The following is a 57,671-nucleotide window of genomic DNA, read 5'->3' as shown; positions in this document are numbered from 1 at the left end:
CTCAAGCTGGCGTTGCAGGTGCTCGCCGAATACGCCCCGGGCGGTGCCGCCCCGGCCCCGGAGGCTACCGACGGCACCGGCGACAGCAGCGAATACCCGTCGGCGGACGCTCCCGCGGTCGCGGCGCCACGTGCCACCGGCGAGATCGGCAACCGCGACGACGTGTTGCGCAGCCTCGACCGGATCCTCGCCTACTACACCCGCCACGAGCCTTCGAGCCCGCTGCCGGTGCTGTTGAACCGGGCGAAGCATCTGGTCCACGCCGACTTCGAGGCGATCGTGCGCAACCTGATCCCCGACGGCATGTCCCAGTTTGAAAACCTGCGTGGTCCGGAAGGCGAATAAGCCTGAACCCTCCGCGCAGTTACGTTAACGGCCTATACCGATGACGCCTACACCGTCGCAACAGCGACCAGGAGCAGCAACGTGGCGAAGCAAAGTTCTCAGAAATTCATCGCGCGCAATCGCGCGCCACGGGTCCAGATCGAGTACGACGTGGAACTCTACGGCGCCGAGAAAAAGGTCCAGTTGCCTTTCGTGATGGGCGTGCTGGCCGACCTGGCCGGCAAACCCGCCGAGCCGCTGGCCGCCGTCGCCGACCGCAAGTTCCTGGAGATCGACGTCGACAACTTCGACTCGCGTCTCAAGGCCATGAAACCGCGGGTCGCGTTCAACGTGCCGAACGAGCTGACCGGTGAAGGCAACCTGAGCCTGGACATCACCTTCGAAAGCATGGACGACTTCAGCCCCGCCGCCGTGGCGCGCAAGGTCGACTCGCTGAACAAGCTGCTCGAGGCGCGCACCCAGCTGGCCAACCTGCTGACCTACATGGACGGCAAGACCGGTGCCGAGGAAATCATCATGAAGGCCATCAAGGATCCGGCGCTGCTCCAGGCCCTGGCCAGTGCGCCAAAGCCCCAGGACTCCGAGCCCAGCGCTTAATCAGGACGAACGATCATGACCCAGTTGCAGCAAGACAATCAGCCTCTGCAAAGCGGCACCACCGAACCCAGCGAATTCGCCAGCCTGCTGATGCAGGAGTTCAAACCCAAGACCGAGCGTGCCCGCGAGGCCGTCGAGGGCGCCGTGCGCACCCTGGCCGAGCAGGCCCTGGCGCAGACCGACCTGGTGTCCAACGACGCCATCAAGTCGATCGAGTCGATCATCGCCGCCATCGACGCCAAGCTCACCGCCCAGGTCAACCAGGTGATCCACCACCCCGAGTTCCAGCAGCTGGAAAGCGCCTGGCGTGGCCTGCACTACCTGGTCAACAACACCGAAAGCGATGAACAGCTGAAGATTCGCGTGCTGAACATCTCCAAGCCGGAGCTGCACAAGACCCTGAAGAAATTCAAGGGCACGGCCTGGGACCAGAGCCCGATCTTCAAGAAGATGTACGAAGAGGAATACGGCCAGTTCGGCGGCGAGCCCTACGGCTGCCTGGTCGGCGACTACTACTTCGACCAGTCGCCACCGGATGTCGAGCTGCTGGGCGAGCTGTCCAAGGTCTGCGCGGCGATGCACGCGCCGTTCATTTCCGCCGCCTCGCCGACCGTGATGGGCATGGGCTCGTGGCAGGAACTGTCGAACCCGCGCGACCTGACCAAGATCTTCACCACGCCGGAATACGCCGGCTGGCGCTCCCTGCGTGAATCGGAAGACTCGCGCTACATCGGCCTGACCATGCCGCGGTTCCTGGCCCGCCTGCCCTATGGCGCCAAGACCGACCCGGTGGAGGCCTTCGCCTTCGAGGAAGACACCGACGGCGCCGACAGCAACAAGTACACCTGGGCCAACGCGGCCTACGCCATGGCGGTGAACATCAACCGCTCGTTCAAGCACTACGGCTGGTGCTCGCGGATTCGCGGCGTCGAGTCCGGCGGCGAGGTCGAAGGCCTGCCGGCGCACACCTTCCCGACCGACGATGGCGGCGTGGACATGAAGTGCCCGACCGAGATCGCCATCTCCGACCGTCGTGAAGCGGAACTGGCGAAGAACGGTTTCATGCCGCTGCTGCACAAGAAGAACACCGATTTCGCCGCGTTCATCGGCGCCCAGTCGCTGCAGAAACCGGCCGAGTACGACGATCCGGACGCCACCGCCAACGCCAACCTGGCCGCGCGCCTGCCGTACCTGTTCGCCACCTGCCGCTTCGCCCATTACCTGAAGTGCATCGTTCGCGACAAGATCGGTTCGTTCAAGGAAAAGGACGAAATGCAGCGCTGGTTGCAGGACTGGATCCTCAACTACGTCGACGGCGACCCGGCCCACTCCACCGAAACCACCAAGGCCCAGCATCCGCTGGCGGCGGCGGAAGTGGTGGTCGAGGACGTCGAAGGCAACCCGGGCTACTACACCTCCAAGTTCTTCCTGCGTCCGCATTACCAGCTCGAAGGCCTGACCGTGTCGCTGCGCCTGGTGTCGAAGCTGCCATCGGCGAAGGGGGCGTAACCCCACAGGCGCTGTTTTCCCCGATGGGAGCAGGCTCCCATACGGGGAAGGCGTCACCCGTAATAACGGCGACCTCGCCATCGACGGCAGGTCCTGGCTAACAACCTCGTGGTGCAGACCACACTGGAGAAAACATGGCTGTTGATATCTTCATCAAGATCGGTGACATCAAGGGCGAGTCCATGGACAAGGCCCACAAGGACGAAATCGACGTCCTGAACTGGAGCTGGGGCATGTCCCAGTCCGGCAACATGCACATGGGTGGTGGCGGTGGCGCCGGCAAGGTCAACATCCAGGACCTGTCGCTGACCAAGTACGTCGACAAGTCCTCGCCCAACCTGATGATGCACTGCGCCAGCGGCAAGCACGTCGACAAGGTCACCCTGGTGGTGCGCAAGGCCGGCGGCGAAAGCCAGGTCGAGTACATGAAGATCGACCTGAGCGAAGTGCTGATCACCTCGCTGAGCACCGGCGGCTCGGGCAGCGATGATCGCCTGACCGAAAACGTCACCCTGAACTTCGCCCAGGTCCAGGTCGAGTACCAGGAGCAGAAGGCCGACGGTTCCAAGCAGGGCGGCCCGGTCAAGTTCGGCTGGAACATCCGCTCGAACACCAAGATGTGATCCTCGTGCCCCCGACGCCCGGCGTCGGGGGCACCTGGCGCAACACCCCCGAATTCGATTCATTGCCGGTGTCCAAGCATGGCCAAGCCTGCGCTTCCCGATCCGTGGAGCTGCCGCCCCGCAGCGTCCAGTTCCTGTGACGTCGCACGATGAGCAGCGTGCCCAGCGACTTCGCCCTGCGCGAACGCCTGCAACCGTCATTGCTCGACCGGTTGACCGACGACGACCCCGGCCACCCGCAGGAAGGCACGGACAAGCGCGTGCTGTCCCTGAGCCAACTCAAGGCCTCGGTGCTGCGTGACCTGACCTGGCTGCTCAATACCACCTCGCTGCTCGACGCCGACGCCACCCTGCATACCCCGGCCGGCACCTCGGTGGTCAACTACGGCCTGCCGGCACTGGCCGGCTACAGTGCCTCGAGCATCGATATCCCGGCGCTGGAAAGCCTGATCCACAAGGCCATCGCCACGTTCGAGCCACGCATCCTGGCCAGCACCCTGCGGGTCCGCGCCCAGGTTGCCTACGGCGAGATGAACCACAACGCCCTGAGCTTCGAAATCGAGGGCGACCTGTGGGCCCTGCCGGCGCCCCTGCCGCTGCTGCTGCGCACCGACCTCGACCTGGAGTCCGGCCATGTCCGCGTGGTCCCGGCCGAGCAACGGAGACGTTCATGAACCCGCGCCTGCTCGACCTCTACAACCAGGAGCTGCAGCACGTCCGCGAAAGTGCCGCCGAGTTCGCCAAGGAATACCCGAAGATCGCCGGGCGCCTGACGCTGTCCGGGATCGACTGCGCCGACCCCTATGTCGAGCGCCTGCTGGAAGGTTTCGCCTACCTCACCGCGCGTGTGCAGCTCAAGCTCGATGCCGAGTACCCGACCTTCACCCACAACCTGCTGGAAATCGCCTACCCGCACTACCTGGCACCGACGCCGTCGATGACCGTGGTGCAGTTGCAGACCGACCCCGACGAGGGTTCGCTGGCCAGCGGTTTCACCCTGCCACGGGACAGCGTGCTGCGCGCGACCCTCGGCAAGGACACCCAGACCTCCTGCGAGTACCGCACCGCCCATGCGGTGACGCTGTGGCCGCTGCAGGTCAGCCAGGCCGAGTACTTCGGCAACCCGGCGACCGTGCTCGGCCGTCTGGCCGCCAGCGAGCCCAAGGCCAAGGCCGGCCTGCGCCTGACCCTGCGCACCGGCGCCGAGCTGCCCTTCAACCAGCTCGACCTGGACAACCTGCCGCTGTACCTCAATGGTGCCGACGAGCAACCGTTCCGCCTCTACGAACAACTGCTGGGCAATGCCTGCGCGGTCTTCGCCCGTGCTCCGGGCGGCGACTGGGTCGAGCGCCTGCCCCAGGACGCCCTGCGCTCCTGCGGCTTCGACGACCGCGAAGCGGCAATGCCGGTGGTGGCCCAGGCCTTCCAGGGCTATCGCCTGCTGCAGGAATACTTCGCCCTGCCCCAGCGCTACCTGTTCGTCGACTTCAGCGGGCTGGGCCGGGCGGTCAAACGCTGCAGCGGCCAGGAGCTGGAACTGATCGTGCTGTTCGAGCGCTTCGACCCGAGCCTGGAAAGCAGTGTCGACACCGCCCAGTTCGTGCCTTTCTGCACCCCGGCGATCAACCTGTTCCCGCGCCGCCTGGACCGCATCCACCTGTCCGAACGGGTCAACGAACACCATGTGATCGCCGACCGCACCCGGCCGATGGATTTCGAGATCCACTCGCTGACCGGCGTCACCGGCCACGGCACCGGGCCCGACCAGCCATTCCTGCCCTTCTACGCCGTGCGCGATCCGTCGCGCTACGGCCGCGACCAGGCCTACTACATCCTGCGCCGCGAGCCGCGGGTACTGTCCAGCGAGCAGCGGCGCAAGGGTACCCGCTCGACCTACATCGGCAGCGAAACCTTCGTCAGCCTGGTCGACAGCCAGCAGGCGCCCTACCGCCATGACCTGCGCCAGCTCGGCGTCAGCGCGCTGTGCACCAACCGCGACCTGCCGCTGTTCATGAGCGTGGGCAGCGGCAAGAGCGACTTCACCCTGGCCGACAGCGCCCCGGTATCGGCGGTGCGCTGCCTGGCCGGGCCGAGCCGGCCACGGGCCAGCCATGCCCACGACAACAAGGCCTGGCGCCTGATCAGCCAGCTCTCGCTGAACTACCTGTCGCTGAGCGAACAGGGCCAGGGCGCCGCGGCCCTGCGTGAGCTGCTGCGGCTGTACGGCGAGAGCAACGATGCCGCCCTGCAACTGCAGATCGAGGGCCTGCGCGAAGTCAGCAGCAAGGCCTGTACCCGGCGGCTGCCGATGCCCGGGCCGATCGTCTTCGGGCGCGGCCTGGAGATCACCCTGGAATTCGACGAGAACGCGTTCCGCGGCACCGGGGTGTTCCTCCTCGGCGCAGTGTTCGAACGCTTCCTGGCACGCTACGTGTCGATCAACAGTTTTACCGAGACGGTGATTCGAACCACCGAACGCGGCGAGATCATGCGATGGAAAGCCAAGCCCGGACGCCGTCCGACCCTGTGAGCACGCTCACGGCGATGCAAGCCGAGCCCTGGGAATACGACTTCTTCCAGGCGCTGCGGCGTATCGAGTGCGAATCGCCGCACCTGCCGCGCTTCGGCCATTCGCTGCGCCTGGCGGATGATCCGTTGCGCCTGGGTCAACAGCTGGACTGCGCCTTCGCCCCGGCGACCCTGGCCTCGATGACGCCCGCCAGCGACAACGCGCCGGCCCGTCTGGAGCAGTTCTTCTTCGGCCTCGGCGGCCCCAACGGCCCGTTGCCGCTGCACCTCACCGAATACGTGCGCGAGCGCCAGCGCAACAACGCCGACAGCACCAGCAAGCGTTTCCTCGACGTGTTCCACCACCGCCTGCTGAGCCTGTTCTATCGGGCCTGGGCCGAAGCGCGGCCGACCGTCAGCCATGACCGCCCGGACGACGACTACTGGTCCGGGCGCCTGGCCGCCCTCAGCGGCCGGGGCATGCCCGGCCTGCTCGACCAGGGCCTGGTTCCACCGACCGCCAAGCTGCACTTCAGCGGCCACCTCGCCGCCCAGACCCGCTACCCGGACGGCCTGAAAGCCATTCTCGGCGAGTACTTCGGCCTGCCGGTGGAGATCGAGGAATACGTCGGCCAGTGGCTGGAGTTGCCGGAACGCAGCCGTCTCGGCGTCACCGCCAACCAGCTCGGCGTGGACTTCTGCCTCGGCCGCCACGTGTGGGACCGCCAGCACAAGTTCCGCATCCGCTTCGGCCCGCTGAAGCTCGACGAATACATGAGCCTGCTGCCCGATGGCGAATCCTTCCACCACCTGGTGGCGTGGGTCGCCGAATACCTGGGACACGAGCTGGACTGGGACATCAACCTGGTCCTGGAACAGCCCGAAGTCCCCCGGCTGCAACTCAACGGCCAATTCCGCCTGGGTTTCAACACCTGGGTCGGCCAACCCGAAGAGGACGCCAGGGACCTGATCCTGGCCCGGCATTACGCCGAACACGCCACACCAGCCCACCACTCAAGGAGCACAGAGCATGGGTGAAATCAGTCGCGCCGCGCTGTTCGGCAAACTCAACAGCGTCGCCTACAAGGCCATCGAAGCCGCCACGGTGTTCTGCAAGCTGCGGGGCAACCCCTATGTGGAACTCGCCCACTGGTTCCACCAGTTGCTGCAGTTGCAGGACTCGGACCTGCACCGCCTGGTGCGCCAGTTCAACATCGAGCCGGCACGCCTGGCCCGTGACCTGACCGAGGCGCTGGACCGCCTGCCGCGCGGCTCGACCTCGATCACCGACCTGTCCTCCCACGTCGAGGAAGCGGTGGAACGCGGCTGGGTCTACGGCAGCCTGATGTTCGGCGAAAGCCAGGTGCGCACCGGCTACCTGGTGCTCGGCATCCTCAAGACCCCGAGCCTGCGCCACGCGCTGCTGGGGCTGTCGTCGGAGTTCGACAAGATCAAGGCCGAGGCCCTGAGCGAGCGTTTCGACGAGTACGTCGGCGATTCGCCGGAGAACAACCTGGGCGCCAGCGACGGCTTCAATGCCGGCGCCACGCCGGGCGAAGCCAGCGGTGCCATCGCGCCGAGCGCCATGGGCAAGCAGGAGGCGCTCAAGCGCTTCACCGTCGACCTGACCGAACAGGCCCGCAGCGGCAAGCTCGACCCGATCGTCGGCCGTGACGAGGAGATCCGCCAGTTGGTGGACATCCTCATGCGACGCCGCCAGAACAACCCGATCCTCACCGGCGAAGCCGGGGTCGGCAAGACCGCGGTGGTCGAGGGTTTCGCCCTGCGTATCGTCGCCGGCGACGTACCGCCGTCGCTCAAGGACGTCGAACTGCGCAGCCTCGACGTCGGCCTGCTGCAGGCCGGCGCGAGCATGAAGGGCGAGTTCGAACAGCGCCTGCGCCAGGTCATCGAGGACGTCCAGGCCTCGCCCAAGCCGATCATCCTGTTCATCGACGAAGCCCACACCCTGGTCGGTGCCGGTGGCGCCGCCGGTACCGGTGACGCGGCCAACCTGCTCAAGCCGGCGCTGGCCCGCGGCAGCCTGCGCACCGTGGCCGCGACCACCTGGGCCGAGTACAAGAAGCACATCGAGAAAGACCCGGCCCTGACCCGCCGCTTCCAGGTGGTGCAAGTACCGGAACCGTCGGAAGACAAGGCGCTGCTGATGATGCGCGGCGTCGCCTCGACCATGGAAAAACATCACCAGGTGCAGATCCTCGACGAAGCCCTGGAGGCCTCGGTCAAGCTGTCCCATCGCTACATCCCGGCGCGGCAACTGCCGGACAAGTCCGTCAGCCTGCTCGACACGGCCTGCGCGCGGGTCGCCATCAGCCTGCACGCGGTACCGGCCGAGGTCGACGACAGCCGGCGGCGTATCGAGGCGCTGGAGACCGAGCTGCAGATCATCGCCCGCGAACATGCCATCGGCATCGACACCGCCAGCCGCCGGAACGCCAGCGAAGAACGGCTCGCCAGCGAGCGCGAGCGCCTGGCCGAACTGGAAAGCCGCTGGGCCGAGGAGAAGAGCCTGGTCGACGAACTGCTCGCCACCCGGGCCGAGCTGCGTGAAAGCACCGGCGTGGTGGACAGCGATGTCGGCGGCGAACAGGGCCATGCCCTGCGCGAGAAACTGATCGACCTGCAACGGCGCCTCAGCGACCTGCAGGGCGAGAGCCCGCTGATCCTGCCGACCGTGGACTACCAGGCGGTGGCCTCGGTGGTCGCCGACTGGACCGGTATCCCGGTGGGCCGCATGGCCCGCAACGAGCTGGAAACCGTGCTCAACCTCGACCAGCACCTGAGCAAGCGCATCATCGGCCAGGATCATGCCCTGAGCATGATCGCCAAGCGCATCCAGACCTCCCGCGCCGGCCTCGACAACCCGAGCAAGCCGATCGGCGTGTTCATGCTCGCCGGCACCTCCGGCGTGGGCAAGACCGAAACCGCCCTGGCCCTGGCCGAGGCCATGTACGGTGGCGAGCAGAACGTCATCACCATCAACATGAGCGAGTTCCAGGAAGCCCACACCGTCTCCACCCTCAAGGGTGCCCCGCCCGGCTACGTCGGCTACGGCGAAGGCGGCGTGCTGACCGAAGCGGTTCGGCGCAAGCCCTACAGCGTGGTGCTGCTGGACGAGGTGGAGAAGGCCCACCCGGACGTGCACGAGATCTTCTTCCAGGTGTTCGACAAGGGCGTGATGGAAGACGGCGAAGGCCGGCTGATCGACTTCAAGAACACCCTGATCCTGCTCACCACCAACGCCGGTACCGAGCTGATCGCGCACCTGTGCAAGGACGCCGGCAACGTCCCCGACCCCGAGGACATCGCCAAGGCCCTGCGCCAGCCGTTGCTGGAGATTTTCCCGCCGGCGCTGCTCGGCCGCCTGGTGACCATTCCGTACTACCCGCTCAGCGACACCATGCTCAAGGCGATCACCCGCCTGCAGCTGGGGCGCATCAAGAAGCGCGTGGAAAGCACCCACAAGGTCGCCTTCGATTTCGACGACGAGGTGGTCGACCTGATCGTCTCGCGCTGCACCGAGACCGAGAGCGGCGGACGGATGATCGATGCGATCCTGACCAACAGCCTGCTGCCGGACATGAGCCGCGAGTTCCTCACGCGCATGCTCGAAGGCAAGCCGCTGGCGGGTGTGAGGATCAGCGTGCGGGATAACGAATTGCACTACCAGTTCAGCGACGTGGATGTCTGAGCCGGCCTCTTCGCGGGCAAGCCCTGCTCCTACAGGTCAGCGTCGCACACAGAGCACGTGTACGACGCAACACGTGTAGGAGCGTGGCTTGCCCGCGAAAGCGCCCGCCCAGACGCCACAACACCCAGAGATAACCGATGCTATTCACACAAGCCACCCGCCTGGCCCAGGTCCACAGCCCCCTCGGGCCGGATGTGCTGCTGCTCAAGGACATGGGCGGCGGCGAGGAGTTGGGGCGGCCGTTCGAATACGAATTGCACCTGACCTCCAACGACGGCGCCATCGACCTGAACCAGCTGCTGGGCAAACCCATGAGCCTCTCCCTGCAATTGCAGGGCGGGGCCAGCCGCTACTTCCACGGCATCGTCGCGCGCTGCAGCCAGAACGTCGACAGCGGCCAGTTCGCCAGCTACCAGGTGACCCTGCGACCCTGGCTCTGGCTGCTGACCCGCACCTCCGACTGCCGCATCTTCCAGCACATGACCATCCCGCAGATCATCAAGCAGGTGTTCCGCGACCTCGGTTTCTCCGACTTCGAAGACGTGCTCAGCCAGCCCTACCGCGAGTGGGAATACTGCGTGCAGTACCGCGAGAGCAGCTTCGACTTCGTCAGCCGGCTGATGGAGCAGGAAGGCATCTATTACTACTTCCGCCATGAGAAGGACCGCCACGTACTGGTGCTGGCCGACGCCTACGGTGCCCACCACCCGGCTCCCGGCTACGAGTCGATCCCCTACTACCCGCCGGATGGCCAGCACCGCGAGCGCGACCACCTCAACGGCTGGCAGTTGGCCCAGGAAGTCCAGCCCGGCTCCCTGGAACTCAACGACTACGATTTCCAGCGCCCCAGCGCACGGATCGACGTGCGCTCGACCATGCCGCGCCCGCACACCGCCGGTGACTATCCGCTGTACGACTACCCCGGCAGCTACGTGCAGAGCCAGGACGGCGAGCACTACGCGCGCACCCGCATCGAAGCGATCCAGAGCCTGCACGAGCGCGTGCAGCTCAACGGCAATGCCCGCGGCATCGGTGCCGGCAACCTGTTCAGCCTGACCGGCTTCGGCCGCCAGGACCAGAACCGCGAATACCTGATCGTCGCCGCGCGCTACTACCTCGCCCAGGAGAGCCTGGAGTCGGGCACCGGCACGGCGGGCTCGCAGTTCGAAAGCAGCCTGACCTGCATCGATGCCCAGCAGAGCTTCCGCCCATTGCCCAACACCACCCGGCCCATCGTCCGCGGCCCGCAGACCGCCGTGGTGGTCGGCCCGGCCGGCGAAGAGATCTGGACCGACCAGTTCGGCCGGGTCAAGGTGCACTTCCACTGGGACCGCCACGACCAGTCCAACGAAAACAGCTCCTGCTGGATTCGCGTGTCGCAGGCCTGGGCCGGCAAGAACTGGGGCTCGATGCAGATCCCGCGAATCGGCCAGGAAGTCATCGTCAGTTTCCTCGAAGGCGACCCCGACCGGCCGATCATCACAGGCCGGGTCTACAACGCCGAACAGACAGTGCCCTACGACCTGCCCGCCAATGCCACCCAGAGCGGCATGAAGAGCCGTTCGAGCAAGGGCGGCAGCCCGGCCAACTTCAACGAAATCCGCATGGAGGACAAGAAGGGGGCCGAGCAGTTGTACATCCATGCCGAGCGCAACCAGGACATCGTGGTCGAGGTCAATGAAAGCCACTCGGTGGGCAATGACCGCAACAAGAGCATCGGCCACGACGAGACCGTGCTGATCGGCAACAACCGGGTGCGCATCGTCAAGCAGCAGGACGTGCTCACCGTCGGCCAGAGCAAGACCGACAGCGTCAGCCAGAGCTACCTGATCGAGGTCGGCGAGAACCTGCGGCTGGTCTGCGGCGCCAGCGTGCTGGAGCTCAACGCCAGCGGCCAGATCAACCTGTGCGGCGTGCAGATCAGCTTCCACGCCAGCGGTGACGCGCAGTTCAACACCGGCGGCGTCCTGCACCTCAACAACGGCAATGGCCCCGACGCCGCCCCGGAAGGCGACGGTGTGAAAGGCACGATCGACGCCAAGGTGGCATCGGCCTTTCCCAAGGCCAAGTAAAAAGGACTTCACGCCATGACCTATCGCCTCAACGAATTCCAGTTCCAGCTACCCGACAGCGAGTTGCTCGATGCCTCGATCAACATCCTCAAGTTTCCGGAACTGGGCACGTCGCTGATCGTCAGCCGCAGCCTGCTGGCCGACGGCGAGGACCTGCGCAGCAACTTCGACAGCCAGCTCAAGCGCCTCGAACAGCAGGTCCAGGCACTGCGCTACCAGCCGCGCCAGGACGTGCGCCTGGGTGCGGACCAATCCCTCGATGCCATCGAATCGCGCAGCCAGTACAGCAAGGGCGCGGACAACGTCTACCAGTTCCAGCTGGCCTTCGTCCTGCCCGGCACGCGCAAGATGACTGCGCTCAGCTACGTCAAGGCACAGCCGCTGGGCGATGCCGAAGCCGCCCACTGGGCCACGATCAAGCACAGCCTGGCACTGGCCTGAGCCATGTCCGACGCACTCTGGGCCGCCCGCCTGGGAGACGGGCTGGAACACACCTCGGTGATGGCCGACATCGTCGGCGGCGTGCTGGAGGTGGCGGCCAACGTCGCCATCGGCGCACTGGCGACGGCGGCGGTGGTGGCCGCCACCGGCATCACGGTGGCCACCGGCGGTCTCGGCGCCTGCCTGCTGGGTGCGGTGGTCGGGGTGATCGTCGGCGTGGTGATGAGCAAGACCGGCGCCGACAAGGGTCTGAGCGACATGTGCGAGGGGATCGGCAACGCGCTGTTTCCGCCCACGGTGCAGGCGACCATCCAGACCGGCTCCAAAAATACCCTGACCAACTCGATTCCCGCCGCGCGCGCCGCCGGCACCGCACCACCGCCGGCACCGGCTGGCGCAGTGCCCGGCAGCGAGGCCGCCAACGTTCCCGAGGAAGCCGCGGCAGAGGAGGAAAGCCCCGGCTTCCTCGACATGGCCAAGGGTTTCTTCTCGCAGATGTGGCGGCCCACGGTCGCCAGCCCGGCACCCGGCACACAACCCAAGCCGCTGGACCTGGTGACCTGCACCAAGCACTCGCCGATGCCACAGCAGTATCTCGCCGAAGGCTCGGAAAAGGTCAGCATCAACGGCCAACCCGCCGTGCGCAGCGGCGACCGCAGCACCTGCGACGGCAAGGTGGTGTCCTCCGGCACCATCTCGCCGAACGTGACCATCGGTGGCAACTCGGTGGTGGTCCGCGAGATCCGTAGCGGCAAGACGCCGGGCATCGGCCTGGCGGTGACCGTGCTGATGATGCTCAAGGGCGGCAAGGGCAAGTTCCTGAGCAACCTGCCGTGCATGCTGCTGTCGGGGGTCAACTCGTTCGTCGTCAGCCAGGCCACCGGCGCCCTGACCCGGGCCATCGCCGGCTCGCCCAACCCGGTGCATGCCGCCACCGGCGCCAAGGTGCTGGGCGACGCGGATGAGCTGGATTTCGTCCTGCCCGGCATCCTGCCCATCGACTGGCAGCGCTTCTACAACAGCCGCGACGAACGCCAGGGCAGCCTGCTCGGCAGCGGCTGGAGCGTGCCCTATGAAGTCTGCGTGCAAGTCGAGCGGCATCCCGAGGGCGGCGAACGGCTGATCTACACCGACGAACAGGCGCGGCGCATCGACATGGGCACGATCCCCCTCGGCGGTGCGGTGTTCAGCGCCGGCGAAGGCCTGGCCGTGCGCCGTAATGGCAACGGCCAGTTGCTGATCGAGAGTGATGACGGTTTGTACCGGCTGTTCGAACCGACCCTGGCCGATCCTGCTCATCTGCGCCTGAGCCAGTTGGGCGATCGCAACGACAATCGCCTCTATCTCGACTACGACGAGTCGGGAAAGCTGACCCGCCTGCGCGACACCTTCGATCAGGTGCAGGTGGAACTGGTCTACAGCCCACAATGGCCACAGCGGATCGTGCAGATCGAGCGCCTGTATCCCGATCACCAGCGCGAGGTGCTGGTCAGCTACGCCTACGACAACGGCGGCGACCTGGCCGAAGTCCGCGATGCCCTCGGCCAGGTCCAGCGGCGTTTCGCCTATGACGAGCACAGGCGGATGGTCGAGCATCAGTTGCCCACCGGCCTGCGCTGCTTCTACCAGTGGGCCGAGGTCGGCAATCGCGAATGGCGAGTGATTCGCCACTGGACCGATGACGGCGACGAGTACCGCTTCGACTACGACCTGGACAGCGGCACCACGCGGATCACCGACGGTTTGAAGCGCGTGAGCATCCGACGCTGGAACCCGCAGCACCAGATCACCGAATACACCGACAACCTCGGCCAGACCTGGCAGTTCGAATGGAACGACGAGCGCCAGTTGCTCGGCGCCATCGATCCCCAGGGCGGACAGTACCGCTACAGCTACGACGAGGCCGGCAACCTCAGCGACAGCCTCGATCCGCTGGGACGCAGTGATTCAACCGTCTGGCTGGAACACTGGGCCCTGCCGCTGGTGGAGACCGATAGCGCCGGCCACAACTGGCAGTACCGCTACGACCCGCGTGGCAATTGCACCCACGAGACCGACCCGCTGGGCCAGGTCACCCAATACCGCTACGACGCCCGTGGCCAGGTGGTGCAGATCATCGACGCCAGCGGCAAGAGCAAGACTCTGCACTGGAACGACCTCGGGCAACTGACCGAGCACATCGACTGCTCCGGCTACCCCACGCGATTCGGCTACGACCGCCGTGGCTACCTGCAGGTGGTCACCGACGCCCTCGGCGAACGCACCACCTACCAGCACGACGCCCAGGGTAACCTGCTGCAGACCACGTTGGCCGACGGCCGCGTCGAACGGTACCTGCGCGACAGCAGCGGCCAGTTGACCGGCCATGTCGATCCGGCCGGCCACACCACCACCTACCAGTACGACCGCCGCGGCCAGGTGCGCCAGCGCATCGATGCCGTCGGACGCCAGGTACAGTTCAGCTACGATGCCTATGGCCGCCTGATGGCGCTGACCAATGAAAATGGTGAAAGCTACCGCTTCCTGTGGGACGCCGGCGACCGCCTGGTGGAACAGCAGGACCTCGACGGCAGCGCCCGGCGTTATGCCTACGACGGGCTGGATGACGTCACCCGCCTGGAGTATGTACCGGCCCCCTTCGGCACTGGGCTGGCCGCCGTGCCGAGCGAGCCGGTCAAACCCATCGTCCACCGGCTTGAACGCGATGCGGTCGGCCGGCTGGTGGCCAAGGTCACCGACGATGGCCGCACCGAATACAGCTATGACCCGGTCGACCAACTGACCGCCGTGACCTTCACCGACAACGCCGGACAGACCCAGAGCCTGGGCTTCGCCTACGATGCCCTTGGCCAGTTGCTGGAAGAACAGAGCGCGGCGGGCAGCCTTCAGCACCACTACGATGAACTGGGCAACCTGCAGCAGACGCAGTTACCGGACGGTCGCCGGATCAACCGCCTGCACTACGGCAGCGGGCACCTGCACCAGCTCAACCTCGACGGCCAGGTGATCAGCGACTTCGAGCGCGACCGCCTGCACCGCGAGGTTCTGCGCACCCAAGGCCAGCTCAGCACCCGCAGCGACTACGACCGCAGCGGCCGACTGCGCTCACGCCTGCGCCGCCCCGCCGGCCCACCCTCGGCCTTGCCGGCACCGGTACAGAAGCACTTCGACTACGACCCGGCCGACAACCTGATCGGCCGCCTGGACCAGCAACCCCCTGGTGACCGGCGCCAACTGCTGCACTACGACGCCACCGGACGGATCCTCGCCAGCCAGGACAACGTCCAGGGCCAGAGCGAAACCTTCGCCTACGACGCCGCAGCCAACCTGCTCGACGGCCCGGCGGCTGGCGCCGGCCTGGTGGTGCACAACAAGCTGCTGACCTACCAGGACAAGCGCTACCGCTACGACGCCTTCGGCCGGATGATCGAAAAGCGCAGCGGTAGCCGGCGGGTGCAACGCTTTGCCTACGACGCCGAACATCGGCTGATCGAGGTGCATAACCAGGACGGCGCGAAGCAGACCGTGGTGCGCATGCGCTACGACCCGCTGGGGCGGCGTATCGAGAAGACCGAGCAGGACAGCCACGGTTATCCACTGGGTGAGACACGTTTTACCTGGGATGGGCTGCGGTTGCTGCAGGAGCATCGGCACAGCCAGACAAGCCTGTACCTGTATGACGATGGAAGTTATGAGCCGCTGGCGCGTGTCGACGGGCTGGGCGCACTGCAAAAGGTGCGCTACTACCACAACGACCTCAACGGCCTGCCCGAGCAACTGACGGAAAGCGACGGACATACGCTGTGGCAGGCACGCTACAGGGTCTGGGGCAACACCCTGGAGGAAGTCCGTGAGCCCTATTACATCGAAGAGCAGAACCTGCGATTCCAGGGCCAGTACCTGGATCGTGAGACCGGCCTGCACTACAACACGTTCCGGTTCTACGACCCCGATATCGGACGCTTCACCACACCGGATCCGATTGGGCTACTGGGTGGCTTCAACCTCTATCAGTATGCCCCCAACCCGTTCGAGTGGATCGACCCGTGGGGATGGGCGCCTTGCAGCGCTACGACGAAAAAGTTGCAGGCGCACGCAAACGCTGCACGCAAGGCGGTCTACAAGAACCCGCAACGATCACTTACCGTCAAACAGCGGGCAGCGATAAAACGGGCTTATGACAGGGGTGACCTTGGCCAGGCCAGGTCGCGCTATAGACGGTATGTAGGCCAGCGGATCGATGCCGAGTTCAAGCGTCGCGTACAGGCGGACCCATCGTTGGCCCACCTCAATGTATCCAAGTCGGGTCAACGACTACCCGACGTGTATGATTCGAAGAATAAATCCTGGTGGGACCTGACAACCAAAGCTGACTGGGCCAGAGGCACCCACCAGCGACGTTACGGCGACTGGGGAAACGGCTACGAAGGAGTAACGTGGTGAACAACCGAACCGAATCGCAACTGCTCTCGGGCGTCAAGCGCGAAGACTGGGCACTGCCCGAGAAAACCCGCTTCGAGCAGGCCCTGATCAAGGGATGCGAGCTGAAGAACACCAACCTCGCCTACCCGATCTTCGACCAGAGCCTGCTGCAAGACTGCACATTCGAGAAGAGTGACTTCTCCAACGCGCGCTTCTTCAGCGCCACCGAGCTGGTACGATGCACCTTCAGGAACATCGACTTCCGCGCTGCGGGCCTCAATGACAGCGTGTTCCGCCAGTGCACTTTCATCAAATGCGACTTTCGCCAAAGCCCCTTCAATGATTGCGTCCTGGTCGATTGCCTGTTCGACACCTGCAAGATCATCGACAACACCTTCGACGCCGGAAAGCTGGAAAACTGCAGTTTTTCCGGCAAGCTCCAGGAAGTGAACTTCGTTGCAGAGCAACCGAACACCATGCTCCGGGCAGATTTCAGCGCTTGCATCCTGGACTACGTCACCTTCAAGAACTGCAACCTGGAACAGATTTCTCCACCGACGGACAGCCGCCACCTCTACGTCCGGGATCTGGCCGAACGCGCCAGGAAGGCCCTGGCCCAGGTCACGAGCCAACCCGAGAGCCCGCAGAACAACCTGCTCAAGCGCCGACTCAAGAACCTGGCCATGCAGCGTGGCGGCATCTTCAATCTGAAAAACCTGGTGGAGGTCGAAGGACAGGAGTTCGCCGATCAGCTCATTTCGCTGCTGCAACAACCTGGCTGAGACAGCCGGGGAACCTCTCACACAGGCACTGCGCGATCATGAAAAAACAGACCACGCTTTCTACGCTACTGGCCCTGGCGTTATCGACCGTGTGCGTCCCCGCACACGCCGCAACCTGGCAGGTCTGCCGCCTGGACCTGCGCGTCACCGAGGTCGTGAAACAACCCTATCCGCAGTTGCAGGCCCAGGTCCTGGAGGCCAGCCCGCAATCGGCGGCGGTCGAGTGTCCGGAGGCAGGCACGAGCCTCACCTTCACCCCGGAAACGCCCGACTACCAGAGCACCCTTCCACGCAAGCGCTGGCCCGGCAAGGGACAGACGGTACGGGTCGACTATCGCTATCTGGATGGCATGTGCAAGGGCGATGGCAACAGCCATCCGTGCCGCATCAGGCACTACCCCGTCGTGGGCCGCTGACGTCGATAGACGGGTGCGACTTCACGTCCCGATGTTCTGTTTGCGGGTTGGTCACAATCGTGGTCTATTCTTGAGTCGTCACCAGGATCGTCAACATGGGAGATGGCGTATGGATGCACGAGAAAGAGCGTTGATGCGGGCCAGCGTGGCGCTGGGGTTGCTGGTCAGTACGCTGAAGAAGCATGACCTGGGCGCCCCGCTATCCCTGGATGATCCCCTGCTCAGGGACATGCTCAGGCAACTTCAGGAGAATCTGCAGGAAGCCCAGGCCAACCATGCGGTGTCCAGTGCCATGATCCCGTTGAACAGGGCCTTCGCCCAGGGCACGCTGATCAATGCCGGCAACGTCGGCGCCCTGCTCAATCACTTGAAGAAGGTCGACGCCCTGCTCAAGGACGCCGGCCACCCCGCACAGGCAATGACCGCCTGACGCCGGCTCAGGCATTGGCCGGAACGAAGTCCGGCCCGCCGAGCTTGTCACGCACCATCAGCGCCGAACGCATCAGTGGCGTCCACATGCCATCCGGGCTGTTCCAGGCCGCGCCCGCCCAGCGGGTGTCGGCCTGCAGGTCGGCCTTGCGGCTTTCCAGCTGGCGCTTGAGTGCCACGGCCACACTGCCCAGGTCGACGTCGAACAGGTCGCCGTAGGGGCCCTGCGGCTGCTTGCGTTGTTTGTCCTGGCAGAAGCGGTAGTACCAGACCCAGTCATGGGCGATGTAGATCGCCCGGTTGCGATCCGGATAGGTCGCCAGGAGGGTCAGCAGGGCCGCGACGAAACGCGTCGGGAAGCTCGCATCGTGGGTTAGACGCCAGTACGGCACGATCAGTTGGTCGAAGGCCGCCACCACGTTCTGCGGCTCGTCGTTGTCGACCTTGGCTTCGAGGAAGTAGAACGGCTCGCCCACCAGGAACTTGTCCAGCTCATCGTTGGCCAGGGCCAGTTGCAGCACATTGTCGAACGGGTTGCTCATTGGATTTTCACTACATCGTGGGTCGACATCAGCACATTGACGTCATTACCGTGGGAAATCGGCACATTGTCCAGCACTGCCTCGCGCATGCCGCCCGGATAGGTCAGGCCGCCCGGGCGCCAGAGCGAGTTGACGCCCCCTTCGTTGCCGTTGGGCATCAGCACCTTGGGGTTGTCCAGGCTCACCATGTAGATGTCCTTGCCCACCAGCGAGCCGGGATCGTAGCCCAGGGCCGACTCCAGCACCGAGACATCGCCGGCCTTCTGGTACTCGGCCACCACGCCTTGCAGGTCGGACTTTGCCATGACGAACTTGTTCGGGTTGAACGAGCCGTACTTGGGGTTGGAAATGTCGTCGGCGGTGAACAGGAAGCCGCCGCCCTCGTCCTTGAAGGTCTGCAGGTGCCTGTCGATATACGAGCCCTCGAGGTAGTCGCTCGGCGGTGGCCGACTGCCCTTGGGAATCGCCATGATATCGGCTTCGGTCATGCCGGCCTTGTAGGCCGCCGCGCGCGGCGTCGGCGTCTCGGCGAGGCGCGCCATCTTCGGCCCCATGCCCAGCAGGGCCATGCCGGCAACGCCCTGTAGCAGGTCGCGGTAGCCCGGCCCCAGGCGATCGCCCAGTTGGCCCAGCAGCTCCATCCCCCCCATCATCGCCCCGCCGATCACGACGAAGCCACCCAGGGCGGCCAGCCCGGTCATGGCCGCCAGTATCGCCGCACCACCCAGCGCCGCCAGGCCCAGTGCTTCCAGGCCGGTGTGCATCCAGCCCTCGATATCCAGGACGAACGCCACGGCCACCGTCGGCCCGCCGATGAAGGTATTCGGGCTGCCGGTCTTGATGTGCGCGCCGCAGCTCATCTTGCTCTTCAGGCGCGCCGCCGGCTGGCCGTTGATATAGACCGTGGCGCTGCCTTCGGCGATCTCGACGTTGAACGGCCAGTACGGATGGTTCAGCGGCAGGCCCGAGCAGGAGTCCGCCGCATCGACGCCGGCGCGCATGGCGTTGCGACTGTTGATGAAGACATTCTGGCTGCCGAGTATCAACGTTCCGGTCGTCGGCTCCGGTAAATCGAAAATGGTGTTCAGGCCCTTGACGATCTGGAACATCGACAGCCCGCCAGCAGCGATCGAACCGGCCATGATCGCCAGCGCCGCGCCGCCGGTGGCTACGGTGGCGGCCACCACCGCAGCGCCGATCAGGGCACCGGCCACGGCACCGGCGACCATCGCGGCCACGCCGAAACCGTGGGCTATCTCATCGCCGAGGCGGGCGGCGGCCAACATGTCCATATTGACGATTGCCGCCGATCAGGTCCGGGGCTGCAGCTTGAGCGTCTGCAGAGCCGCCTTCCAGGCCGGCTCGTGGTGCACGAGGTCGTTCGGCGTGGTGGTCAGGGTGGCGATCAGGCCCACCGGCTGGCGATCGATGAACACCTGGCGCAGCATCAGCTCGCGCCCTTCGCGCTGCCAGCTGTAGTCGAGCAGCACGGCGGCGTGCTCGCTCAGCACGAAGTCCCAGCGCTTGATCAGGTTGAAACCGGGCAACTGCTGCCCGGCGCTTTTCAGTTGGGCCTCGACGTAGTCGGCAAACGGCGTGTCAGCGCGGCTCGGGTCGCGGCTGATGACGAAACTGGCTTCGCGCGCACCACCGACGGCGGGCAGCTTGAAGATGTTGAGGCTCTGGTCCTGCCAGGTCTCAGGAATGTCCAGCTCGGCTTCCTGGAGGCGGTATGCAGTCATGGTCGAAGACGCTTTCCATGCAGGTGGATGACTCGATGAGCCGCGAATCTTCAGGCAATAACTGGTAACAATCAAGGCGCCCGGCGCAACCATTCACCGAGCCATGACGCCGCTCTCATTTTTGTCCGCCGCCCAACCGGGCCGGCAATGAAAATGGGCACCCGATCCGATCGGCGTGCCCATTCTTCCCCAACACTCCCCTTGCTCCGGGAGTACTGCCATGAGGCTTACGGGTTGACGCTGTCTTTGAGCGACTTGCCCGGCTTGAACGCCACGGTGTTGCTGGCCTTGATTTTCACTGGCTCGCCGGTTTGCGGGTTCTTGCCGGTACGGGCGCCACGATGACGCTGCAGGAAGGTGCCGAAGCCCACCAGGGTCACGCTGTCTTTGCGGTGCAGCGCGCCGGTGATTTCTTCGAGAACCGCGTTGAGTACACGGTTGGCCTGTTCTTTGGTGAGATCCGCTTTTTCAGCGATTGCAGCGGCGAGTTCTGGTTTACGCATAGTGAAGCCTCTTTGACGGTTTTTTGTTGTTATGTCCGTGCTGTTCTTCCGGAACAGCGCCCAAAGCGCCGCAGGCTCTACGCTGCGACAGACGGGAGGAGAATGGCACGGCGTCGAGCCCCGCGCCAGTCTGCCTGCGACCTTTGTAGAGGCAAAAGCAGGGTGTTTACGACAGAAGGAGCGTTATTTACGCCAGCAGCGCCGGCAGTTCCTTGTTCAAGGCCAGTTTTTCCGCGACCGCGCCGCCGGTCAGGGCATAACCGAGCAGGCGACCACTGGCATCACGGCACAGCGCCTTGATGTCGGCACCCTGCCCCTCGACCGTCCAGGCGCCCTCCAGGCCCCGTGGCGGCGGCGATACCACCAGCGGGCAGACCGGCGTCTTCACCGTCACCGGCATGGCGCCATAGCTCACTGCCGTGGGGTTGCCGGCCAGGGTCTGGGCCAGGGCACGGGCACAGTTCATCAACGGCATGACGTAGAGCAGGTTCAGGCCATCGACCTCGGCGCAATCGCCCAAGGCGTAGATATTGGCGTGGGACGTGCGCAGATGGCGGTCGACCACCACCCCGCGGTTGACCTGCAGGCCCGCCGCCGCGGCCAGGTCGATGCGCGGGCGCAAGCCGATGGCCGAGACCACGACGTCACAGTCCAGGGTCTCGCCGTCGGACAGGTGCGCCTGCAGGTGATCGCCGACCCGTTGCAGACGGGTCAGCACCGGCCCCAGGTGGAAACGCGCGCCCAGGCCCTCCAGGCCGGCCTGTACCGCGGCGGCGGCTGCCGGATGCAGCAGGGTCGGCATGACCTGCTCGCAAGGCGCCACCAGGTCGACCTCGTAGCCGCCCAGGATCAGGTCGTTGGCGAACTCGCAGCCGATCAGCCCCGCGCCCAGCAGCAGCACGCGCTGCTTGCCGGCGACAGCAGCGCGGAAACGGGCGTAGTCCTCCAGATCGTTGATCGGGAAGATCGCCTCGGGCGCATCGCCCTCGACCGGTACCCGCACGGTTTCCGCGCCCCAGGCCAGGATCAGGTCGCGATAGGGCACCGCTTCCTCGCCGATCCACAGGCGCTTGTGGCCCGGGTCGATGCCGCTGATGCGGGTATGGGTGCGCACTTCGGCCTTGAGCTGTTCGGCCATGGCACCGGGTTCGGCCATGCTCAGGCCGTCGGCGTCCTTGTTCTTGGCAAAGCCGGTGGACAACATGGGCTTGGAGTAGGAACGCCCGTCATCGGCGGTAATCAGCAACAGCGGGGTTTCGCCGTCGAGCTTGCGAAACTCCCGGGCCAGGTTGTAACCGGCCAACCCGGTACCGACGATCACGACAGGTGCGTTCATTCCCTTCTCCACATCCATGATTGTTTGAAATTTGCTCGATCAGGCGATTTCGAACATCTCGAAATCCAACTTGCCGACGCCGCAGTCCGGGCACAGCCAATCCTCAGGCACATCTTCCCAGCGGGTACCCGGGGCGATGCCGTCATCCGGCCAGCCCTCGGCTTCGTTGTAGATCAGGCCACAGACCACACACTGCCACTTCTTCATGCGTTACTTCCTCGATTCCCAGGCATGTTCGGCACGGACGATCGATGGGTACGGCGTTGTCGTCCGGCTCAGGGCGTTTTGTACTGACCGAAGCCGGCAGATGCAAGCACGATCGCCAGCCATGACCGCCCAGGCGCTCTAATTGGCCGGATACCCTGTGGTAAGCTCGCGGCCTCACTGGCTGCCGATCAACTGCCCATCGTGTCGCACAACGCCCCTATTCCGGCCTCTCCCGCCTGGCTCACGCAGAGTCGACTGGCGCCCCAACCCAGCACTCGGACCCTCGACTGGCTGTTCGACGAAGGGTCACTGACCCGACGCCTGACCAGGCTTTGCGACAATGCCTTCAGCGTCACGCCACTGTTCGAGGGCTGGCAAGCGTTGCGCGACGACGAGTGCACCGCCCTCGAATTGCCGCCGGGGAGCCTCGGTTGGGTGCGCGAGGTCTATCTGCGCGGTCATGGCCAGCCCTGGGTGTTCGCCCGCAGCGTGGCGGCGCAGAGCGTGCTGCAACAGGGCGGGCTGAACCTGGATGAACTGGGCAGCCGCTCGCTGGGCGAACTGCTGTTCTGCGACCAGGCCTTCGAACGCCAGGCGATCGAGGTCTGCCATTACCCGGCACAATGGTTGCCGGCCGAACACCGTACCGACAACCTCTGGGGCCGCCGCTCGCGTTTCAACCGCGGGCCGTTGAGCCTGCTGGTGGCGGAGATCTTCCTGCCGAGTCTGTGGCAGGCCGTCGATGCCACCGAGGAGACCTGCTGATGTACCTCAACCTGCTCAAATCCCTGAACCGCCTGCATCCACGGGCCTGGGACTTCCTGCAACTGACGCGGATGGACAAGCCGATCGGCATCTACCTGCTGATGTGGCCGACCCTGAGCGCGCTGTGGATCGCCGCCAAGGGCGTGCCCTCGCTGAGCCATCTGCTGATCTTCGGCCTCGGCGTGGTGTTGACCCGCGCCGGCGGCTGCGCGATCAACGATTTCGCCGACCGCAAGGTCGACGGCCACGTCAAGCGCACCGAACAACGGCCGTTGGCAGCGGGCAGGATCAGCGGCAAGGAGGCAGTGGCGGTGTTCGCCCTGCTGATGGGCATCAGTTTCGTGCTGGTGCTGTGCACCAACGCCACCACCGTGTGGTTGTCCTTCGGTGCCCTGGCCCTGGCAGCCTGCTATCCCTTCATGAAACGCTACACCTACTACCCGCAGGTAGTACTGGGTGCCGCCTACTCATGGGGCATTCCGATGGCCTTCACCGCCCAGGACGGCAACCTGCCGGCGGCGGCGTGGCTGTTGTACATCGCCAACCTGATGTGGACGGTGGCCTTCGACACCTACTACGCGATGACCGACCGCGAGGACGACCTGAAGATCGGAGTGAAATCCACCGCGATCCTGTTCGGCGATGCCGACCGGGTGATCATCCTCACCCTGCAGGGACTGATGCTCGGCTGCCTGCTGCTGGCCGGCTCGCGCTTCGAACTGGGCGCCTGGTTCCATGTCGGGTTGCTGGTGGCGGCGGCGTGTTTCGCCTGGGAATTCTGGATGACCCGCGATCGCGATCCGCAGCGCTGCTTCAGGATGTTCCTGCACAACCATTGGGCGGGGCTGGCGATCTTCATCGGCGTGGTGCTGGATTACGCGCTGCGTTGAGCCTATTCCCAATCCACAGCAACCCAATACACCGCAGACTGTAGGAGCAGGGCTTGTCCGCGAATGGGCCCTCGAATTGGCTAAAGGCTTCGCGGGCAAGCCCGGCTCCTACAAGGGTCGCGAAAACCCTGGTTCACGGGTCCTCAGGGCTTGGCCACGTGCCAGACGCCGCCCTTGCCGTCGCCGGTCATGTCGCCGTCCTTCTTGTCGGCCTTGAAGGTGTACAGCGGCTTGCCGTCATAGGCCCACTGCAGCTTGCCGTCATCGCGCTTGATCACGCTCCACTTGCCCGAGGCCTTGTCCGTGGCGGTGGCGGCCAGCGGCGGCCAGTTGGTCTCGCAGGGGTCGCCGTTGCACATCGACTTGCCCGCGGCGTCCTTGTCGAAGGTATAGAGCGTCATGCCATGATGGTCGACCAGCATTCCACCCTTGGCCATGGCAGGTTCGGCGGCAGAGGCCAGCGCCGGCAGGGCCAGCACGGCGGCAACCATCAGGGCCTTGAGCGAAAACGAAGAGTTAGTCATCAGAACCTTCCTTTTGTGGTTGTAGATTCGAACCCCCAGCTTAGTTCATGAAACTGGCTATCGTCGGCAACGCGGAAAAGCTGTCACATGACTGCAATAATTTCGTTATCTAATGCGGCGCAAGACAGTTCAATGACAAGAGGATTAAGGGACATGGTTGGCAGGAGCATTCTGATCGTCGATGACGAAGCCCCGATTCGGGAGATGATCGCTGTCGCCCTGGAAATGGCCGGCTATGACTGCATGGAAGCGGAAAACTCCCAGCAGGCCCATGCGATCATCGTCGACCGCAAGCCTGACCTGATCCTGCTCGACTGGATGCTGCCCGGCACCTCGGGCATCGAACTGGCCCGCCGCCTCAAGCGCGACGAGCTGACCGGCGACATCCCGATCATCATGCTCACCGCCAAGGGCGAGGAAGACAACAAGATCCAGGGGCTGGAAGTCGGTGCCGACGACTACATCACCAAACCGTTTTCCCCCCGGGAACTGGTGGCCCGCCTGAAGGCCGTGCTCCGTCGCGCCGGCCCGACCGACGGCGAAGCGCCGATCGAAGTCGGTGGCCTGCTGCTCGACCCCATCAGCCACCGCGTGACCATCGACGGCAAGCCGGCCGAGATGGGTCCCACCGAATATCGCCTGTTGCAGTTCTTCATGACCCACCAGGAACGCGCCTACACCCGCGGGCAGTTGCTGGACCAGGTCTGGGGCGGCAACGTCTATGTCGAAGAGCGTACCGTCGATGTGCATATCCGCCGCCTGCGCAAGGCCCTCGGCGATGCCTACGAAAATCTGGTACAAACCGTGCGCGGCACCGGCTACCGGTTTTCCACCAAGGGCTGAGCCGCCTTACGCGCACTGACCGCTGACAAGGACGCATGTTGAAGTGAATCAGAACTGGCATGGCACCCTGATCCGCCATCTGTTGTTGCTCGTGACCGGCTGCCTGCTGGTCGGCCTGATCAGCGGCTATTACAGCTGGGCCCTGGCCGTGGGCCTGGGGATTTACCTCGTCTGGACCCTCAAGCAACTGCTGCGCCTGCATGAGTGGCTGCGTCTGCACAAACCCGACGAGGCACCGCCCGATGGCTACGGCCTGTGGGGCGACGTGTTCGACAGCATCTACCACCTGCAACGCCGCGACCAACGCGTGCGCGGCCGCCTGCAGGCGGTGATCGACCGGGTCCAGGAGTCCACCGCGGCGCTCAAGGACGCGGTGGTCATGCTCGACAGCGACGGCAACCTGGAATGGTGGAACCGCGCCGCCGAAACCCTGCTCGGCCTCAAGACCCCGCAGGACAGCGGCCAGCCGGTGACCAACCTGGTACGCCACCCGCGCTTCAAGGAATACTTCGAGCAGGACAACTACGCCGAACCGCTGGAAATCCCCTCGCCCACCAACGACCGCCTGCGCATCCAGCTGCACATCACCCGCTACGGCAACAACGAGCATCTGATGCTGGTCCGTGATGTCACCCGCATCCACCAGTTGGAGCAGATGCGCAAGGATTTCATCGCCAACGTCTCCCACGAGTTGCGCACCCCGCTGACGGTGATCTGCGGCTACCTGGAGACCCTGCTGGACAACGTCGAGGACGTGAACCCGCGCTGGTTGCGCGCCCTGCAGCAGATGCAGCAGCAAGGCGGTCGCATGCAGACGCTGCTCAACGACCTGCTGTTGCTGGCCAAGCTGGAGGCCACCGACTACCCATCGGACAACCATCCGGTGCAGGTCGATAGCCTGCTGCAGACGATCCGCAACGATGCCCAGGCGCTGTCCGGGCAACTCAACCAGACCATCACCGTCGAAGCCGATCCGGGCATCCGTCTCAAGGGCAGCGAGGGTGAACTGCGCAGTGCCTTCTCCAACCTGGTGTTCAATGCCGTCAAGTACACTCCGGCCGAGGGCACCATTCGCGTACGCTGGTGGGGCGACGAACAGGGCGCGCACCTCAGCGTCCAGGACTCGGGGATCGGCATCGACAACAAGCACCTGCCGCGCCTGACCGAGCGCTTCTACCGCGTCGACTCCAGCCGCAACTCCAACACCGGCGGCACCGGCCTGGGCCTGGCCATCGTCAAGCACGTGCTCCTGCGCCATCGGGCGCGCCTGGAGATCAGCAGCGTGCCGGGCCACGGCAGCACCTTCACCTGTCATTTCGCGCCGGCCCAGGTCGTGCGTTCGCAAAAGAACGAACTCTCCGTCTGAATGCGCGGTCCCATCGGGATCAGGCACACGGGCCACTAGTGGCCTGTACGGTTAATTCGAATACTCAAATTCGGGCCCAGGGGTTTGCCAGGCAAGGCGCCATGACGAGTCGTAGCAGGGCTACGGCGAGGAATGGCAACGCTGTCTGGCGAAGCCATGGGCCCGGAGTGGAGCATGCGAATTAGCCACACAGGCCACTAGGCAAGGGGCCCGTGTGCCGCTACATTGGAAGGCTTGGGCCTGCCTTTCAGGCCGCGAAACACAACTTCAAATTGAAATATGGAACCCGTAAAACCCCATCATGGACCCTTCCCCTAGTAGCTTGACCCTCTTCTCGATATTCGCCGATTTCGGCATGATTCTCTTTGCTCTGCTGCTGGTATTGCTCAACGGTTTCTTCGTTGCGGCCGAGTTCGCCATGGTCAAGCTGCGCTCGACCCGCGTCGAAACCATCGCCCAGCATAACGGCTGGCGCGGGCAGATCCTGCGCACCGTGCACAGCCAGCTGGACGCCTACCTGTCCGCCTGCCAGCTGGGTATCACCCTGGCCTCGCTGGGCCTGGGCTGGGTCGGTGAGCCGGCCTTCGCCCACCTGCTGGAACCGGTGCTCGGCGCCATCGGCGTAAGCTCTCCCGAAGTGATCAAGGGCGTGTCGTTCTTCACCGCCTTCTTCATCATTTCCTACCTGCACATCGTGGTCGGCGAGCTGGCACCCAAGTCCTGGGCCATCCGCAAGCCGGAGCTGCTGTCGCTGTGGACGGCGGTGCCGCTGTACCTGTTCTACTGGCTGATGTACCCGGCCATCTACCTGCTCAACGCCAGCGCCAACGCCATCCTGCGTATCGCCGGCCAGGGCGAGCCCGGCCCGCATCACGAACACCACTACAGCCGTGAAGAGCTCAAGCTGATCCTGCACTCCAGCCGCGGCCAGGACCCCAGCGACCAGGGCATGCGCGTACTGGCCTCGGCCGTGGAAATGGGCGAGTTGGAGGTGGTCGACTGGGCCAACTCCCGCGAAGACCTGGTGACCCTGGACTGCAACGCCCCGCTCAAGGAAATCCTGGCGCTGTTCCGTCGCCACAAGTTCAGCCGCTACCCGGTATACGACGCCGAGCGCAATGTGTTCGTCGGCCTGCTGCACATCAAGGACCTGTTGCTGGAACTGGCGGCCCTGGACCACATCCCCGAGTCGTTCAACCTGGCCGAACTGACCCGCCCGCTGGAGCGCGTGTCCAAGCACATGCCGCTGTCGCGCCTGCTCGAGCAGTTCCGCCAGGGCGGCTCGCACTTCGCCCTGGTCGAGGAAGCCGACAGCAAGGTGATCGGCTACCTGACCATGGAAGACGTGCTCGAAGTGCTGGTCGGCGACATCCAGGACGAACACCGCAAGGCCGAACGCGGCATCCTCGCCTACCAGCCGGGCAAGTTGCTGGTGCGCGGTGACACGCCGCTGTTCAAGGTCGAGCGCCTGCTGGGTATCGACCTGGACCATATCGAGGCCGAAACCCTCGCCGGCCTGGTCTACGAGAGCCTGAAGCGGGTGCCCGAGGAGGAAGAGGTGATGGAAGTCGAAGGCCTGCGCATCATCATCAAGAAGATGAAGGGGCCGAAGATCATCCTGGCCAAGGTCCTCAAGCTCGACTGACGCCCCGGGCGAACGGATGCCAGGCCTGTGGGAGGCTCCAGGCTTGCCGGCCTGTTCGCGGCGGTGCGGCGTTCCGACAAGGCACGCTCCTACAGGTCAGCGTCCAACCCGTGGTCTCACTGCCCGCCCACGGCGAAGTTCGGCAACGCCTCCATCGGCTGGCTGAACTGATACGGAATCGACACCAGGCCCAGCCCGGTATTGCGCTGCACCACGAAATGCAGGTGCGGCCCCGTGCTGTTGCCGGTGTTGCCCGACAGCCCCAGCGGGCTCCCCACCGCCACCCGCTGCCCCTCGCGCACGGTCACCGAGCCCTGCTTGAGATGCAGGTAGACACCCATGGTGCCGTCGTCATGCAGGATCCGCACGAAGTTGCCCGCAGGGTTCTTGCCACGCCCGGACTGGTCGTTCTCGGTCTTGACCACGACCCCACCCCGCGCGGCGATGATCGGCGTACCGACCGGCATGGCGATATCCATCGCATAGCGGCTCTTGGCGCCATGATGGCTGTATTCGCCGTTCGGCCCCTGGGTCAGGCGAAAGGGCCCGCCGCGCCAGGGAAACGGATAACGATAGCCCTGAGCCTGGCCTGAAGGGTCACCAAGGGAATAGCGGAATTTGGGGGTATACAGGAACGGTTGCCCGGCCTGGCTCGCGCTGAGCAGCGCCAGACGCTGGTGACTGCGCGCCGGCAACACCTTGCGAATCGGCTGCACGGGCGCTCCGCTGACGTTCTTCAGCGCGGCGAAACTCAACTCGATTTCCACCGGCGCATACAGGTCGTTACGCACGAACACCTCGTCGCCACCCTTCTGCCTGCGAATGTCCAGGCGCACCTGGCGCTCCAGGTGCTCGACCATCCGATCGCGAAACACGAACACCTGGGCCCCCGGCGCCGGGCGGTCGCTGTAGGTGACCACGCCATTGGCGTCCACGTACTTGTAGACCGTCATGGCCGCAGCCGAGGCGGCAACCATCAGCAGGCCACAGGAAAACAACAGGCGCAGGAACAACATAGGGCAAGCCGCCAAACCAAACGTGGCGAGCAGATTAGCAGGCCGCCAAGATGTTTGTGTGACTCAGGCGAGCTGAGTCGCACCCTGGCCGAAGCACAGGTCGACGTCCAGTTGCGCCGGCTCCGAGAGGTTCACCAGCGCGTCCAGGGAGAACTTGTCGATCTTGCCATTGAGCAGGTCGTTGAGCCTGGGCTGGCTGATCCCCAGGCGCTTGGCCGCGGCCTTCTGGGACAACTCCCAGGCGCTGATACTACGGATCAGTTCCAGCATCAGCCGGGAGCGCAGACGCATGTTGGCCGCCTCCCGGGGAGTCTCCTCCAGGGCATCCCAGACGGAGGAAAAACGTTCGATATGGACATGATCGCTCATGGTTTTGCTCCTATCTCCTGGTATCTGGCCCTGGCCAGCTCGATATCCCGGGCCTGGGTCCTCTGCGTCGTCTTCCTGAAGGCGTGAAGCACATACAAGGCATCAACCCTGTTGGCCACATAAAACACCCGGAATGCCCCGCTCTCATCATTGATCCGAATTTCGTAGCCCCCCCTGCCCACCGTCATCATGGGCTTCCAGTCACAGGGTGCTTCACCCTGCTGCAGGAGATCCAGCTGAAAACCCGCCGCTCTTCGCGCCGCCAGCGGGAAGGCTCGCAAATCCCCGAGCGAACTCCCTACGAATACCACGTCCTTGTGCCTTGCCATCGCGATACCTCCCGTGCTTGCCAGGAAAAGCGTAAGCAACGGGCGAAGCGTTCGTGGCACGAGGTTGTTGCAAGACTTGGCCGGCAGCCATGCCTTGCTGATCAATCTATATCAAAACAGATATAAAGAAATCGGACGAGCGGATATTCGGACGAAAGGTCTTTCGATACGTAACGTAGGAACGAGGAGAAACAACCCGGCGCCAGCCGCACCGGGTTGTCAGACGGGCATCAGGCGCCAGGAACGAAGTGCTTCTGGGCGGTGCCGCGGGCGATCAGGCGGGAGATGTAGTCGAGCTTCTGCGCATCCTGGTCGATGAACCGGAAGGTCAGTTGCAGCCAGTCGCTGTCCGGCTTGGGCTCATGGGCGACGATCGCGTGCAGGTAGCCGTTCAGGCGGGCGACCTCGGCATTGTCACCCTGCTCCAGGTCGAGCACGGCGCTTTCCAGGATCTGTGGCAGGGCCTCGCCGCGACGAACCACCAGCAGGGCCTCCTTGATGCTCAGGGCCTTGATCACACATTGCTGGGTGCCGCTGGCCAGGCGCAGTTGGCCCTGGCCACGACCGCCGGTCGCCGGGCTCGCAGCCGCAGCCGCCGCCGGACGTACCGGCGGGCTGTTGAGGATGCCCTTGGACGCAGCGGGCGCCGCTGCGGGGGCTGCTGGAGCCGCAGGCGACACCACCGCCGGCTTGCCGCCGGTCAGCGCGCTCAGCGAGTCGTTGCCAAACCCCGCGTTCGACTTCGGAGCGCTGCTCATCAGCGCGTCGAGCTTGCCGACCTTGTGCAGTGCCTGCTTGACCTTGGTCAGCAGTTGTTCGTTGGTGAACGGCTTGCTGACGTAGCCGGAAACCCCGGCCTGGATCGCCTGCACCACGTTCTCCTTGTCGCCGCGGCTGGTGACCATCACGAACGGCATGGTCTTGAGAGCCTCCTGCGAACGGCACCACGTCAGCAGCTCCAGGCCGGACATCTCAGGCATTTCCCAGTCGCACAGCACCAGGTCGAACGCCTCGCGCGCCAGGATCGCCTGGGCCTTGCGTCCGTTGACGGCGTCTTCGGTCCGCACACCCGGGAAGTAGTTGCGCAGGCACTTTTTCACCAGGTCGCGGATGAACGATGCGTCATCCACCACCAACACACTGACTTTGCTCATTGACCATTCCTCTAAAAATCCCGGCCAGCATACTGGCTAATGGCCATTTGCAAAACTGATCAGTCACGCCGGGATTTTATCGCTCGCAAGGCGCATAAAATTCGTACGCCACAAACAAAAACGCCCGACCATTGGCCGGGCGTTTCTCTCGGGCAATCTTAGTTATCGTCAGATTTGTCCGGAACATTAGCAGTTTCGGGGGCCACTCCCTCAACTTCCTGACGCATGCGCTTGAGGCCCATGTGCCGTACGTCGGTTCCACGTACCAGGTAGATTACCAGCTCGGAGATATTGCGTGCGTGGTCACCGATCCGCTCCAGCGAACGCAACACCCAGATGATGCTCAACACCCGCGAGATAGAGCGTGGATCTTCCATCATGTAGGTGGCCAGCTCGCGCAAGGCGGTCTTGTACTCGCGATCGATGATCTTGTCGTACTGCGCCACGGACAACGCCAGCTCCGCGTCGAAACGGGCGAAGGCATCCAGTGCGTCGCGAACCATGTTGCGCACCTGGTCGCCGATGTGACGAACTTCGACATAACCGCGCGGCGCTTCGCCTTCTTCGCACAGCTGGATGGCACGACGGGCGATCTTGGTGGCTTCATCGCCGATACGCTCGAGATCGATCACCGACTTGGAGATGCTGATGATCAACCGCAGGTCGGAGGCCGCCGGCTGGCGACGGGCGAGGATGCGCAGGCACTCCTCGTCGATGTTGCGCTCCATCTGGTTGATCTGTTCATCGATCTCGCGCACCTGCTGGGCCAGGCCGGAATCGGCCTCGATCAGTGCGGTCACCGCGTCGTTGACCTGCTTCTCCACCAGCCCGCCCATGGCCAGCAGGTGGCTGCGAACTTCTTCCAGCTCCGCGTTGAACTGCGCGGAGATGTGATGGGTAAGACCTTCTTTATCAATCATTGGTTTAGCTCCGCGAAACTTGCAGGCTTCAAGCCGCGCGTTTCAAGCAGTGATAGGGTGATCCGGGGTTCGCACAGCATCTGCCTTGCCGCCTCCGGCCTGCGGCACACAGCCGCTCCTAGCCATAACGACCGGTGATGTAGTCCTCGGTCTGCTTCTTCGCGGGATTGGTGAACAGGGTATCGGTATCGCCGAATTCCACCAACTTGCCCATGTACATGAACGCGGTGTAGTCGGAAACCCGGGCCGCCTGCTGCATGTTGTGGGTCACGATCACGATGGTGAACTTGGATTTCAGTTCATAGATCAGTTCCTCGACCTTGAGGGTCGAGATCGGGTCGAGTGCCGAGCACGGCTCGTCGAGCAACAGCACTTCCGGCTCCACGGCGATGGTACGGGCGATCACCAGACGCTGCTGCTGGCCGCCGGACAGGCCGAGTGCGGAGTCGTGCAGGCGATCCTTCACTTCATCCCACAGGGCCGCGCCCTTGAGGGCCCATTCCACGGCCTCGTCGAGCACGCGCTTCTTGTTGATGCCCTGGATGCGCAGGCCGTAGACGACGTTCTCGTAGATGGTCTTGGGGAACGGGTTCGGCTTCTGGAACACCATGCCGACCTTGCGACGCAGCTCGGCCACGTCCTCGCCCTTGCGGTAGATGTTGTTGCCGTAAAGGTTGATCTCGCCCTGTACGCGGCAGCCGTCGACCAGATCGTTCATCCGGTTGAAGGTGCGCAGCAGGGTCGACTTGCCGCAACCGGACGGGCCGATGAAGGCGGTCACGCGTTGCTTGGGGATGTTCATGCTGACGTCGAACAGTGCCTGCTTCTCGCCGTAGAACAGGCTCAGTTTCGGCACTTCGATGGCCACGGTCTCGCTGGCCAGGTCCAGGCTCTGCTTGCTGCGACCCAGGGCGGACATGTTGATGCCGTGGGGTTGGGTTTCATGCTGCATGGGTAAACTCCCTGCGCTAACAAATTCGTTTCGGTACGCCGCTGGGCGGCGTGTGCAATAAGGGACCTGGCAGGAGCAAGGCCTGCCTGCGAAAGGCCTCGGAGGCCGCCAAAAGCTTCGCGGGCAAGCCTTGCTCCTACAGGTAATGCGTCATCAGCTATCCAGCGCCTTGTACTTCTCGCGCAGGTGGTTACGGATCCACACGGCCGAGAGGTTCAGCGTGGCGATCACCAGCACCAGCAGCAACGCGGTGGCGTACACCAGAGGGCGCGCCGCCTCGACGTTGGGGCTCTGGAAGCCGACGTCGTAGATGTGGAAGCCCAGGTGCATGATCTTCTGGTCCAGGTGCAGGTACGGGTAGTTGCCATCCACCGGCAGCGACGGCGCCAGCTTCACCACGCCCACCAGCATCAGCGGCGCCACTTCACCGGCGGCACGGGCCACGGCGAGGATCATGCCGGTCATCATCGCCGGGCTGGCCATCGGCAGGACGATCTTCCACAGCGTCTCGGCCTTGGTCGCCCCCAGTGCCAGCGAACCTTCGCGGACGGTGCGCGGAATACGCGCCAGGCCTTCCTCGGTGGCCACGATCACCACCGGCACCGCCAGCAGCGCCAGAGTCAGCGAGGCCCAGAGCAGGCCCGGGGTGCCGAAGGTCGGCGCCGGCAGGGCCTCGGGGAAGAACAGCCGGTCGAGCGAGCCGCCCAGCACATAGACGAAGAAGCCCAGGCCGAACACGCCGTAGACGATCGCCGGGACGCCGGCCAGGTTGTTCACCGCGATGCGGATCACCCGGGTCAGGGTGTTCTGCTTGGCATACTCACGCAGGTAGACCGCCGCCAGCACGCCGAACGGAGTGACGATCATCGCCATGATCAGGGTCATCATCACGGTGCCGAAGATCGCCGGGAAAATCCCGCCCTCGGTGTTGGCTTCCCGCGGGTCGTCGCTGAGGAACTCCCAGACCTTGCTGAAGTAGAAACCCAGCTTGGTGAAGGTGCCCATGGCGTTCGGCTGGTAGGCGTGGACCACCTTGCTGATGCCGATTTCCAGTTCCTTGCCGTTGCCATCGCGGGCCGTCAGGCTGTCGCGATTGAACTCGGTGTGCAGCTCGCTCAGGCGCGCTTCGATCGCCTGGTATCGGGCATGCAGCTCGGCCTTCTCGGCTTCCATGTCGGCCTGGGCGGCAGCGTCCAGCTTGCCTTCGAGTTCCAGCTTGCGGCCATGCAGGCGAATACGCTCCAGGCCTGCGTTGATCGCGCCGATGTCGCTCTTTTCCAGGGTCTTGAGCTGCCTGGCCAGACCGTTCACACGGTCGATCCGCGCCTGCAGCTCAGGCCAGGCGGCCTCGCCTTCGGCGACGACCTTGCCGTTTTCCTTGACGTTGACCAGGGTGCCGTAGAAGTTGCCCCACTCGCGACGCTCGATGGCCATCAGCTCGGCCGGCGTACTCAGGTTGGTCAGCCACTCACCGACGACCCAGGTGAAATCGTTGCCGTTCAGGTCGCGGTTACCGACCTTGACCAGCTCGCGGGTCATGAACTCGGGGCCGTTGTCCGGCACCGGCAGGCCCGCCGTCTTCAGGCGCGCCCGCGGCACTTCTTCCTTCTGCACCACCTCGCCGACCACGACCTGCGGGGCCTGGCCGGGAATGCTGTACTCGGCGTGGATCACATCCGCCGGCCAGAAATGCCCCAGCCCACGTACCGCGATCACCGCCAGCAAGCCGATGGTCATGATGACCGCGATGGACACCGCACCACCGCTGATCCAGACGCCAGGGGCGCCGCTCTTGAACCAGCCATTCAGGGAGTTCTGTTTCACAGACTTCTACCTTTATTAAAGCGACGAGTATTTCTTGCGCAGACGCTGACGAATCAGTTCCGCGAGGGTGTTCATGATGAACGTGAACAGCAGCAGCACCAGTGCCGAGAGGAACAGCACGCGGTAATGGCTACCACCCACCTCCGACTCCGGCATCTCCACCGCGACGTTCGCCGCCAGGGTGCGCAGGCCCTCGAACAGGTTCATCTCCATGACCGGGGTGTTGCCGGTGGCCATCAGCACGATCATGGTCTCGCCGACGGCGCGGCCCAGGCCGATCATCAGCGCCGAGAAGATGCCCGGGCTGGCGGTGAGGATCACCACCCGCGTCATGGTCTGCCAGGGCGTGGCGCCCAGGGCCAGGGAGCCCAGGGTCAGGCTGCGCGGCACGCTGAACACGGCGTCTTCGGCGATCGAGTAGATGTTCGGAATCACCGCGAAGCCCATGGCCAGGCCGACCACCAGGGCGTTGCGCTGGTCGTAGGTGATGCCCAGGTCGTGGGAGATCCACAGGCGCATGTCGCCGCCGAAGAACCACGACTCCAGGTGCGGGCTCATGAACAGCGAGAGCCAGCCGACGAACAGGATCACCGGGATCAGGATCGCGCTTTCCCAGCCGTCCGGCACCCGCAGGCGCAGCGATTCGGGCAGGCGGCTCCAGGCGAAGCCGGCCACCAGGATGCCGATCGGCAACAACAGCAGCAGGCTGAAGATCCCCGGCAGGTGGCCTTCGACATACGGCGCCAGGAACAGGCCGGCGAAGAAGCCGAGAATCACCGTTGGCAGCGCCTCCATCAGCTCGATCACCGGCTTGACCTTGCGGCGCATGCCCGGGGCCATGAAGTAGGCGGTGTAGATCGCTGCGGCGACGGCCAGCGGCGCCGCCAGCAGCATGGCGTAGAACGCGGCCTTCAGGGTACCGAAGGTCAGCGGCGACAGGCTCAGCTTGGGCTCGAAGTCGGTGTTGGCGGCGGTCGATTGCCAGACGTACTTGGGTGCGTCGTAGTTCTCGTACCAGACCTTGCTCCACAGCGCGCTCCAGGACACTTCCGGATGCGGGTTGTCGAGCAGCAGCGGCTGGATCTTGCCACCCTGTTCGACGATCACCCGGTTGGCCCGCGGCGACAGGCCGAACAGGCCCGGACCGTCGACCACCTGCTCGACCAGCAGGGTACGGTGCGCAGTACTGTGGAACACGCCGAGCTTGCCGGCGGCATCCAGGACGACGAAGCCCTTGCGACGCTCTTCGGCGCTGATCTCGACGATCGGCGCGTTGCCCATCTGGAAGCTGCGGATCGGCTTCAGGCGCAGTTCGCCATCGGTGTCACGGGCCATGAACCACTGGCCGAGGCCGCCCTTGGAGTCACCGATGATCAGCGAGATGCCACCGACCAGCTGTGCACTGGCGGTCACTTCGGCGTTGGCGTCCTCAAGCAGCTTGTAACGGCCATTCAGGCTCTTGTCGCGCAGGCTGAACACGTCGGCCTGGGCACGCCCGTTGATCACATACAACCACTGCTGGCGTGGATCGATGTAGATCGCCTTCACCGGCTCGGTCATCTGCGGCAGATCGATGCTCTTCTGCTCGCTGGTGACCTCGCCGGTCATCATGTTTTCTTCCTTGGTCAGCGCCAGCACGTGCAGTTGCGCACCATTGGAACCCACGGCGATCAGCGTCGAGTCGCTGGCGTTGAGGTTCACGTGCTCGAGGGCATGCCCTTGCTCATCCAGGGTGATCGGCGTCTCCCCGTACGGGTATTCGATCGTCGGGGTGATGGTCTTCTTGCCATCCGGGTAGGTCACCTTGTAGCTGTGGCGGAACACCAGCGCCTGGCCGTTGGACAGGCCGACGATAACCAGCGGGACGCCCGGCTGGTCCTTGCTGATGGCGGTGACTTTGGTACCGGCCGGAATCGGCAGGTTCACCCGCGACAGCTCGGCAGCGCCTTCGACAGCGAAGAACAGCACCTGCCCCTGGTCGGAAACCCGCATGCCGACCTGGTTCTGTTCTTCCAGGGAGATCATCAGCGGGTTGCCGGCATCGCGCATCCAGGCCGGACTGATGGCTTTTTCCGCCGTCAGCGAGGCACCCTGGAACAGCGGCATGACCACATAGCCGAGGAAGAAGAAGATCAACGTGATCGCCGCCAGGACGGCCAGGCCGCCAACGAATACATACCAGCGGGTCAGGCGGTCCTTGAGCGCACGAATTTGGCGCTTGCGCTTGAGTTCAGGCGTATTGAAGTCAATGCGCTTGGGGGGAGAAGTCGTAGTCATGGTGGAATTGGCCAGATCGTTCATGCGCACACCCTAGCGATCCTGTATGACAGAAAGATGACAGTGCAGTGACGCACGGAAGCCGCCGCCCAGCATGGCTGGCAGCGGATTCGGAAATTTAGTGCGCGGGTTGCCGGTTGCCTGCGAAGCGTCCTTCCAGGATCGCTTTCGCGGGCAAGCCCGCTCCCACATACCGGGGCCAGTGGCCTGTACGGTTGATTCGGATACTCAAATCCAGGTTCAGGGACTTGGAGTTGGGTGTGCGATCAGCCACACAGGCCACCAGACGCCGGCCCGGTGCTTACTTCTTGGCGCCTTCGCTCAGGCCCAGGTCAGCCAGCGCCTTGGCGGCAACCTTGGCTGGCAGCGGGATGTAACCGTCCTTGACTACGACTTCCTGGCCCTGCTTGGACAGAACCAGCTTCACGAACTCGGCTTCCAGCGGGGCCAGAGGCTTGTTCGGAGCCTTGTTGACGTAGACGTACAGGAAGCGCGACAGCGGGTATTTGCCGTTCAGGGCGTTTTCTTCGCTGTCTTCGATGAAGTCGGTGCTGCCTTTCTTGGCCAGGGCCACGGTCTTCACGCTGGCGGTCTTGTAGCCGATACCCGAGTAGCCGATGCCGTTCAGCGAGGAGCTGATGGACTGCACCACGGAAGCCGAACCCGGCTGCTCGTTCACGTTAGGCTTGTAGTCGCCCTTGCACAGGGCTTCTTCCTTGAAGTAGCCGTAGGTGCCGGATACCGAGTTGCGGCCGAACAGTTGGACCGGCTTGTTGGCCAGGTCGCCGGTCACGCCCAGGTCGCCCCAGGTCTTGACGTCGGCCTTGGCGCCGCACAGACGGGTCGAGGAGAAGATCGCGTCAACCTGTTCCATGGTCAGGTGCTGGATCGGGTTGTCCTTGTGCACGAATACCGCCAGGGCATCGACAGCGACCGGGATGGCGGTCGGCTTGTAGCCGTACTTCTGCTCGAAGGCCGCCAGTTCGGTGTCCTTCATCTTGCGGCTCATGGGGCCGAGGTTCGAAGTACCTTCAGTCAGTGCGGGCGGTGCGGTAGCGGAACCGGCGGCCTGAATCTGAATGTTCACGTTCGGATATTCTTTCTTGTAGCCCTCAGCCCACAGGGTCATGAGGTTTGCCAGGGTATCGGAACCGACGCTGGACAGGTTGCCCGACACGCCTTGGACTTTGGTATAGGCGGGAATGGACGGATCTACACCAGCGGCCACCGCGTGGGCAGTCGCGACGCCAGCAGCGACAAAGGTCATTGCCGCCATCAAACGTTTCAGTTTCATGCCTTACTCCTAGCAGAGAGGTTATGTTAAGTCGGGGCCAAGTATCGGCAGGCCGCATGAACACTCTATGACTGGTATGTGACAATTAGATGAAAGGCCAGCATGGAGCGAAGCGATCGGCACCCTCCTGCACAAGCGCAAAGCCACGGTCTGCCTCACCTACCCTGATGTCCATATCATCGGCCGCATCATTTAGAAACACTCTCTCAAATTTGCCGCCCGGCCCAGGCACGCTCCTGGTAGCACGCTACATTTTGAAACTTTTCACCCAGTTGACAAAACACAGATAAAATACAATTTTGTCAACTGAAAGGGGGTTTCATGATCAACGACCGAATCCGCCGGGCCCGCCAACTGAAAGGCATCACCCTTGAGGCTTTGGCTCTTCAGATGGGCGATATCACGAAACAGGCCCTCAGTAAGTATGAAAAAGGAGCGGTGATCCCAGGCTCTGCGCGGCTGCTGCAACTCGCCAGAGCCCTGGATGTGAGTCCCGAATATTTCTTCCGCGCAGAAGCGGTCGTGCTGGCGCCCCTGGAGTTTCGCAAGCTGGCGAAGATGCCCAGGTATCGCCAGCTCCAGGTTGAAGAACGGATGCGCGAATACCTTGAGCGCTACATTTCCCTGGAAATGTGTTTCGACCCACTGGATATTCTCACCACCACTACTCCCGCCCAGATAATTGAAGTGAGCGGCGCGGACGACGCCGAACGGGCCGCAGAAAAACTGCGCGAGCTATGGGGCATTGGTAGCGACCCGATTTTCCACCTGAGTGAGCAACTGGAGGAACACGGCATCAAGGTGGTAATGCTTGAGGGACCGAATGATTTCGACGGAGCCTGTGCCGCCACTCGCGATGGGCACCATGTGCTGATTGCTCTGAACGCAGAACGCCCCGGTGAGCGCATCAGGTTCACCGCCGCTCATGAACTCGGGCACTGGACCATGCGGCTGCCCGAAGAAATGTCCGAACGGGACCGGGAAAACTGCTGTCATCGTTTCGCCGGGGCCTTCCTTTACCCAGCCAAATGCGTGACTGGCGATTTCGGCCATCATCCCAGGTCGAAAGTGCACCCCCGTGAGTTGCTGATCGCCAAGCGTCAATATGGACTCTCGATGCAAGCAGTCCTGCGCCGGCTCAAGGATCTGAATCTGCTCAGCGAAAGTGGCTACAAATCCCTCACCATTCGATTCAGCACCAATGGCTGGCGCAAGTCGGAGCCAGAACCCCTTCTCTGCAAGGCGCCACATCGCTTTGAGTCCCTGGTATTCCGGGGGTATGCGGAAGGATTGATCACCCAGTCCCGAGCCGCCGAGTTTCTGCGCAAACCGGTAACGGCCCTGGATCCAGATTTCCTGGGGGCACTGGAGAGTGCATGAACCTGATCTACATCAGCGATACGAATATCTGGATCGACTTCAGAAATGCCGGACTGCTGGAGCAACTGTTCAGGCTGCCGTTCTCCTTGTGCTGCACCGATTTCGTGCTGGAAGAACTGAGGGATTTTCCCTGTGAGGCACTGCTGTCTCAAGGGCTTAAGGTGGAGTCCTTCGACGGTGACGGGGTAAAGCGGCTTTTCACGCTCAAGATCGAGCACAACAACAGCTCTCTGGCCGACGTTTCATGTTACTTGCTGGCACAGGAAACAGGACGCCCACTCCTTACCGGGGATGGCCGGCTCAGACGCCAGGCGCTACGTGACGGATTAAAGGTGCACGGCGCGCTCTGGCTTCTGGATCTGATGGTGGAACATGCCATCATCCCTCCTGCACAAGCAGCCAACTCACTGGAAACCATGACAGCTCGCGGGGCACGACTGCCCGAGCGCGAGTGCCATAGCCGAATCAGTGCGTGGCGAGGAGGTCGACCCGTCCTCACCCCTCGGGGTCAGCGGGACTTGGACCAGAGGTAGCCGCCCACCAGCACGCCGACGCTGCAAATGATTGCAACATAATACGCAGGCCCCATCGGGCTGTCCTTGAGCAGCAGGGTCACCACCATCGGCGTCAGGCCGCCGAAGATCGCGTACGCCAGGTTGTAGGAGAACGACAGGCCGCTGAAACGCACCACCGCCGGGAACGCCTTGACCATCACGTAAGGCACCGCACCGATGGTGCCGACGAACAGGCCGCTCAGGGCGTACAGCGGGAACAGCCACTCGGGATGGGCCGCCACGGTGCTGTAGAAGGTCCAGAAAGTGGCCATCAGCGCCAGGCTGCCGATGACGAACACCCGCCCCGCACCGAAGCGGTCGGCCAGGGCGCCGGAAGCGATGCAGCCCAGGGTCAGGCACACGATCGCCAGGCTGTTGGCCTGCAGCGACACCGTCGGGGTGAAGTGAAAGACGGTCTGCAGTACGGTCGGGGTCATCAGGATCACCACCACCACGCCAGCCGAGAGCAGCCAGGTCAGCAGCATCGAGATGATGATCGCGCCACGGTGGTCACGCAGCACCGCGCCGAGGGGAATGCCGTCGGACAATGCCTTGCGCTGCTGCAGCTCGGCGAACACCGGGGTCTCGTGCAGCCAGCGGCGCAGGTACACCGAGAACAGGCCGAACACGCCGCCCAGCAGGAACGGGATACGCCAGGCGTAATCGCTCACTTCTAGCGGGCTGTAGAGGCTGTTGATCAGGGTCGCGACCAGCGAGCCCAGCAGGATGCCGGCGGTCAGGCCCGAAGTCAGGGTGCCGCAGGCGAAGCCGATCTGCCGCTCCGGCACGTGCTCGGCGACGAACACCCAGGCGCCCGGAACCTCGCCACCGATGGCGGCACCCTGGATCACCCGCATCAGCAGCAGCAGGATCGGCGCCCAGATGCCGATCTGCGCGTAGGTCGGCAGCAGGCCCATGATCAGGGTCGGCACGGCCATCATGAAGATGCTCAGGGTGAACATCTTCTTGCGGCCCAGCAGGTCGCCGAAGTGCGCCATGACGATACCGCCCAGCGGCCGCGCCAGGTAACCGGCGGCGAAGATCCCGAAGGTCTGCATCAGGCGCAGCCATTCCGGCATCTCGGCCGGGAAGAACAGCTTGCCGACCACCGCCGCGAAAAACACGAAGATGATGAAGTCGTAGAACTCCAGCGCGCCTCCCAGGGCCGACAGCGACAGCGTCTTGTAGTCATTACGGGTCAGCGGGCGCGCGGGCGGCGCAAGGCTGGGAGACACAGTACTCATGCAAGGCTTCTCTTATATTTACTGATAGGTCTGTAGGTGGCCCGGCCGCAACGTCACCGGTGTCGATCCGGCAAAGATCGCACAAGCACGGTTGTAGTAAAACGATAAACCGGTAAAACATATCGTCGGCAGCCTGACGCTCGCCAGGCCGATGGCACTCGAGGCGGCAGGCGGGCAGGAAAATCTCCTGCGGCCCCACCCGTTCACCCCGCCCATGCACAAGCGCGGATGGCCGGGAAAAGATAATAAAATGTTTCAGAAAGTAAGTAATGTCCCGATATAGAGCGATCGAAAGGGCCTTCTGACGGTCGAAGTCAAGCGGGTCGCTCGATATACTGGTGGCTGCCACCCTGCAAGGGTGCTGTGCAAAAACGTCGCTGGAAGCTCCCTCCAGCCGGTTTTGCAGAGTTTCCCTTGAGTACGCCTTAGAGAAACGTGACGAACGTAGCATGTTCGGGCTGAATCGTTTTTCCTGAAGACGTCCATTCACCTGCAATACCCACGTAGCGTCATGGGTCAGAGGCCCTGGATATGATCGAACTCGAACAAGAAGACCCCATCCCGCAAGGCGATCTCGCCCTGCAAATCACCGCCTTGCCCCGCGAAACCAACGGTTTCGGCGATATCTACGGCGGCTGGCTGGTCAACCAGATGGACCTGGCCGGCACCGCCATGTCCAGCAAGATCGCCGGTGGCCGGGTGGCCACGGTGGCCATCGACCGCATGGCGTTCCTCGTGCCGGTGGCGGTCGGGGCCCAGCTGTCCTTTTATACCCAGGCCCTGGAAATCGGCCGCAGCTCGATCCGGATGATGGTCGAAGTGTGGAGCGACGACCCGCTGTCCAGCGAATGGCGCAAGGTCACCGAAGCGGTGTTCGTCTTCGTCGCCATCGACGGCAGCGGCCGCACCCGCTCCGTGCCACGGCGCACCTAAACCCGCGGCGTTTTTTGCGGTCCATTGCAGTCCCTGTTGCCGAGCGAGAACCCCATGAACACGCCACACGTTGAAACGGTCAAGCTGGATGAACTCAACTGCTGGAAGATCAGCCACGGCCAGGCCGAGCTGCTGGTCGCCCAGCAGGGAGCACACATCCTCAGTTATCAGCTGGCCGGCGAACCGCCGGTGATCTGGCTCAACGACCAGGCCCAGTTCAAGCACGACAAGAGTATCCGCGCCGGCGTGCCGGTATGCTGGCCCTGGTTCGGCGTGTTCCAGCGCAACCCCGACAGCGTCCAGGCGATGCGCCAGACCAGCGAGGCGCCGACCGCCCACGGTTTCGTCCGGACCCGGGAATGGAACCTGCAGGGCATCCAGGCCGATAACGACGGCGTACTGGCCGAATTCACCCTGCCGCTGCCCGAAGGCGGCTTTGCGGGCTGGCCGCACAAGGTCGGGCTGAAACTGGCGGTGCATCTGGGCGAGAAGCTGCACATCAGCCTCACCAGCGAGAACCTCGACGATCATCCGGTCACCCTGAGCCAGGCGCTGCACACCTACTTCGCGGTCAGCGATGTGCGCAACGTGCACGTCGACGGCCTCGATGGCCTGACCTACATCGACACGACGGATGACTGGAAACAGGTCCGGCAGCAGGGTGAGCTGCATTTCACCGGCGAAACCGACCGCATCTACCTGGATACCCCGGCGCAATTGAGCATCGTCGACCCGACCTGGGAGCGGCGTATCGAGTTGACGGCCGAGAACTCGCGTTCGACGGTGATCTGGAACCCGTGGATCGACCGGGCCAGCCAACTGGCCGACCTGGCTGACGATGGCTGGCAGAAGATGCTGTGCATCGAGACGGCGAACGTGATGAATGACGTGGTGACGCTGGCGCCGGGCGCCAGTCATGCGCTGGGCGTGACCATCGGCAGCCGCCGCCTGGGTTAGGACCGGGGCGCCTGGCTCGCGGCGGTCCGCCGCCGCGAACAGCGACCTGACCGACCAACACCCTACAAATCCGACTCCTTCACCACCCGCACCTTCGCCGCATCCAGCGCATAGGCCGCATCGGCCAGGTCATTGCTGACCTTCTCGACCTTCAGGGTGCCGGTCACCCACAACGGCGTGTAGATATCGTCCAGCTTCAGGCCCTTGGGATAACGCACCAGCACCAACTGGTTCGGCGGTGGCGGCGGCACGTGGATGCAGGCGCCCGGATAGGGAACCAGGAAGAACAGCGTGCTGCGGCCCTTGGCGTCGGTTTCCAGCGGCACCGGATAACCACCGATGCGGATGTCCTTGCCGTTCATGGCGGCTACGGTCTTGGTCGAATACATCACCGCCGGCAAGCCCTTGGCCTGCTTCAGCCCACCCTTGGCGGTAAAGGTACCGTTGGCTTCCGGGGAGTTGTGGCTGATTTCCGGCATTTGCTCAAGGGCTTTCTGATCCGATTTTGGCATCAGTTCCAGCCAGTCGGTTTCCGGCAGCTCGGCCGCATGGGCCAGGCCGCTGCCCAGCAGGAGAAGTGTCAACAAGAGACGACGCATGAGGAACTCGGCAGGAGGGAATCAAGTCGCGCATTCTAGCCCCTCTGCGCGGGTTGCACAGAGGGGGTTGCGCAGGTCGCTCAGTTCTTTTTGATCAGCCCGTAGATCACCAGCAGGACGATGGCGCCGACCACCGCGCCAATGAAACCGGCACCCTGCCCGGCGTGGTAGATGCCCAGTGCCTGACCACCGTAGGTCGCGGCGATCGAACCGCCGATACCCAGCAGAATGGTCATGATCCAACCCATGCTGTCATCGCCCGGCTTGAGAAAACGCGCCACGAGGCCAACGATCAAGCCGATGAAGATGGTTCCGATGATACCCATGACGTTTCCTCCGAATGGTTGCCCCCAACTGAAGCCTAGTTGGGCCCCAGCATCTTGCCATCAGAGGACGGCGGGGACCGATGGTTCCCGCCCGCCTGGATAACTTTTACTCGGCGATCAGCGCTTCGACCCGCAGGATCTGCTGCTGCAGCGTAGCCCGGTCGGCACAGCGCAGGTTGGCGTGACCGACCTTGCGCCCGGCCTTGAATGCCTTGCCGTAGTGGTGCAGATGGCAATCGGCGATCGCCACCACGCGCTCCACCGGCGGCACGCTGCCGATGAAGTTGAGCATGGCGCTCTCGCCGACCTTGGCGGTCGAGCCCAATGGCAGGCCGGCGATCGCCCGCAGGTGGTTCTCGAACTGGCTGCACTCGGCGCCGTCGGTGGTCCAGTGCCCGGAGTTGTGCACGCGCGGGGCGATCTCGTTGGCCTTCAGGCCTCCGTCGACCTCGAAGAACTCGAACGCCATCACGCCGACGTAGTCCAGTTGCTTGAGCACCCGGCTGGAGTAGTCTTCGGCCAGGGCCTGCAACGGGTGGTCGGTACTCGCCACCGAGAGCTTGAGAATGCCGTTCTCGTGGGTGTTGTGCACCAGCGGGTAGAAACGGGTTTCGCCATCGCGGGCACGCACGGCGATCAGCGAGACTTCGCCGGTGAACGGTACGAAACCTTCCAGCAGGCAGGGCACGCTGCCCAGTTCGGCGAAGGTGCCGACCACGTCGGCCGCGCTGCGCAGGACCTTCTGGCCCTTGCCGTCGTAGCCCAGGGTGCGGGTCTTGAGCACGGCCGGCAGGCCGATGCTGGCCACTGCCGCGTCGAGGTCGGCCTGGGACTGGATGTCGGCGAAGGCCGGGGTCGGAATCCCCAGGTCCTTGAACATGCTCTTCTCGAACCAGCGGTCACGGGCGACGCGCAGGGCTTCGGCGCTCGGGTAGACCGGGACGAACTGCGACAGGAAGGCCACGGTTTCCGCCGGCACGCTTTCGAACTCGAAGGTCACCAGGTCGACTTCCTCGGCCAATTGGCGCAGGTGGTCCTGATCGCCGTAATCGGCTCGCAGATGTTCGCCCAAGGCGGCCGCGCAGGCATCCGGCGCCGGGTCGAGGAAAGCGAAGTTCATCCCCAGCGGAGTGCCTGCCAGGGCCAACATGCGGCCCAGTTGGCCGCCACCGATTACACCGATCTTCATCGTCAAAAACCTCAGGCGATGCGTGGGTCTGGATTGTCCAGAACGCTGTCTGTCTGCTCAGTACGGAATTTTTTCAGCACGGCGTGGAACTGCGGGTGCTTGGCGCCCAGGATGCTCGCCGACAGCAGTGCGGCGTTGATCGCGCCAGCCTTGCCGATGGCCAGGGTGGCGACCGGAATGCCGGCCGGCATCTGCACGATCGACAGCAGCGAGTCCACACCCGAGAGCATCGACGACTGCACCGGCACGCCCAGGACCGGCAGGTGGGTCTTGGCCGCACACATGCCAGGCAGGTGGGCCGCGCCACCCGCGCCGGCGATGATCACCTCGATACCGCGGCCCTCGGCCTCTTCGGCATACTGGAACAGCAGGTCCGGGGTGCGGTGGGCCGATACCACTTTCACCTCGTAGGGAATACCGAGCTTTTCCAGCATATCGGCGGTGTGGCTAAGGGTGGACCAATCGGACTTGGAGCCCATGATCACGCCAACCAGTGCGCTCATCGTCGTGCCTCTTCTCTTGGGCGCCCGCGGGCGCGTCAAAAAACAACAAGCCACGCGGGAGGACCGGCGTGGCTTGTCATGCGAATAATGGCCGGGCAAACCGACCGAAGGCCGCGCAGTATACCGAAAAAAGCGCGTTTGACGCACCTTTGTCGCTGGGTCGATTTTAGCCGCTGAAGGCCGGTTTACCTGACTTTCAGGTCAATCCGAACCCAGCTCGAACGCCGCCCTTGTGGAAGCCGAACGCTGTGGGAGCAGGATTTTTCCGCGAATGGAGCGGCGCGGTTTTTCCGGACTACGCGTCATCGTTCTTCGCGGATAAACCGGGACGCCGGACCGCCGGCTCCTACAGGGGCCCAGCCTGCACCCAGACGGTTTGTTTCAGTTCGTCACCACTGCCTGCGCCGTACCGCTCTCCAGCTTGCGCCACAGCAGCCGCACGTTGGCCTTGCGCACCAGTGCACAGCGATACAGGCGGATCTCCAGCGGCACATGCCATTGCGGGCCGCCGCACACCACCAGTTCTCCCCGCGCCAACTCGGCCCGCACGCTCAGTTGCGGCACCCAGGCGATTCCCAGGCCCTCCAGCGCCATGCCCTTGAGGCTGTCGGCCATGGCCGTCTCGTACACCGTGGTAAACCGCAGGTTGCGCTGGCGCAGCAACAGGTTCACCGAGCGCCCGAGAAAGGCCCCGGCGCTATAGGCCAGCAATGGCACGCTACCCTCGCCCTCCAGGTCGAACAGCGGCTTGCCATCCGGCCCCACCGCGCACACCGGCAACATCTCGGTCTGCCCCAGGTGCAGCGACGGGAAGATCTCCGCATCCATCTGCAACGCCGCATCCGGGTCATAGAAGGCCAGCATCAGATCGCAACCGCCCTCGCGCAACGCATGCACCGCGTCCCCGACGTTGGTCGCCACCAGCCGCGTGGCGATGTTCAGGCCCTCGTTGCGCAACTGCGCGACCCAGCGCGGGAAGAACCCCAGCGCCAGGGAGTGCGCGGCGGCCACCTGCATCACCTCGCCCTGACCGCTTTCCAGGTGATGCAGGTGGCGCACCACCTCGCCCAACTGCTCGACCACCGTACGCGCCGTCACCAGGAACAACTGCCCCGCCGCCGTCAGCTCGATGGGGGTGCGCGAGCGGTTCACCAGGGTCAACCCCAGCGCCGCCTCCAGACTGCGGATCCGCCGGCTGAAGGCCGGCTGCGTGACGAAGCGGCGCTCGGCAGCCTGGGAAAAGCTGCGGGTGGCCGCCAGGGCACTGAAATCTTCCAACCATTTGCTTTCGAGATTCATCAACTTCTCCGTCACGCGCACCATTTTGGTTCACACGATCGTCACGCACGCCGCGTCACACCTGCATTATGCCGTTTATGCATGGGGCAGTGTGCAACAGCATTGGCCCAAAAAACCGCACAGGCCTAGCATTGGCGACGTTCCGGCATCGACCGGGTTCATATCGAGATGATTTCTATCATGTCCTCCGCTGCATCCTTCCGCACAGAAAAAGACCTCCTTGGCGTACTTGAAGTACCCGGCGACGCGTACTACGGCATCCAGACCCTGCGAGCGGTGAACAACTTCCGCCTCTCGGGCGTTCCGATCTCGCACTACCCGAAATTCGTCGTGGCCCTGGCCATGGTCAAGCAGGCCGCCGCCGACGCCAACCGCGAACTGGGCCACCTGAGCGAAGCCAAGCACGCTGCCATCAGCGAGGCCTGTGCCCGCCTGATCCGCGGCGACTTCCACGAGCAGTTCGTGGTGGACATGATTCAAGGCGGCGCTGGCACCTCGACCAACATGAATGCCAACGAAGTCATCGCCAACATCGCGCTGGAGGCCATGGGCCACAGCAAGGGCGAATACCAGTACCTGCACCCGAACAATGACGTGAACATGGCGCAGTCGACCAACGACGCCTACCCGACGGCCATCCGCCTGGGTCTGCTGTTGGGCCACGACGCCCTGCTCGCCAGCCTGGAGAGCCTCATCCAGGCCTTCGGCGCCAAGGGTGAAGAATTCGCCCACGTCCTGAAAATGGGCCGCACCCAGCTGCAGGACGCCGTACCGATGACCCTCGGCCAGGAATTCCACGCCTTCGCCACCACCCTCGGCGAAGACCTGGCACGCCTGAAGACCCTGGCACCGGAAGTACTCACCGAAGTCAACCTGGGCGGTACCGCGATCGGCACCGGCATCAACGCCGACCCACGCTACCAGAACCTGGCGGTAGAGCGCCTGGCGACCATCAGCGGCCAGCCGCTGGTACCGGCTGCCGACCTGATCGAAGCCACCTCCGACATGGGCGCCTTCGTACTGTTCTCCGGCATGCTCAAGCGTACCGCAGTCAAGCTGTCGAAAATCTGTAACGACCTGCGTCTGCTGTCCAGCGGCCCACGCACCGGCATCAACGAAATCAACCTGCCAGCGCGTCAGCCAGGCAGCTCGATCATGCCCGGCAAGGTCAACCCGGTGATCCCGGAAGCGGTCAACCAGGTGGCGTTCCAGATCATCGGCAACGACCTGGCCCTGACCATCGCGGCCGAAGGCGGCCAACTGCAACTGAACGTGATGGAACCGCTGATCGCCTTCAAGATCTTCGACTCGATCCGCCTGCTGCAACGCGCCATGGACATGCTGCGCGAACACTGCATCGTCGGCATCACCGCCAACGAGACCCGCTGCCGCGAGCTGGTGGAACACTCCATCGGCCTGGTCACCGCGCTGAACCCGTACATCGGCTATGAAAACGCCACCCGTATCGCCCGTGTCGCCCTCGAAAGCGGCCGCGGCGTACTGGAACTGGTGCGCGAGGAAGGCCTGCTCGACGAAGCGATGCTCGCCGACATCCTGCGCCCGGAGAACATGATCGCTCCACGTCTGGTGCCCCTGAAGGCCTGACCTTCAGCCACCTGATCGCAACACGCTCACCAGGTCGAGGGACTAGACACCTCTCACCTTTTGAGGGCTTGAAGGTCCATCCTTCAAGCCCTTTTTTTTGACTGGATTTTTCATAGTGAAAACGCCCTGCCGATCGTCTACCGGACAGCGGTACTCGTCATCCGACTGGCGAGGTGTCAGGGACAACGCTTACAGGGTTATTCATGAAAAATGACAGGCTGTGCAGACGCTGGCAGTCCTGATCGGTATAGTGCCGCCCCTCTTCGCGTAAGCGATCCGCGGCACAGCGGCACTGAAACACGCGAAACAACACTAAAAACAACCCGCGCAAGCTCGGGAAGACCTGTCGCCAGCCCACACTGCCCGCAACACCGGGTGTTGACGCGACCGGCCGATCGAGCCGCCTTTGCAAAAAAAGCGAGGATCCATCCATGCTTGAAGTCATCAACGACTTCCTCTCAGGGAAAGTACTGATCGTGCTCATCGTCGGGCTCGGCAGCTACTTCACACTCCGTTCACGGTTCGTCCAGTTCCGCCACTTCGGCCACATGTTCGGGGTTTTCAAGGAATCCCTGCGCGGCCAGGCCGGCCAACTGAGCTCGTTCCAGGCCCTGATGCTGAGCCTGGCCGGCCGCGTCGGCGCCGGTAACATCGCCGGTGTCGGTATCGCCGTGACCCTCGGTGGTCCGGGCGCCGTGTTCTGGATGTGGGTCACCGCACTGGTCGGCATGTCCAGCAGCTTCTTCGAATGTACCCTGGCCCAGGTCTACAAGCGCGCCGATGGCGATGGCCTGTACCGTGGCGGTCCGGCCTACTACATCCAGCACGGCCTCAAGCTGAAAAGCATGGCCATCGTGTTCTCGATCCTGCTGCTGGTCACCTACGGCTTCGCCTTCATCGGCCTGCAGTCCTACACCGTGACCCACTCGCTGCAGAACGCCTTCGCCTTCGATCCGAAGCACACCGGCATCGTCCTGGCCGTGCTGCTGGCCATCACCTTCATCGGTGGCATCAAGCGTATCGCCGCCGTGTCGGACCTGCTGGTACCGATCAAGACCCTGGCCTACATCGGCGTGACCCTGTACGTGATCGGCACCCAGATCGAACACGTGCCAGCCATGCTGGAAACCATCTTCAAAAGCGCCTTCGGCCTCGACCCGGCCTTCGGCGGCCTGCTCGGCAGCGCCATCGTCATGGGCGTCAAGCGTGGCGTGTTCGCCAACGAAGCCGGCCTGGGCAGTGCCCCGAACGTGGCCGCCGTGGCGGCCGTGAAGCACCCGGGCGCCCAGGGCGTGGTCCAGGCGTTCAGCGTGTTCCTCGACACCTTCGTGATTTGCACCTGCACCGCGCTGCTGATCCTGCTGTCGGGCTTCTACACCCCGGGCTTCGAAGGGGACGGCATCGTCCTGACCCAGAACTCCCTGGCCGCCGTGGTCGGTGACTGGGGCCGGATCTTCGTCAGCGTTGCGCTGTCGCTGTTCGTCTTCACCTGCATTCTCTACAACTACTACCTGGGCGAGAACAGCCTGCAGTTCCTCAGCCGCAACCGTGCCGTGCTGATGGCCTTCCGTGGGCTGGTGCTGGCGCTGGTGGTCTGGGGTTCGATGCAGGACCTGTCGACCGTGTTCGCCTTCGCCGACATCACCATGACCTGCCTGGCGTTCGTCAACCTGGTCGCCCTGGCGCTGCTGTTCAAGGTCGGCCTGCGGGTGATGCGCGACTACGACGAACAGCGTCGTGCCGGCATCAAGCAGCCGGTGTTCGACGCCAGCAAGTTCAACGACCTGGACCTGGATCGCGCCGCCTGGCCGGCCAACCCACAGGTTGAAAGCGCCGCCCAAGGCGTACCGGTGACACAACGCTGATGCAACCTGCGGGCGGCGCCCTGCCGTCCGATGCGCCCCAGTGAGCCAGCACTCACTGGGGTTACAGCCCCTTCCTACAGACCCAGCAACATCCTCCCGATATATCTGTAGGGCAATTCCTATAGGCCGTCCGAGCACTACACCCCGCCATAACGCCCGGGGTAGGCTTGCCTCAAGTTGCCGTGCACAGACAGGAAAGTTCTCGCCGGTTGTGTGAACGCACTGTCTTCAAACAATAAGAAACACGCCAGGCCAATCGCACAAAAGAGCAACTTGTTACGTTCAAGTAACAACTTCGGGTCAGACACCGACGCCTTGTCACGCCTGCAAACAGGCGCCGACAGCCTTATGCGTCGCATCGGCCCATTACCTCACGAGCCAATCGGGACGGGCATTCTGCCCCGAACGGATGAAGTGTGCCGGTCACGGAAGTATTGGCTCTTTCTTATTCGAACAGTTGCCGGAGCAGCCTTGGGAAAACCATGAAAAAACAAGTCGTACTGGCCGCGCTGTGCAGCCTTGTTTCCGTACCGGCCTTGGCCGACAAGCCCCTGATGTGTACACCGGTGACAGCGGCCCAGATCGAAGTCCTGTTCGATGAATGGAACGCGGCGTTGCAGACCGGTGATGCGAAAAAGGTCGCGCAAGAGTATCTCTACGATGCCGTGCTGCTGCCCACCGTATCGAACAAACCACGCTTGACCGACGCCGAGCGCATCGACTACTTCGAGCACTTCCTGGCCAACAAGCCGAGCGGCAGGATCGACAGCCGCACCGGCTGCAACGAAGCGATCGACATCGGTACCTACACCTTCGCCTTCAAGGACAAGCCGAGCGTGTCCGCCCGCTACACCTTCACCTATGCCTGGAGCAGCGCCAACGGCTGGAGAATCTCGACCCACCACTCCTCGGCGATGCCGGAGACGTGATGGGCAACCGGCTCCCAGATTGCTGAGCCGGAATCCCGGCCCCCTCAATCTCGTGGCGAGCAGGCTTGCCCGCGCTGGGGCGCGAGGCGGCCCTGAAACCCGTGTACTCGATATGTCAGGATGATCGAGTCGGTAGGTTTTACGACTGCTTCGCAGCCGAGAGCGGCGGTGCGGCGTTCCGACAAGCCCGCTCGCCACGACAGCCTCTCGCCCCCTCCCAACCACCGACAAATCGCGATGCATGAAACATTACGTTTCAAGACAAATCCCTTTTACTTGAGGGATATTTCCTAGAAAATTCCAACGTATTGCGCCTTTCCAGCCGCGTGACTATCGTCGTTGCGTCACCGCCCTTTTGCGGTGATCGGGTTTAGTCGCCCACGCTCAATAGGCGCACAGCGCCCCCATGGTCCATGGCCGGCGTTTTTTCACGCCCCCAGTTTCATGGCGGCTGTGCGTGGGGCGCCTCCGGGCGCGCCGGTTTCCTATTGGCCGGTCGACTAACCCGCGTACAGCTGCCACCCACTCGTTTAGTCGCGACAGGTGCCAGCTCCCATGCCGCAATAGGAGTGACACCATGAACAAGCCAGTCCCCGATCCACCCAGCCAAGCCACCCACCGCCGCATCACGGCGATCCTGCAACAGGCCAACGCCGACCTGCTGCAAGTGCTCAACGACCAACCCCACGAACCGCCTCTGCTGCAAGCTCTGAAGGAAACTGCCGCCCGCCCCGGCGACCTGCGCGACGGCCGCCATCGCTCGCTGTTCGACGTCAAGGCCGGTATCGACGCCGAAACCACCCTCAACCACGTCTCCCTGCTGCTGCGCTGCGCCGAAGAAGTCTCCGATGAAATCACCGAACAGGGCAGCGGCATCGAACGCGGGCTGATCTGGTCGATGGTGCATTCGGTGGAAATGGCCCGGGCCCTGGTGGATGCGTTGCTGGACGGATCACAACCGGTAGGAGAACGAGGGTGAGCAAAGATGATTGGGAGACGCCTGACCCCGTCAATCAATGCAGCTATCCATTTCCGAAGGGCCATTCTTGAACACATGGACAATTTCAAGGATGCCTCTGTGGCCCAGCAACGCCTCTCGGATATTCAGTCAGGCCGAAGTAACGCCATAACACTGGAGGAACTGGAACAACTACATGGTGTGGAACGCTCTGATTGCTAGAAACTTCGCGAGAAACTCTGCATCCTGCAAGAGCGTGTCGACCTCAGGAAAGACTTCGGCGGCACGCAACTTGCTCGACTCAAGCACCTCCCAAGGCCGGAATCGAGCATGCTCCACTCCCACCTGACCACCCTCAACGCCGTTTCCCTGGTGCTCAAGACCTTCCGCGAACAGGGCCTGCCCGACGACACGCTGCTGGCCGGCAGCGGCATCAGCGCCGCAGACCTGAGCCGCGCCGACACCCGCATCACCACCAACCAGGAGATGCAGGTGTGCGCCAACGCCGTGGCCCTGCGTCGGGAAATCGGCCTGGAACTGGGGCGGCGCATGCACGTCTCGTCCTACGGCATGCTCGGTTACGCCCTGCTCACCAGTGCCACCTTCGGTGACGCCTTGCGCCTGGCCCTGCGTTATCCGGCGCTATTGGGAACACTCTTCGAACTGAGCCTGGAGGAAGACGGCGAGCGCATCTGGTTCACCGCCGCGGACTACCGCGAAAGCCCGCAACTGGCGACCTTCAACGTCGAGTTCTGCCTGGTCTCGCTGAAAGTCATCTGCGACGACCTGCTCGGCCGTCCCCTGCCCCTGCTCGCCGCACGCTTCGAACACGACGCGCCGGACTACCAGGCCGACTACACCACCAGCTTCGACTGCCCGCTGCAATTCTGCGCCACCCGCAACGCCTTCGCCTTCGACCGCACCTGGCTTGACCAGCCGCTGCCGCTGGCCGACCCGATCACCCACCAGGCCATGGCCGAACGCTGCCGCAAGCAGAATCTGGAGTTCACCGGGCGCCAGGCCTGGCTCGGACGCATCCGCCAGTTGCTCGCCGCCCAGTTGCACACCGCGCCCGGCCTGGAAGGCCTGGCCGAACAGATGAACTGCTCGGCGCGAACCCTGCGCCGCCACCTGCGCGACCTCGGCTGCAGCTACCAGGAACTGCTCGACGAACTACGCTTCGAGCGGGCCAAGCAACTGTTGGCCGACGACCAGTTGCCGATCCACCGGATCGCCGACGAACTGGGCTTCAGCGAAACCGCCAGCTTCCGCCATGCCTTCGTGCGCTGGAGTGGCGTCAGCCCGAGCCAGTTCCGGCCCTGACCGAGCGTGCCACCCAACGGTGCGGCGCTGCCTCATTCAGGGGCGAAATCAGGACAGAGGTTTTGGCCATATCGATCCCCTTTTGGCCGCTCCTGCCGTTCTCCGATCCGCGCCGGGCATCAAGAATGAGCCCACGTCCACGCCAACGGAGAACAATAAATGCTGACGGTCTACTCAGATGATCACCACCTGCACCACGGCCGCTGCGAGCTGATCGACGGGCAACTGATGCCCTGCTTCGAGATGCCTTCGCGCGCCGACCACGTGCTCGCCCGTGTGCGCCACCAGGCCCTGGGGCCGGTGCGTGAGCCCGAGGACTTCGGCCTCGAACCGATCCGCCGCATCCACGACGCCGCCTACCTGGACTTCTTCAAGGGCGCCTGGGACCGCTGGGCCGAACTGGGCCAGGACGGCGACCTGCTGCCGTTCACCTGGCCGGCGCGCACCCTGCGTCAGGTCCTGCCCAAGAGCCTGCATGGCCAGCTCGGCTATTACAGCTTCGACGGTGGCGCACCAATCACCGCCGGTACCTGGCAGGCCGCCTACAGCGCAGCGCAGGTCGCCCTCACCGCCCAGGCCGAGATCCAGCGCGGCGCCCACAGCGCCTTCGCCCTCTGCCGGCCACCGGGGCACCACGCCGCCAGCGATCTGATGGGCGGCTACTGCTACCTGAACAACGCCGCCATCGCCGCCCAGGCGTTCCTCGACCAGGGCCACGCCAAGGTGGCGATCCTCGACGTCGACTACCACCACGGCAACGGCACCCAGTCGATTTTCTACGAGCGCAGCGACGTGCTCTTCACCTCGATCCACGGTGACCCGCAAGCCGAATTCCCGTTCTTCCTCGGCTATGCCGACGAACTGGGCGAAGGCGCCGGCGAGGGTTTCAACTTCAACTACCCGCTGGCCGCCGGCAGCGGCTGGGAGCGCTGGAGCACGGCGCTGGAGCAGGCCTGCGGCGAGATCGAGCGTTATGACGCCGACGTGCTGGTGGTTTCTCTCGGCGTGGACACTTTCAAGGACGATCCGATTTCTCAATTCAAGCTCGACAGCCCCGACTACCTGCGCATGGGCGAACGCATCGCCCGCCTGGGCAAGCCGACGCTGTTCGTGATGGAAGGCGGTTATGCGGTGGAAGAAATCGGCATCAATGCCGTGAACGTACTCGAAGGTTTCCAGAACGCCCAATGAGGAACTAGAAGAATGAACAGACTCAAGCGTCTCATCGCCCCGGCCCTGTGCGCCGCCCTGCTCAGCGGCGCGGCGCACGCCGAAGACCGTACCCTGCGGGTATACAACTGGTTCGACTACATCACGCCCAAGGCCCTGGACGACTTCAAGGCGCAGAACAGCCAGGTCAAGCTGGTCTACGACATCTTCGACACCAACGAGGCGCTGGAGGCCAAGCTGCTCACCGGCAATTCCGGCTATGACGTGGTGGTGCCGTCCAACGTGTTCCTCGCCAAGCAGATCGAGGCCGGAGTATTCCAGCCGCTGGACCGCAGCAAGTTGCCGAACTGGAACCACCTCGATCCCAAGCTGATGAAGCTGCTGGAGGCCAACGACCCGGGCAACCAGTTCGCCGTGCCCTACATGTACGGCACCATCCTGATCGGCTTCAACCCGGCCAAGGTCAAGGCGGCCCTGGGCGACAACGCGCCGGTGGACAGCTGGGACCTGATCTTCAAGGAAGAGAACATCAGCAAGCTCAAGCAGTGCGGCGTCGCCCTGCTCGACTCGCCGTCGGAGATCCTGCCGCTGGCCCTGCAGCACCTGGGCCTGAACCCCAACAGCAAGAACCCCAAGGACTACGAAAAGGCCGAGGCGTTGATGCTGAAGATTCGCCCCTACATCACTTATTTCCACTCGTCCAAATACATGGCCGATATCGCCAACGGCGACATCTGCGTCGCCGTCGGCTACTCCGGCAGCTTCTCCCAGGCCGCCAACCGCGCCAAGGACGCCAAGAACGGCGTGGTGGTGGACATGCGCCTGCCCAAGGAAGGCGCGCCGATCTGGTTCGACATGCTGGCGATCCCCAAGGGTGCCAAGGACCCGGAAGACGCCTACACCTTCATCAACTACCTGCTGCAACCGCAGGTGATCGCCCCGATCAGCGACTTCGTCGGCTACCCGAACCCGAACAAGGACGCCACCGAAATGGTTGACCCGGCGATCCGCCACAACCCCAACCTGTATCCGAGCGAAGCGGCGATGAAGACCCTCTACACCCTGCAGCCGCTGGACCAGAAGGCCGAACGGGCCCGGACCCGGGCCTGGACGCGGATCAAGTCGGGCACCTGAGGCTCCGCCCTGTCGCCGCCCCGTTGGCGACAGGGCGGCCGATCAGGGGGCGGGCGACAGGAACAACGTCCTGGCCGAGTTCGGGTCGATCCTGGCGCGCAGGATCGAGTCGACGCCCTGACCCGCTTGCTCTTGTGCCCTCTGGAACTTGATCCCCTGGAAACGCTGCGCCGGCGTCTTGAGGTGGGCGGCGGTGTAGCTGGCCTCTGCAGCATCCAGGTTCGGATAGTGAAAGTGCGCGTACCACAGGGGGGTTCGCTGCTTGTCCGAAATCTCGTACTCGCGCAGGAAGTCCCGGCCCTTGCCGCCGGAAATGTCCTTGCGCGGCCCCAACGGTCGAATAGTGATCTGATTCTGGCTCTTGAGGTACGAGACGCCGATGACCGAGGGTGGGTCGATCTTCACTCTTTCGATACGCAGGCGTACACCCTGGGCCCGCAGGAGGTCCGCCCCGGCGTCAAGCTTGCCCACCAGTTCCTCCGGATACTCCGCCATGCCCTGGGTCAGCTCCTGCAGCTGCAGCGACAGGTCGCTGAACAACAGGGCATCACTTTTGAGCCGGTCCTCGATATCGACGGGGCCGTGGGCAGTGCGCATAGTCTTCTCGCCCCTGTCCAGCCGGCCCGGCAACGATTCGAGCAGTTTCCGGGCCTGGAACTCCAGCGACTTGAGCTTCTTCCGACCCCGTAGGCTCAGTTCGCCAGCACCGCCCAGCAGAAGAGGCCCCCGTTCCAGCTGCCAGGTTCCCGAAGCACCGCGGGTCACCCAGGGCCCCAACTGCGCCGGGTGACTGACATCGGCAATTCTCAAGCCGTCGAGGGTACGCGAAACATGAAACCATTCACCCTCGAGACGGGCATAGAGAAGCCCACCCCGCTGGTAGAGCCCTTTCCACTCACCCACCTTGACCCGTTGCATATCGGACGGGGCGTTGGCCGCCAGCCTGAATCGGTCGAGCCGCTCCCGCTCGAATGTCGTCAGGTCGCGTCCCCGTCGAGTCCAGATGAAGGCCAGCCCGCCCCTGCGCCCTCGTGCCGTTGGCTTGACGATCGTGCCACCGGCACCCGCGACTTGCGGTTGACCGAACAACAGCCGACGGTGATAAACCAGCACGGCCGCCAGGTTCAACAGCACATCGGCGAATGCCGCCCAGGGGCTCCGGGTATTCGAATCGGCCAGGGCCTTGAGGCTGGGCAGCAACTGCACGATCAGCCCCACGCTGGCCAGGGCGGCCGGTGCCCATGGAATCAGCAGTCTGAACAACGCCCAGCCAAGGTCGGCAAGGCGCTTGCGGCGCGCTTCGGCATTGGATACCGAGATCGCCTCGGCGTGCCGGATCAAGGCTTCTA

General features: G+C 63.9%; 53 protein-coding genes (2 of these 53 cut by a window edge). 30 read left to right on the top strand and 23 right to left on the bottom strand.

From position 1 onward, the window contains the following. From tssA to PF66_RS18410, 14 genes are all read left to right on the top strand, one after another. Nucleotides 1-345, top strand: the end of a protein-coding gene (gene tssA / locus PF66_RS18475; protein ID WP_054063503.1) for a type VI secretion system protein TssA. Its footprint begins 681 nt before the window's first position; 345 of the gene's 1,026 nt are visible here — the last part of the coding sequence; the start codon falls outside the window, past its left edge; it ends in the stop codon at nt 343-345. An 81-nt stretch (nt 346-426) separates the two neighbouring features. Then, nucleotides 427-942: a type VI secretion system contractile sheath small subunit gene (tssB, locus tag PF66_RS18470; RefSeq protein ID WP_054058364.1), complete on the top strand. Its 516-nt coding sequence runs from the start codon at nt 427-429 to the stop codon at nt 940-942. Between the two features lie 15 nt (nt 943-957). Continuing rightward, nucleotides 958-2,451 carry a type VI secretion system contractile sheath large subunit gene (gene tssC, locus PF66_RS18465; protein WP_054058363.1) on the top strand — a complete coding sequence of 498 codons (1,494 nt, stop codon included), beginning with the start codon at nt 958-960 and terminating at the stop codon, nt 2,449-2,451. Nucleotides 2,452-2,585: 134 nt separating this feature from the next. Then, complete coding sequence (locus PF66_RS18460; protein ID WP_054058362.1) at nt 2,586-3,074, top strand: Hcp family type VI secretion system effector; 489 nt, start codon at nt 2,586-2,588, stop codon at nt 3,072-3,074. A gap of 149 nt (nt 3,075-3,223) precedes the next feature. After that, nucleotides 3,224-3,748: a type VI secretion system baseplate subunit TssE gene (gene tssE / locus PF66_RS18455; protein ID WP_301600297.1), complete on the top strand. Its 525-nt coding sequence runs from the start codon at nt 3,224-3,226 to the stop codon at nt 3,746-3,748. After that, a complete protein-coding gene (gene tssF, locus PF66_RS18450; protein ID WP_054063478.1) occupies nt 3,745-5,604 on the top strand; it encodes a type VI secretion system baseplate subunit TssF in 1,860 nt (619 codons plus the stop codon). The genes tssE and tssF overlap by 4 nt, the downstream gene beginning before the upstream one ends. Next, nucleotides 5,568-6,620, top strand: coding sequence for a type VI secretion system baseplate subunit TssG (gene tssG, locus PF66_RS18445; protein WP_054059472.1), 1,053 nt, complete (start codon nt 5,568-5,570; stop codon nt 6,618-6,620). Before tssF ends, tssG begins: the two co-directional genes overlap by 37 nt. Continuing rightward, nucleotides 6,613-9,294 (top strand): type VI secretion system ATPase TssH, encoded by a 2,682-nt coding sequence (gene tssH / locus PF66_RS18440; RefSeq protein WP_054063477.1) that lies wholly within the window; start codon nt 6,613-6,615, stop codon nt 9,292-9,294. Before tssG ends, tssH begins: the two co-directional genes overlap by 8 nt. A gap of 137 nt (nt 9,295-9,431) precedes the next feature. Next, nucleotides 9,432-11,366: a type VI secretion system Vgr family protein gene (locus PF66_RS18435; RefSeq protein ID WP_054063476.1), complete on the top strand. Its 1,935-nt coding sequence runs from the start codon at nt 9,432-9,434 to the stop codon at nt 11,364-11,366. A 15-nt stretch (nt 11,367-11,381) separates the two neighbouring features. Beyond that, on the top strand, nt 11,382-11,807 hold the full coding sequence (locus tag PF66_RS18430; protein WP_054059470.1) for a DcrB-related protein: 426 nt from the start codon (nt 11,382-11,384) through the stop codon (nt 11,805-11,807). Nucleotides 11,808-11,810: 3 nt separating this feature from the next. Further along, entirely contained in the window at nt 11,811-16,250 is a 4,440-nt protein-coding gene (locus tag PF66_RS18425; protein ID WP_081009881.1) for an RHS repeat-associated core domain-containing protein, read from the top strand. Then, entirely contained in the window at nt 16,247-17,011 is a 765-nt protein-coding gene (locus PF66_RS18420; protein WP_192842686.1) for a pentapeptide repeat-containing protein, read from the top strand. The genes PF66_RS18425 and PF66_RS18420 overlap by 4 nt, the downstream gene beginning before the upstream one ends. A gap of 38 nt (nt 17,012-17,049) precedes the next feature. Further along, nucleotides 17,050-17,427, top strand: coding sequence for a hypothetical protein (locus PF66_RS18415; protein WP_054057803.1), 378 nt, complete (start codon nt 17,050-17,052; stop codon nt 17,425-17,427). Between the two features lie 109 nt (nt 17,428-17,536). Next, a complete protein-coding gene (locus tag PF66_RS18410) occupies nt 17,537-17,857 on the top strand; it encodes a hypothetical protein (RefSeq protein ID WP_239687951.1) in 321 nt (106 codons plus the stop codon). Between the two features lie 7 nt (nt 17,858-17,864). Here the strand turns inward: PF66_RS18410 and PF66_RS18405 are convergent, their stop codons facing one another. The 6 genes from PF66_RS18405 to PF66_RS18380 form a co-directional block, all read right to left on the bottom strand. Beyond that, the gene (locus tag PF66_RS18405) at nt 17,865-18,398 is read right to left on the bottom strand and encodes a hypothetical protein (RefSeq protein ID WP_054057805.1); all 534 of its coding nucleotides are present in this window, start codon (nt 18,396-18,398) and stop codon (nt 17,865-17,867) included. Beyond that, on the bottom strand, nt 18,395-19,690 hold the full coding sequence (locus PF66_RS18400) for a PAAR domain-containing protein (RefSeq protein ID WP_054063475.1): 1,296 nt from the start codon (nt 19,688-19,690) through the stop codon (nt 18,395-18,397). Before PF66_RS18400 ends, PF66_RS18405 begins: the two co-directional genes overlap by 4 nt. A gap of 18 nt (nt 19,691-19,708) precedes the next feature. Further along, complete coding sequence (locus PF66_RS18395) at nt 19,709-20,140, bottom strand: DcrB-related protein (RefSeq protein WP_054057806.1); 432 nt, start codon at nt 20,138-20,140, stop codon at nt 19,709-19,711. 227 nt (nt 20,141-20,367) lie between these two features. Next, nucleotides 20,368-20,643, bottom strand: coding sequence for an HU family DNA-binding protein (locus tag PF66_RS18390; RefSeq protein WP_003213368.1), 276 nt, complete (start codon nt 20,641-20,643; stop codon nt 20,368-20,370). Between the two features lie 187 nt (nt 20,644-20,830). Continuing rightward, complete coding sequence (locus PF66_RS18385) at nt 20,831-21,979, bottom strand: NAD(P)/FAD-dependent oxidoreductase (RefSeq protein WP_054063474.1); 1,149 nt, start codon at nt 21,977-21,979, stop codon at nt 20,831-20,833. A gap of 39 nt (nt 21,980-22,018) precedes the next feature. Beyond that, nucleotides 22,019-22,186: a rubredoxin gene (locus PF66_RS18380; RefSeq protein WP_054063473.1), complete on the bottom strand. Its 168-nt coding sequence runs from the start codon at nt 22,184-22,186 to the stop codon at nt 22,019-22,021. 201 nt (nt 22,187-22,387) lie between these two features. On the opposite strand from PF66_RS18380, the gene PF66_RS18375 reads away from it, so the two are divergent. Then, nucleotides 22,388-22,951, top strand: a complete 564-nt coding sequence (locus PF66_RS18375; RefSeq protein WP_054063472.1) for a chorismate--pyruvate lyase family protein — start codon at nt 22,388-22,390, stop codon at nt 22,949-22,951. Continuing rightward, nucleotides 22,951-23,841, top strand: coding sequence for a 4-hydroxybenzoate octaprenyltransferase (gene ubiA / locus PF66_RS18370; protein ID WP_054057811.1), 891 nt, complete (start codon nt 22,951-22,953; stop codon nt 23,839-23,841). Before PF66_RS18375 ends, ubiA begins: the two co-directional genes overlap by 1 nt. A 143-nt stretch (nt 23,842-23,984) precedes the next feature. On the opposite strand, the gene PF66_RS18365 is transcribed toward ubiA, so the two are convergent. Next, a complete protein-coding gene (locus PF66_RS18365; RefSeq protein ID WP_054057812.1) occupies nt 23,985-24,365 on the bottom strand; it encodes a COG4315 family predicted lipoprotein in 381 nt (126 codons plus the stop codon). Nucleotides 24,366-24,518: 153 nt separating this feature from the next. On the opposite strand from PF66_RS18365, the gene phoB reads away from it, so the two are divergent. The 3 genes from phoB (at nt 24,519) to PF66_RS18350 (ending at nt 28,219) form a co-directional block, all read left to right on the top strand. After that, complete coding sequence (gene phoB, locus PF66_RS18360; protein WP_010447794.1) at nt 24,519-25,208, top strand: phosphate regulon transcriptional regulator PhoB; 690 nt, start codon at nt 24,519-24,521, stop codon at nt 25,206-25,208. Nucleotides 25,209-25,251: 43 nt separating this feature from the next. Then, complete coding sequence (gene phoR / locus PF66_RS18355; RefSeq protein WP_054057813.1) at nt 25,252-26,574, top strand: phosphate regulon sensor histidine kinase PhoR; 1,323 nt, start codon at nt 25,252-25,254, stop codon at nt 26,572-26,574. A gap of 301 nt (nt 26,575-26,875) precedes the next feature. Further along, on the top strand, nt 26,876-28,219 hold the full coding sequence (locus PF66_RS18350) for a hemolysin family protein (protein ID WP_054063471.1): 1,344 nt from the start codon (nt 26,876-26,878) through the stop codon (nt 28,217-28,219). A gap of 116 nt (nt 28,220-28,335) precedes the next feature. Here PF66_RS18350 and PF66_RS18345 read toward each other — a convergent pair whose 3' ends face one another. The 9 genes from PF66_RS18345 to PF66_RS18305 form a co-directional block, all read right to left on the bottom strand. After that, nucleotides 28,336-29,232: a peptidoglycan DD-metalloendopeptidase family protein gene (locus tag PF66_RS18345; RefSeq protein WP_193394216.1), complete on the bottom strand. Its 897-nt coding sequence runs from the start codon at nt 29,230-29,232 to the stop codon at nt 28,336-28,338. 66 nt (nt 29,233-29,298) lie between these two features. Further along, a complete protein-coding gene (locus PF66_RS18340; RefSeq protein ID WP_054057816.1) occupies nt 29,299-29,604 on the bottom strand; it encodes a helix-turn-helix domain-containing protein in 306 nt (101 codons plus the stop codon). Continuing rightward, entirely contained in the window at nt 29,601-29,933 is a 333-nt protein-coding gene (locus tag PF66_RS18335; RefSeq protein ID WP_054063469.1) for a type II toxin-antitoxin system RelE/ParE family toxin, read from the bottom strand. The genes PF66_RS18340 and PF66_RS18335 overlap by 4 nt, the downstream gene beginning before the upstream one ends. 230 nt (nt 29,934-30,163) lie before the next feature. Then, nucleotides 30,164-31,087 carry a response regulator gene (locus PF66_RS18330; RefSeq protein ID WP_054063468.1) on the bottom strand — a complete coding sequence of 308 codons (924 nt, stop codon included), beginning with the start codon at nt 31,085-31,087 and terminating at the stop codon, nt 30,164-30,166. A 158-nt stretch (nt 31,088-31,245) separates the two neighbouring features. Continuing rightward, on the bottom strand, nt 31,246-32,007 hold the full coding sequence (phoU, locus tag PF66_RS18325) for a phosphate signaling complex protein PhoU (protein ID WP_054058595.1): 762 nt from the start codon (nt 32,005-32,007) through the stop codon (nt 31,246-31,248). A 118-nt stretch (nt 32,008-32,125) separates the two neighbouring features. Further along, complete coding sequence (pstB, locus tag PF66_RS18320) at nt 32,126-32,959, bottom strand: phosphate ABC transporter ATP-binding protein PstB (RefSeq protein WP_017901744.1); 834 nt, start codon at nt 32,957-32,959, stop codon at nt 32,126-32,128. A 153-nt stretch (nt 32,960-33,112) separates the two neighbouring features. Continuing rightward, nucleotides 33,113-34,783: a phosphate ABC transporter permease PstA gene (gene pstA / locus PF66_RS18315; protein ID WP_054058594.1), complete on the bottom strand. Its 1,671-nt coding sequence runs from the start codon at nt 34,781-34,783 to the stop codon at nt 33,113-33,115. Between the two features lie 15 nt (nt 34,784-34,798). Continuing rightward, a complete protein-coding gene (locus tag PF66_RS18310) occupies nt 34,799-36,832 on the bottom strand; it encodes an ABC transporter permease subunit (protein ID WP_192842713.1) in 2,034 nt (677 codons plus the stop codon). 529 nt (nt 36,833-37,361) lie between these two features. Further along, nucleotides 37,362-38,354: a phosphate ABC transporter substrate-binding protein PstS gene (locus PF66_RS18305; protein WP_054058592.1), complete on the bottom strand. Its 993-nt coding sequence runs from the start codon at nt 38,352-38,354 to the stop codon at nt 37,362-37,364. Nucleotides 38,355-38,675: 321 nt separating this feature from the next. On the opposite strand from PF66_RS18305, the gene PF66_RS18300 reads away from it, so the two are divergent. Together PF66_RS18300 and PF66_RS18295 are read left to right on the top strand one after the other, a co-directional pair. Then, the gene (locus tag PF66_RS18300) at nt 38,676-39,734 is read left to right on the top strand and encodes a helix-turn-helix domain-containing protein (RefSeq protein WP_054063467.1); all 1,059 of its coding nucleotides are present in this window, start codon (nt 38,676-38,678) and stop codon (nt 39,732-39,734) included. After that, complete coding sequence (locus tag PF66_RS18295; protein ID WP_054058590.1) at nt 39,731-40,267, top strand: type II toxin-antitoxin system VapC family toxin; 537 nt, start codon at nt 39,731-39,733, stop codon at nt 40,265-40,267. The genes PF66_RS18300 and PF66_RS18295 overlap by 4 nt, the downstream gene beginning before the upstream one ends. On the opposite strand, the gene PF66_RS18290 is transcribed toward PF66_RS18295, so the two are convergent. Next, a complete protein-coding gene (locus tag PF66_RS18290) occupies nt 40,243-41,532 on the bottom strand; it encodes an MFS transporter (RefSeq protein WP_054058589.1) in 1,290 nt (429 codons plus the stop codon). The two genes, PF66_RS18295 and PF66_RS18290, sit on opposite strands and share 25 nt — an antisense overlap. A 531-nt stretch (nt 41,533-42,063) precedes the next feature. On the opposite strand from PF66_RS18290, the gene PF66_RS18285 reads away from it, so the two are divergent. Both PF66_RS18285 and PF66_RS18280 read left to right on the top strand, forming a co-directional pair. Then, entirely contained in the window at nt 42,064-42,465 is a 402-nt protein-coding gene (locus PF66_RS18285) for an acyl-CoA thioesterase (RefSeq protein ID WP_010447769.1), read from the top strand. A 54-nt stretch (nt 42,466-42,519) separates the two neighbouring features. Further along, nucleotides 42,520-43,422, top strand: a complete 903-nt coding sequence (locus PF66_RS18280; RefSeq protein WP_054063466.1) for a D-hexose-6-phosphate mutarotase — start codon at nt 42,520-42,522, stop codon at nt 43,420-43,422. Between the two features lie 62 nt (nt 43,423-43,484). On the opposite strand, the gene PF66_RS18275 is transcribed toward PF66_RS18280, so the two are convergent. From PF66_RS18275 to PF66_RS18255, 5 genes are all read right to left on the bottom strand, one after another. After that, a complete protein-coding gene (locus PF66_RS18275) occupies nt 43,485-44,021 on the bottom strand; it encodes a DUF3299 domain-containing protein (protein WP_054058587.1) in 537 nt (178 codons plus the stop codon). Nucleotides 44,022-44,101: 80 nt separating this feature from the next. Beyond that, complete coding sequence (locus PF66_RS18270; protein WP_054058586.1) at nt 44,102-44,347, bottom strand: GlsB/YeaQ/YmgE family stress response membrane protein; 246 nt, start codon at nt 44,345-44,347, stop codon at nt 44,102-44,104. Between the two features lie 106 nt (nt 44,348-44,453). Continuing rightward, entirely contained in the window at nt 44,454-45,536 is a 1,083-nt protein-coding gene (locus tag PF66_RS18265; protein WP_054063465.1) for a 5-(carboxyamino)imidazole ribonucleotide synthase, read from the bottom strand. Between the two features lie 11 nt (nt 45,537-45,547). Continuing rightward, nucleotides 45,548-46,039 (bottom strand): 5-(carboxyamino)imidazole ribonucleotide mutase, encoded by a 492-nt coding sequence (gene purE, locus PF66_RS18260; RefSeq protein ID WP_054058584.1) that lies wholly within the window; start codon nt 46,037-46,039, stop codon nt 45,548-45,550. A gap of 381 nt (nt 46,040-46,420) precedes the next feature. Next, nucleotides 46,421-47,338: a LysR substrate-binding domain-containing protein gene (locus PF66_RS18255; RefSeq protein WP_054058583.1), complete on the bottom strand. Its 918-nt coding sequence runs from the start codon at nt 47,336-47,338 to the stop codon at nt 46,421-46,423. A gap of 180 nt (nt 47,339-47,518) precedes the next feature. On the opposite strand from PF66_RS18255, the gene aspA reads away from it, so the two are divergent. From aspA to PF66_RS18220, 7 genes are all read left to right on the top strand, one after another. Then, a complete protein-coding gene (gene aspA / locus PF66_RS18250; protein ID WP_054058582.1) occupies nt 47,519-48,943 on the top strand; it encodes an aspartate ammonia-lyase in 1,425 nt (474 codons plus the stop codon). A 431-nt stretch (nt 48,944-49,374) separates the two neighbouring features. Continuing rightward, nucleotides 49,375-50,808: an alanine/glycine:cation symporter family protein gene (locus tag PF66_RS18245; protein ID WP_054063464.1), complete on the top strand. Its 1,434-nt coding sequence runs from the start codon at nt 49,375-49,377 to the stop codon at nt 50,806-50,808. 482 nt (nt 50,809-51,290) lie between these two features. After that, entirely contained in the window at nt 51,291-51,737 is a 447-nt protein-coding gene (locus tag PF66_RS18240) for an SgcJ/EcaC family oxidoreductase (RefSeq protein WP_054063463.1), read from the top strand. 577 nt (nt 51,738-52,314) lie between these two features. After that, on the top strand, nt 52,315-52,716 hold the full coding sequence (locus PF66_RS18235; RefSeq protein WP_054063462.1) for a DUF6124 family protein: 402 nt from the start codon (nt 52,315-52,317) through the stop codon (nt 52,714-52,716). A 309-nt stretch (nt 52,717-53,025) separates the two neighbouring features. Next, nucleotides 53,026-54,018 carry an AraC family transcriptional regulator gene (locus PF66_RS18230; protein ID WP_054057937.1) on the top strand — a complete coding sequence of 331 codons (993 nt, stop codon included), beginning with the start codon at nt 53,026-53,028 and terminating at the stop codon, nt 54,016-54,018. A gap of 159 nt (nt 54,019-54,177) precedes the next feature. Continuing rightward, on the top strand, nt 54,178-55,209 hold the full coding sequence (locus tag PF66_RS18225; RefSeq protein WP_054063461.1) for a histone deacetylase family protein: 1,032 nt from the start codon (nt 54,178-54,180) through the stop codon (nt 55,207-55,209). 12 nt (nt 55,210-55,221) lie between these two features. Then, nucleotides 55,222-56,322: a polyamine ABC transporter substrate-binding protein gene (locus tag PF66_RS18220; protein ID WP_054063460.1), complete on the top strand. Its 1,101-nt coding sequence runs from the start codon at nt 55,222-55,224 to the stop codon at nt 56,320-56,322. Between the two features lie 42 nt (nt 56,323-56,364). Here PF66_RS18220 and PF66_RS18215 read toward each other — a convergent pair whose 3' ends face one another. Further along, nucleotides 56,365-57,671 carry the final stretch of a dermonecrotic toxin domain-containing protein gene (locus PF66_RS18215; RefSeq protein ID WP_241494399.1) on the bottom strand. Its footprint extends 1,774 nt past the window's final position, so 1,307 of the gene's 3,081 nt are visible here — the last part of the coding sequence; its start codon lies beyond the right edge, outside the window — the gene reads right to left on this strand; the stop codon is at nt 56,365-56,367.

It is taken from the genome of Pseudomonas asplenii (genome assembly GCF_001293465.1).
Classification (GTDB): Bacteria; Pseudomonadota; Gammaproteobacteria; order Pseudomonadales; family Pseudomonadaceae; genus Aquipseudomonas; species Aquipseudomonas fuscovaginae_B.
The sequence above is the reverse complement of the archived record's forward strand: the minus strand, read 5'-3'. Positions and strand labels throughout refer to the sequence as shown.

Bases quoted from the DNA above. Each gene is read 5' to 3' on its own strand.
- tssC (WP_054058363.1), top strand. From the start codon at position 958: ATGACCCAGTTGCAGCAAGACAATCAGCCTCTGCAAAGCGGCACCACC.
- PF66_RS18460 (WP_054058362.1), top strand. From the start codon at position 2,586: ATGGCTGTTGATATCTTCATCAAGATCGGTGACATCAAGGGCGAGTCC.
- tssE (WP_301600297.1), top strand. From the start codon at position 3,224: ATGAGCAGCGTGCCCAGCGACTTCGCCCTGCGCGAACGCCTGCAACCG.
- tssF (WP_054063478.1), top strand. From the start codon at position 3,745: ATGAACCCGCGCCTGCTCGACCTCTACAACCAGGAGCTGCAGCACGTC.
- tssG (WP_054059472.1), top strand. From the start codon at position 5,568: ATGGAAAGCCAAGCCCGGACGCCGTCCGACCCTGTGAGCACGCTCACG.
- tssH (WP_054063477.1), top strand. From the start codon at position 6,613: ATGGGTGAAATCAGTCGCGCCGCGCTGTTCGGCAAACTCAACAGCGTC.
- PF66_RS18435 (WP_054063476.1), top strand. From the start codon at position 9,432: ATGCTATTCACACAAGCCACCCGCCTGGCCCAGGTCCACAGCCCCCTC.
- PF66_RS18430 (WP_054059470.1), top strand. From the start codon at position 11,382: ATGACCTATCGCCTCAACGAATTCCAGTTCCAGCTACCCGACAGCGAG.
- PF66_RS18425 (WP_081009881.1), top strand. From the start codon at position 11,811: ATGTCCGACGCACTCTGGGCCGCCCGCCTGGGAGACGGGCTGGAACAC.
- PF66_RS18415 (WP_054057803.1), top strand. From the start codon at position 17,050: ATGAAAAAACAGACCACGCTTTCTACGCTACTGGCCCTGGCGTTATCG.
- PF66_RS18410 (WP_239687951.1), top strand. From the start codon at position 17,537: ATGGATGCACGAGAAAGAGCGTTGATGCGGGCCAGCGTGGCGCTGGGG.
- PF66_RS18405 (WP_054057805.1), bottom strand. From the start codon at position 18,398: ATGAGCAACCCGTTCGACAATGTGCTGCAACTGGCCCTGGCCAACGAT.
- PF66_RS18400 (WP_054063475.1), bottom strand. From the start codon at position 19,690: ATGGACATGTTGGCCGCCGCCCGCCTCGGCGATGAGATAGCCCACGGT.
- PF66_RS18395 (WP_054057806.1), bottom strand. From the start codon at position 20,140: ATGACTGCATACCGCCTCCAGGAAGCCGAGCTGGACATTCCTGAGACC.
- PF66_RS18390 (WP_003213368.1), bottom strand. From the start codon at position 20,643: ATGCGTAAACCAGAACTCGCCGCTGCAATCGCTGAAAAAGCGGATCTC.
- PF66_RS18385 (WP_054063474.1), bottom strand. From the start codon at position 21,979: ATGAACGCACCTGTCGTGATCGTCGGTACCGGGTTGGCCGGTTACAAC.
- PF66_RS18380 (WP_054063473.1), bottom strand. From the start codon at position 22,186: ATGAAGAAGTGGCAGTGTGTGGTCTGTGGCCTGATCTACAACGAAGCC.
- ubiA (WP_054057811.1), top strand. From the start codon at position 22,951: ATGTACCTCAACCTGCTCAAATCCCTGAACCGCCTGCATCCACGGGCC.
- PF66_RS18365 (WP_054057812.1), bottom strand. From the start codon at position 24,365: ATGACTAACTCTTCGTTTTCGCTCAAGGCCCTGATGGTTGCCGCCGTG.
- phoB (WP_010447794.1), top strand. From the start codon at position 24,519: ATGGTTGGCAGGAGCATTCTGATCGTCGATGACGAAGCCCCGATTCGG.
- PF66_RS18350 (WP_054063471.1), top strand. From the start codon at position 26,876: ATGGACCCTTCCCCTAGTAGCTTGACCCTCTTCTCGATATTCGCCGAT.
- PF66_RS18340 (WP_054057816.1), bottom strand. From the start codon at position 29,604: ATGAGCGATCATGTCCATATCGAACGTTTTTCCTCCGTCTGGGATGCC.
- PF66_RS18335 (WP_054063469.1), bottom strand. From the start codon at position 29,933: ATGGCAAGGCACAAGGACGTGGTATTCGTAGGGAGTTCGCTCGGGGAT.
- PF66_RS18330 (WP_054063468.1), bottom strand. From the start codon at position 31,087: ATGAGCAAAGTCAGTGTGTTGGTGGTGGATGACGCATCGTTCATCCGC.
- phoU (WP_054058595.1), bottom strand. From the start codon at position 32,007: ATGATTGATAAAGAAGGTCTTACCCATCACATCTCCGCGCAGTTCAAC.
- pstB (WP_017901744.1), bottom strand. From the start codon at position 32,959: ATGCAGCATGAAACCCAACCCCACGGCATCAACATGTCCGCCCTGGGT.
- PF66_RS18310 (WP_192842713.1), bottom strand. From the start codon at position 36,832: ATGCGCGATGCCGGCAACCCGCTGATGATCTCCCTGGAAGAACAGAAC.
- PF66_RS18305 (WP_054058592.1), bottom strand. From the start codon at position 38,354: ATGAAACTGAAACGTTTGATGGCGGCAATGACCTTTGTCGCTGCTGGC.
- PF66_RS18300 (WP_054063467.1), top strand. From the start codon at position 38,676: ATGATCAACGACCGAATCCGCCGGGCCCGCCAACTGAAAGGCATCACC.
- PF66_RS18295 (WP_054058590.1), top strand. From the start codon at position 39,731: ATGAACCTGATCTACATCAGCGATACGAATATCTGGATCGACTTCAGA.
- PF66_RS18290 (WP_054058589.1), bottom strand. From the start codon at position 41,532: ATGAGTACTGTGTCTCCCAGCCTTGCGCCGCCCGCGCGCCCGCTGACC.
- PF66_RS18285 (WP_010447769.1), top strand. From the start codon at position 42,064: ATGATCGAACTCGAACAAGAAGACCCCATCCCGCAAGGCGATCTCGCC.
- PF66_RS18280 (WP_054063466.1), top strand. From the start codon at position 42,520: ATGAACACGCCACACGTTGAAACGGTCAAGCTGGATGAACTCAACTGC.
- PF66_RS18275 (WP_054058587.1), bottom strand. From the start codon at position 44,021: ATGCGTCGTCTCTTGTTGACACTTCTCCTGCTGGGCAGCGGCCTGGCC.
- PF66_RS18270 (WP_054058586.1), bottom strand. From the start codon at position 44,347: ATGGGTATCATCGGAACCATCTTCATCGGCTTGATCGTTGGCCTCGTG.
- PF66_RS18265 (WP_054063465.1), bottom strand. From the start codon at position 45,536: ATGAAGATCGGTGTAATCGGTGGCGGCCAACTGGGCCGCATGTTGGCC.
- purE (WP_054058584.1), bottom strand. From the start codon at position 46,039: ATGAGCGCACTGGTTGGCGTGATCATGGGCTCCAAGTCCGATTGGTCC.
- PF66_RS18255 (WP_054058583.1), bottom strand. From the start codon at position 47,338: ATGAATCTCGAAAGCAAATGGTTGGAAGATTTCAGTGCCCTGGCGGCC.
- aspA (WP_054058582.1), top strand. From the start codon at position 47,519: ATGTCCTCCGCTGCATCCTTCCGCACAGAAAAAGACCTCCTTGGCGTA.
- PF66_RS18245 (WP_054063464.1), top strand. From the start codon at position 49,375: ATGCTTGAAGTCATCAACGACTTCCTCTCAGGGAAAGTACTGATCGTG.
- PF66_RS18240 (WP_054063463.1), top strand. From the start codon at position 51,291: ATGAAAAAACAAGTCGTACTGGCCGCGCTGTGCAGCCTTGTTTCCGTA.
- PF66_RS18235 (WP_054063462.1), top strand. From the start codon at position 52,315: ATGAACAAGCCAGTCCCCGATCCACCCAGCCAAGCCACCCACCGCCGC.
- PF66_RS18230 (WP_054057937.1), top strand. From the start codon at position 53,026: ATGCTCCACTCCCACCTGACCACCCTCAACGCCGTTTCCCTGGTGCTC.
- PF66_RS18225 (WP_054063461.1), top strand. From the start codon at position 54,178: ATGCTGACGGTCTACTCAGATGATCACCACCTGCACCACGGCCGCTGC.
- PF66_RS18220 (WP_054063460.1), top strand. From the start codon at position 55,222: ATGAACAGACTCAAGCGTCTCATCGCCCCGGCCCTGTGCGCCGCCCTG.